This window comes from Streptomyces sp. NPDC048338, from assembly GCF_043201055.1.
Classification (GTDB): domain Bacteria; phylum Actinomycetota; class Actinomycetes; order Streptomycetales; family Streptomycetaceae; genus Streptomyces.
Window position 1 is genome coordinate 509,266 of record NZ_JBICYQ010000004.1, and the last position, 56,345, is coordinate 565,610.

The 56,345-nt window shown below is 70.4% G+C and carries 56 protein-coding genes and 3 pseudogenes (2 of these 59 only partly in view); 27 read left to right on the top strand and 32 right to left on the bottom strand.

The annotated features are described in order from the left end of the window. The 9 genes from ACGFZF_RS12675 to ACGFZF_RS12715 all read left to right on the top strand — a co-directional run. Positions 1-382 carry the 3' portion of a hypothetical protein gene (locus ACGFZF_RS12675; protein ID WP_266444522.1) on the top strand. Its footprint begins 83 nt before the window's first position, so only the last 382 of its 465 coding nucleotides appear in the window; the start codon falls outside the window, past its left edge; its stop codon occupies positions 380-382. Between the two features lie 240 nt (positions 383-622). Continuing rightward, positions 623-712, top strand: coding sequence for a K(+)-transporting ATPase subunit F (gene kdpF / locus ACGFZF_RS12680; protein ID WP_018845955.1), 90 nt, complete (start codon positions 623-625; stop codon positions 710-712). Between the two features lie 8 nt (positions 713-720). Further along, complete coding sequence (gene kdpA / locus ACGFZF_RS12685; RefSeq protein ID WP_252310261.1) at positions 721-2,385, top strand: potassium-transporting ATPase subunit KdpA; 1,665 nt, start codon at positions 721-723, stop codon at positions 2,383-2,385. Beyond that, a complete protein-coding gene (gene kdpB, locus ACGFZF_RS12690) occupies positions 2,382-4,526 on the top strand; it encodes a potassium-transporting ATPase subunit KdpB (RefSeq protein ID WP_266444525.1) in 2,145 nt (714 codons plus the stop codon). The genes kdpA and kdpB overlap by 4 nt, the downstream gene beginning before the upstream one ends. 21 nt (positions 4,527-4,547) lie before the next feature. Beyond that, a complete protein-coding gene (gene kdpC, locus ACGFZF_RS12695) occupies positions 4,548-5,183 on the top strand; it encodes a potassium-transporting ATPase subunit KdpC (protein WP_266445575.1) in 636 nt (211 codons plus the stop codon). A 107-nt stretch (positions 5,184-5,290) separates the two neighbouring features. Next, positions 5,291-5,974, top strand: coding sequence for a response regulator (locus ACGFZF_RS12700; protein WP_252310263.1), 684 nt, complete (start codon positions 5,291-5,293; stop codon positions 5,972-5,974). 5 nt (positions 5,975-5,979) lie between these two features. After that, on the top strand, positions 5,980-8,520 hold the full coding sequence (locus tag ACGFZF_RS12705) for a sensor histidine kinase KdpD (RefSeq protein ID WP_327382170.1): 2,541 nt from the start codon (positions 5,980-5,982) through the stop codon (positions 8,518-8,520). 166 nt (positions 8,521-8,686) lie between these two features. Further along, the gene (locus ACGFZF_RS12710; RefSeq protein ID WP_327382169.1) at positions 8,687-10,057 is read left to right on the top strand and encodes a potassium transporter TrkG; all 1,371 of its coding nucleotides are present in this window, start codon (positions 8,687-8,689) and stop codon (positions 10,055-10,057) included. Beyond that, on the top strand, positions 10,050-10,772 hold the full coding sequence (locus ACGFZF_RS12715; RefSeq protein WP_078909369.1) for a TrkA family potassium uptake protein: 723 nt from the start codon (positions 10,050-10,052) through the stop codon (positions 10,770-10,772). The genes ACGFZF_RS12710 and ACGFZF_RS12715 overlap by 8 nt, the downstream gene beginning before the upstream one ends. A gap of 125 nt (positions 10,773-10,897) precedes the next feature. Here ACGFZF_RS12715 and ACGFZF_RS12720 read toward each other — a convergent pair whose 3' ends face one another. Continuing rightward, positions 10,898-12,523 carry a hypothetical protein gene (locus ACGFZF_RS12720; RefSeq protein ID WP_327382168.1) on the bottom strand — a complete coding sequence of 542 codons (1,626 nt, stop codon included), beginning with the start codon at positions 12,521-12,523 and terminating at the stop codon, positions 10,898-10,900. Beyond that, entirely contained in the window at positions 12,523-13,413 is an 891-nt protein-coding gene (locus ACGFZF_RS12725) for an ABC transporter ATP-binding protein (protein WP_252310268.1), read from the bottom strand. Before ACGFZF_RS12725 ends, ACGFZF_RS12720 begins: the two co-directional genes overlap by 1 nt. Before the next feature lie 543 nt (positions 13,414-13,956). Between ACGFZF_RS12725 and ACGFZF_RS12730 the strand changes: the two are divergent. From ACGFZF_RS12730 to ACGFZF_RS12745, 4 genes and pseudogenes are all read left to right on the top strand, one after another. Beyond that, positions 13,957-14,211 (top strand): annotated as a pseudogene (locus ACGFZF_RS12730) (transporter); the annotation flags it as partial. Between the two features lie 526 nt (positions 14,212-14,737). Then, the gene (locus ACGFZF_RS12735) at positions 14,738-15,580 is read left to right on the top strand and encodes an IS5 family transposase (protein ID WP_252310274.1); all 843 of its coding nucleotides are present in this window, start codon (positions 14,738-14,740) and stop codon (positions 15,578-15,580) included. A gap of 66 nt (positions 15,581-15,646) precedes the next feature. Next, on the top strand, positions 15,647-16,078 hold the full coding sequence (locus ACGFZF_RS12740; RefSeq protein ID WP_252310273.1) for a hypothetical protein: 432 nt from the start codon (positions 15,647-15,649) through the stop codon (positions 16,076-16,078). A 159-nt stretch (positions 16,079-16,237) separates the two neighbouring features. Next, positions 16,238-16,909, top strand: a complete 672-nt coding sequence (locus ACGFZF_RS12745; RefSeq protein ID WP_252310272.1) for a uracil-DNA glycosylase — start codon at positions 16,238-16,240, stop codon at positions 16,907-16,909. Between the two features lie 72 nt (positions 16,910-16,981). Here the strand turns inward: ACGFZF_RS12745 and ACGFZF_RS12750 are convergent, their stop codons facing one another. From ACGFZF_RS12750 to ACGFZF_RS12760, 3 genes are read right to left on the bottom strand one after another with little or no spacing between them, the layout of a single operon-like run. After that, the gene (locus ACGFZF_RS12750) at positions 16,982-17,281 is read right to left on the bottom strand and encodes a hypothetical protein (RefSeq protein ID WP_252310271.1); all 300 of its coding nucleotides are present in this window, start codon (positions 17,279-17,281) and stop codon (positions 16,982-16,984) included. Positions 17,282-17,324: 43 nt separating this feature from the next. After that, entirely contained in the window at positions 17,325-19,802 is a 2,478-nt protein-coding gene (locus ACGFZF_RS12755; protein ID WP_252310270.1) for a site-specific integrase, read from the bottom strand. Next, positions 19,799-20,950: a site-specific integrase gene (locus tag ACGFZF_RS12760; RefSeq protein WP_303037918.1), complete on the bottom strand. Its 1,152-nt coding sequence runs from the start codon at positions 20,948-20,950 to the stop codon at positions 19,799-19,801. The genes ACGFZF_RS12755 and ACGFZF_RS12760 overlap by 4 nt, the downstream gene beginning before the upstream one ends. Positions 20,951-21,081: 131 nt before the next feature. Between ACGFZF_RS12760 and ACGFZF_RS12765 the strand changes: the two are divergent. After that, positions 21,082-21,729: pseudogene (locus ACGFZF_RS12765) on the top strand (transporter); the annotation flags it as partial. Positions 21,730-22,300: 571 nt separating this feature from the next. Here ACGFZF_RS12765 and ACGFZF_RS12770 read toward each other — a convergent pair. The 27 genes and pseudogenes from ACGFZF_RS12770 to ACGFZF_RS12900 form a co-directional block, all read right to left on the bottom strand. Further along, positions 22,301-23,416, bottom strand: a complete 1,116-nt coding sequence (locus tag ACGFZF_RS12770) for a DnaB-like helicase N-terminal domain-containing protein (protein ID WP_371593854.1) — start codon at positions 23,414-23,416, stop codon at positions 22,301-22,303. Further along, positions 23,416-24,654 carry a DNA cytosine methyltransferase gene (locus ACGFZF_RS12775; protein WP_266353997.1) on the bottom strand — a complete coding sequence of 413 codons (1,239 nt, stop codon included), beginning with the start codon at positions 24,652-24,654 and terminating at the stop codon, positions 23,416-23,418. Before ACGFZF_RS12775 ends, ACGFZF_RS12770 begins: the two co-directional genes overlap by 1 nt. Continuing rightward, a pseudogene (locus ACGFZF_RS12780) lies at positions 24,651-24,992 on the bottom strand (hypothetical protein); the annotation flags it as partial. The gene ACGFZF_RS12775 and the pseudogene ACGFZF_RS12780, both read right to left, overlap by 4 nt. Positions 24,993-25,531: 539 nt before the next feature. Then, positions 25,532-27,322: a type IV secretory system conjugative DNA transfer family protein gene (locus tag ACGFZF_RS12785; protein WP_252310278.1), complete on the bottom strand. Its 1,791-nt coding sequence runs from the start codon at positions 27,320-27,322 to the stop codon at positions 25,532-25,534. Between the two features lie 163 nt (positions 27,323-27,485). Beyond that, positions 27,486-27,881 (bottom strand): hypothetical protein, encoded by a 396-nt coding sequence (locus ACGFZF_RS12790; RefSeq protein ID WP_252310279.1) that lies wholly within the window; start codon positions 27,879-27,881, stop codon positions 27,486-27,488. A 71-nt stretch (positions 27,882-27,952) separates the two neighbouring features. After that, a complete protein-coding gene (locus ACGFZF_RS12795; RefSeq protein ID WP_327265443.1) occupies positions 27,953-28,780 on the bottom strand; it encodes a DUF317 domain-containing protein in 828 nt (275 codons plus the stop codon). Continuing rightward, positions 28,771-29,136 carry a hypothetical protein gene (locus ACGFZF_RS12800; protein WP_252310281.1) on the bottom strand — a complete coding sequence of 122 codons (366 nt, stop codon included), beginning with the start codon at positions 29,134-29,136 and terminating at the stop codon, positions 28,771-28,773. Before ACGFZF_RS12800 ends, ACGFZF_RS12795 begins: the two co-directional genes overlap by 10 nt. Positions 29,137-29,292: 156 nt before the next feature. Continuing rightward, positions 29,293-30,078, bottom strand: a complete 786-nt coding sequence (locus ACGFZF_RS12805) for a DUF317 domain-containing protein (RefSeq protein ID WP_252310282.1) — start codon at positions 30,076-30,078, stop codon at positions 29,293-29,295. Continuing rightward, positions 30,075-30,464, bottom strand: a complete 390-nt coding sequence (locus ACGFZF_RS12810; protein ID WP_033221573.1) for a hypothetical protein — start codon at positions 30,462-30,464, stop codon at positions 30,075-30,077. The genes ACGFZF_RS12805 and ACGFZF_RS12810 overlap by 4 nt, the downstream gene beginning before the upstream one ends. A gap of 277 nt (positions 30,465-30,741) precedes the next feature. Further along, complete coding sequence (locus ACGFZF_RS12815; RefSeq protein WP_371593855.1) at positions 30,742-31,509, bottom strand: hypothetical protein; 768 nt, start codon at positions 31,507-31,509, stop codon at positions 30,742-30,744. A 25-nt stretch (positions 31,510-31,534) separates the two neighbouring features. Further along, entirely contained in the window at positions 31,535-32,188 is a 654-nt protein-coding gene (locus tag ACGFZF_RS12820; protein WP_371593856.1) for a hypothetical protein, read from the bottom strand. After that, positions 32,185-33,078, bottom strand: a complete 894-nt coding sequence (locus ACGFZF_RS12825; protein ID WP_371593857.1) for a hypothetical protein — start codon at positions 33,076-33,078, stop codon at positions 32,185-32,187. Before ACGFZF_RS12825 ends, ACGFZF_RS12820 begins: the two co-directional genes overlap by 4 nt. Before the next feature lie 75 nt (positions 33,079-33,153). Then, the gene (locus ACGFZF_RS12830; RefSeq protein WP_371593858.1) at positions 33,154-33,570 is read right to left on the bottom strand and encodes a hypothetical protein; all 417 of its coding nucleotides are present in this window, start codon (positions 33,568-33,570) and stop codon (positions 33,154-33,156) included. Between the two features lie 106 nt (positions 33,571-33,676). Next, complete coding sequence (locus ACGFZF_RS12835) at positions 33,677-34,174, bottom strand: hypothetical protein (RefSeq protein ID WP_371593859.1); 498 nt, start codon at positions 34,172-34,174, stop codon at positions 33,677-33,679. Positions 34,175-34,667: 493 nt separating this feature from the next. Continuing rightward, a complete protein-coding gene (locus ACGFZF_RS12840) occupies positions 34,668-35,228 on the bottom strand; it encodes a hypothetical protein (protein ID WP_371593860.1) in 561 nt (186 codons plus the stop codon). Between the two features lie 235 nt (positions 35,229-35,463). Continuing rightward, positions 35,464-35,889 (bottom strand): hypothetical protein, encoded by a 426-nt coding sequence (locus ACGFZF_RS12845; protein WP_371593861.1) that lies wholly within the window; start codon positions 35,887-35,889, stop codon positions 35,464-35,466. A 25-nt stretch (positions 35,890-35,914) separates the two neighbouring features. Then, entirely contained in the window at positions 35,915-37,051 is a 1,137-nt protein-coding gene (locus ACGFZF_RS12850) for a hypothetical protein (RefSeq protein ID WP_371593862.1), read from the bottom strand. 2 nt (positions 37,052-37,053) lie between these two features. After that, positions 37,054-37,818: a glycosyltransferase family 2 protein gene (locus tag ACGFZF_RS12855; RefSeq protein ID WP_371593863.1), complete on the bottom strand. Its 765-nt coding sequence runs from the start codon at positions 37,816-37,818 to the stop codon at positions 37,054-37,056. Positions 37,819-37,829: 11 nt separating this feature from the next. Continuing rightward, complete coding sequence (locus tag ACGFZF_RS12860; protein ID WP_371593864.1) at positions 37,830-38,219, bottom strand: hypothetical protein; 390 nt, start codon at positions 38,217-38,219, stop codon at positions 37,830-37,832. Positions 38,220-38,430: 211 nt separating this feature from the next. Then, positions 38,431-39,210: a hypothetical protein gene (locus ACGFZF_RS12865; protein WP_371593865.1), complete on the bottom strand. Its 780-nt coding sequence runs from the start codon at positions 39,208-39,210 to the stop codon at positions 38,431-38,433. Positions 39,211-39,241: 31 nt separating this feature from the next. Then, on the bottom strand, positions 39,242-40,735 hold the full coding sequence (locus tag ACGFZF_RS12870; RefSeq protein ID WP_371593866.1) for an ATP-binding protein: 1,494 nt from the start codon (positions 40,733-40,735) through the stop codon (positions 39,242-39,244). A 25-nt stretch (positions 40,736-40,760) separates the two neighbouring features. Next, on the bottom strand, positions 40,761-41,183 hold the full coding sequence (locus tag ACGFZF_RS12875) for a DUF6238 family protein (protein WP_371593867.1): 423 nt from the start codon (positions 41,181-41,183) through the stop codon (positions 40,761-40,763). A gap of 54 nt (positions 41,184-41,237) precedes the next feature. Beyond that, positions 41,238-42,695 carry an SCO6880 family protein gene (locus tag ACGFZF_RS12880; RefSeq protein WP_371593868.1) on the bottom strand — a complete coding sequence of 486 codons (1,458 nt, stop codon included), beginning with the start codon at positions 42,693-42,695 and terminating at the stop codon, positions 41,238-41,240. Between the two features lie 73 nt (positions 42,696-42,768). Then, positions 42,769-44,085, bottom strand: a complete 1,317-nt coding sequence (locus ACGFZF_RS12885; protein WP_371593869.1) for an ATP-binding protein — start codon at positions 44,083-44,085, stop codon at positions 42,769-42,771. A 33-nt stretch (positions 44,086-44,118) separates the two neighbouring features. Further along, a complete protein-coding gene (locus ACGFZF_RS12890; protein WP_371593870.1) occupies positions 44,119-44,799 on the bottom strand; it encodes a hypothetical protein in 681 nt (226 codons plus the stop codon). Continuing rightward, positions 44,796-45,098, bottom strand: a complete 303-nt coding sequence (locus ACGFZF_RS12895) for a DUF6112 family protein (RefSeq protein WP_371594665.1) — start codon at positions 45,096-45,098, stop codon at positions 44,796-44,798. Before ACGFZF_RS12895 ends, ACGFZF_RS12890 begins: the two co-directional genes overlap by 4 nt. A 170-nt stretch (positions 45,099-45,268) precedes the next feature. Further along, complete coding sequence (locus ACGFZF_RS12900) at positions 45,269-46,381, bottom strand: C40 family peptidase (protein WP_371593871.1); 1,113 nt, start codon at positions 46,379-46,381, stop codon at positions 45,269-45,271. Positions 46,382-47,226: 845 nt separating this feature from the next. On the opposite strand from ACGFZF_RS12900, the gene ACGFZF_RS12905 reads away from it, so the two are divergent. From ACGFZF_RS12905 to ACGFZF_RS12965, 13 genes are all read left to right on the top strand, one after another. Beyond that, on the top strand, positions 47,227-47,982 hold the full coding sequence (locus ACGFZF_RS12905; RefSeq protein ID WP_371593872.1) for a site-specific DNA-methyltransferase: 756 nt from the start codon (positions 47,227-47,229) through the stop codon (positions 47,980-47,982). 168 nt (positions 47,983-48,150) lie between these two features. Next, positions 48,151-48,780: a DUF4913 domain-containing protein gene (locus ACGFZF_RS12910; RefSeq protein ID WP_371594666.1), complete on the top strand. Its 630-nt coding sequence runs from the start codon at positions 48,151-48,153 to the stop codon at positions 48,778-48,780. After that, positions 48,777-49,280, top strand: coding sequence for a hypothetical protein (locus ACGFZF_RS12915; RefSeq protein WP_266354015.1), 504 nt, complete (start codon positions 48,777-48,779; stop codon positions 49,278-49,280). Before ACGFZF_RS12910 ends, ACGFZF_RS12915 begins: the two co-directional genes overlap by 4 nt. Further along, positions 49,277-49,915 carry a DUF3631 domain-containing protein gene (locus tag ACGFZF_RS12920; protein WP_371593873.1) on the top strand — a complete coding sequence of 213 codons (639 nt, stop codon included), beginning with the start codon at positions 49,277-49,279 and terminating at the stop codon, positions 49,913-49,915. Before ACGFZF_RS12915 ends, ACGFZF_RS12920 begins: the two co-directional genes overlap by 4 nt. Next, complete coding sequence (locus ACGFZF_RS12925) at positions 49,912-50,586, top strand: hypothetical protein (RefSeq protein ID WP_371593874.1); 675 nt, start codon at positions 49,912-49,914, stop codon at positions 50,584-50,586. Before ACGFZF_RS12920 ends, ACGFZF_RS12925 begins: the two co-directional genes overlap by 4 nt. Before the next feature lie 57 nt (positions 50,587-50,643). Then, a complete protein-coding gene (locus ACGFZF_RS12930; protein WP_266354018.1) occupies positions 50,644-51,351 on the top strand; it encodes a hypothetical protein in 708 nt (235 codons plus the stop codon). 161 nt (positions 51,352-51,512) lie between these two features. Beyond that, positions 51,513-51,818, top strand: coding sequence for an SH3 domain-containing protein (locus ACGFZF_RS12935; protein WP_266820166.1), 306 nt, complete (start codon positions 51,513-51,515; stop codon positions 51,816-51,818). Positions 51,819-51,856: 38 nt separating this feature from the next. Then, entirely contained in the window at positions 51,857-52,297 is a 441-nt protein-coding gene (locus ACGFZF_RS12940; protein ID WP_371593875.1) for a hypothetical protein, read from the top strand. After that, on the top strand, positions 52,297-52,740 hold the full coding sequence (locus tag ACGFZF_RS12945; RefSeq protein WP_371593876.1) for a hypothetical protein: 444 nt from the start codon (positions 52,297-52,299) through the stop codon (positions 52,738-52,740). The genes ACGFZF_RS12940 and ACGFZF_RS12945 overlap by 1 nt, the downstream gene beginning before the upstream one ends. Next, positions 52,741-53,163, top strand: coding sequence for a hypothetical protein (locus tag ACGFZF_RS12950; RefSeq protein WP_266354022.1), 423 nt, complete (start codon positions 52,741-52,743; stop codon positions 53,161-53,163). Between the two features lie 53 nt (positions 53,164-53,216). Next, entirely contained in the window at positions 53,217-54,074 is an 858-nt protein-coding gene (locus tag ACGFZF_RS12955) for a winged helix-turn-helix transcriptional regulator (RefSeq protein WP_371593877.1), read from the top strand. Between the two features lie 94 nt (positions 54,075-54,168). Next, a complete protein-coding gene (locus ACGFZF_RS12960) occupies positions 54,169-55,434 on the top strand; it encodes an MFS transporter (RefSeq protein WP_371593878.1) in 1,266 nt (421 codons plus the stop codon). 82 nt (positions 55,435-55,516) lie between these two features. Further along, positions 55,517-56,345 carry the 5' portion of an MFS transporter gene (locus ACGFZF_RS12965; protein WP_371593879.1) on the top strand. The gene runs 437 nt beyond the window's last position, so the window shows 829 of its 1,266 coding nt (coding positions 1-829); the start codon lies at positions 55,517-55,519; its stop codon lies off the right edge, out of view.

Below are 56,345 nucleotides of genomic sequence, written 5' to 3' on the forward strand. Positions count from 1 at the left end.
CCGCCTCGCCGGGGAGCTCGCGGCTGTTTCGCCCAGCGCGCCGGATCTCCCGAGGCCGTGGTGGACCACGTCCGGGGCGATCTCACTGAGCTGCTGGAGCTGCGGGGATGCCGCTTCGAATACGGGTCCCTGCTCGGCCGCCCCCCGGCTGGAGCACGACGGCAGTGTGTCGGTCGGCCGCCGCGCCTGGGATCTGGAACGCAACGCCCGGCCCGAGGGCGAGACCGAAGTGCGCGCCAGCGGCAACGGTCACTACTACGGCCGGTTCATGCTCGCCCCCACGCCGGGTTCGGTGCCTTCGGTCCAGGCGCGCCGGGTGGCCGCGACACTCGCCGACCTGACCGGCTCCGCCCTCGACACGGCGTTGCCCGGCGAGGGCTGAACAGGGCTTGCGTATCCGCGCCGCGTAAGGATTCCGTCAAAGGCGCCACGTCCGGCGTATGGGAGCCGTCAAGGCCCCTTAACGATGCTTCCGGGATGCGGTTAGCTCTGGATCGGCCAGCTGGCCGATTCCCTACTTCCACTTCCTCCAGGAGCTCACGATGGCCGATGTGGCCTTCGTCGTCACCACGATCGCGGTTTTCGCGTTGGTGGCTCTCATCGCCAAGGGGGTGACGAAGCTGTGACTGCCGAGAACATCGTCGGCCTGGTCGTGGCCGTCGCTCTGCTGGGATATCTCGTCCTCGCCCTCGTCAAGCCGGAGAGGTTCTGAGTCCCGATATGAGCCCCGTTCTTGCTGACGTGCTCCAGGTGGCGGCGCTGATCGCCGCCCTGGCCCTGGTGCACCGCCCCCTGGGCGACTACATGGCCCGCGTCTTCTCCTCCGAGAAGCACCTGCGGGTCGAGAAGTGGATCTACCGCAGCGTCGGCGCCAATCCGAACGCTGAGATGCGCTGGTCCGCCTACCTGCGCGCGGTCCTCGCCTTCTCCGCCGTGAGCGTGCTGTTGCTGTATGTGCTCCAGCGCGTACAGCACGTCCTGCCGCTGTCACTCGGCTTCGAGGCGATCACCCCGGACCAGGCGTTCAACACCGCCGCGTCCTTCGTGTCGAACACGAACTGGCAGTCGTACTCAGGCGAGACGGCCATGAGCCACGTCACCCAGACCGCCGGCCTGGCCGTCCAGAACTTCGTCTCGGCAGCCGTCGGCATCGCCGTCGCGGTGGCCCTCGTACGCGGCTTCGCCCGCTCCCGCACGGGCGAGCTGGGCAACTTCTGGGCGGACCTGGTGCGCGGCACCGTCCGCATCCTGATCCCCATCTCGGTGATCGCCGCGATCCTGCTGGTCGCCGCGGGCGCCATCCAGAACTTCGGCGGCATCCACGACCTCACCACGGTGACCGGGCAGCCCCAGAGCATCTCGCCGGGCGCGGTGGCCTCCCAGGAAGCCATCAAGGACCTGGGCACCAACGGCGGCGGCTACTTCAACGCCAACTCCGCCCATCCCTTTGAGAACCCCAACGGCTTCTCGAACCTGCTGACGATCTTCCTGCTCCTGGTGATCCCCTTCTCGCTGCCGCGCACGTTCGGCCGCATGGTCGGCAACGTCAAGCAGGGCTACGCGATCGTCGCCGCGATGGGGACGATCTGGTTCGTCGGCGTGGTTCTGGTGACCTGGCTCGAGTACGCGCATCCCGGCACGGCCTCGCAGCTGGCGGGCGGCGCCATGGAGGGCAAGGAGCAGCGCTTCGGCGAAGGCCCGTCCTCGCTGTTCGCGGTCTCCACCACCATGACCTCCACCGGTTCGGTGAACTCCTTCCACGACTCCTACGGCGGACTGTCCGGTGGTGTGCTGCTGCTCGGCATGATGCTGGGCGAGATTGCGCCCGGAGGCGTGGGCTCCGGGCTCTACGGCATGCTGATCATGGCGGTCATCGCGGTCTTCCTGGCCGGTCTGATGGTCGGCCGTACGCCCGAGTACCTGGGCAAGAAGATCGGCACCCGCGAGATCAAGTTCGCGGCCTGCTACATCCTCATCACCCCCGCGCTGGTGCTCGTAGGCACGGCGGTGGCGATGGCCCTGCCGGACGGCAAGGAGGCCATGACCAACGTCGGGGCGCACGGCTTCTCCGAGGTTCTGTACGCCTACACCTCCGCGTCGAACAACAACGGCTCCGCGTTCGCCGGCTTCGGTGCCAACACGCCGTTCTTCAACACGGCGCTGGGCCTGTGCATGCTGTTGGGCCGGTTCCTGCCCATGGTGTTCGTGCTGGCGCTGGCTGGCTCGCTCGCCGAGCAGGCGCCCGTCCCGGCCACCGCGGGCACCCTGCGTACGGAGAAGCCGCTGTTCACCGGCCTGCTCGTCGGCGCGATCCTGATCATTACCGGTCTGACGTTCTTCCCGGCGCTGGCGCTGGGTCCGCTCGCCGAGGGGCTGGGGTCATGACCACCAACGTAAAGAACCACGAGGACCCGATGCCCACCGCCACCACTACCGGGACCCCGGCGCCGCACAGCGACGTCCCGACGGGCCACAAGCCCGACAGCGGGCGCGTGGGCGCCGGTCTCTTCGACCCCAAGCAGCTGCTGAAGTCCTTCCCGGACGCGGTGCGCAAACTCGACCCCCGTGTGATGATCAAGTCGCCGGTCATGTTCGTGGTTCTGATCGGTTCGGTCGTCACGACCGTGCTGGTGTGTCTGGACCCGACCGACTGGTTCGGCTGGGCCATCACGGCCTGGCTGTGGCTGACCACCATCTTCGCGAACCTCGCGGAGGCCGTCGCCGAGGGACGCGGCAAGGCGCAGGCAGATACTCTGCGCAAGGCCAAGACCGACACCGTCGCCCGCCGCATAGTCGGCAAGGACGAGGAGCGCGTCCCGGGCACGGAGCTGCGCATCGGCGACCTGGTGGTGTGCGAGGCCGGCGACATCATCCCCGGCGACGGAGACGTCGTCGAAGGTGTCGCGTCCGTCGACGAGTCCGCCATCACCGGCGAGTCCGCCCCGGTCATCCGTGAATCGGGCGGCGACCGCAGTGCGGTCACCGGCGGTACGAGAGTTCTCTCGGACCGCATCGTCATCAAGATCACGACGAAGCCGGGCGAGACCTTCATCGACCGGATGATCAACCTGGTGGAGGGCGCGGCGCGGCAGAAGACGCCGAACGAGATCGCCCTGAACATCCTGCTGGCCTCCCTGACGATCGTCTTCCTGCTGGCCGTGGTGACGCTGAAGCCGTTCGCGATCTACGCGGGCGCCGACGAGCAGACGTCGATGATCGTGCTGACCGCACTGCTGGTCTGCCTGATTCCCACCACCATCGGCGCCCTGCTCTCCGCGATCGGCATCGCCGGCATGGACCGCCTCGTCCAGCGCAACGTGCTGGCCATGTCCGGGCGCGCCGTCGAGGCCGCCGGCGACGTCTCCACCCTGCTCCTCGACAAGACAGGCACCATCACCCTGGGCAACCGCCAGGCGTCGGAGTTCGTCCCCGTCAAGGGCACCACCGCAGCCGAGCTCGCGGACGCCGCCCAGCTGTCCTCGCTGGCCGACGAGACCCCTGAGGGCCGCTCCATCGTCGTCCTGGCGAAGGAGAAGTACGGGCTGCGCGAACGCCACCAGGGCGAACTGACCCACGCCTCCTGGGTCCCGTTCACCGCCCAGACCCGCATGTCAGGTGTCGACGTGGACGGCAGGAAGACCCGCAAGGGCGCCTCGGGCTCCATCATCACCTGGGTCAAGGAGCAGGGCGGCCAGGTCGCTGCCGACGCCCAGGAACTCACCGACACCATCTCCCAGGCCGGCGGCACCCCGCTACTGGTCGCCGTCGAGGACGAGAAGGGCGCCCGCGTCCTCGGTGTCATCCACCTCAAGGACGTCGTCAAGGAGGGCATGCGCGAGCGGTTCGATGAGCTGCGCCGCATGGGCATCAAGACGGTCATGATCACGGGTGACAACCCGCTGACCGCGAAGGCCATCGCGGAGGAGGCGGGCGTGGACGACTTCCTCGCCGAGGCCACGCCCGAGGACAAGATGGCCCTCATCAAGCGGGAGCAGGCGGGCGGCAAGCTCGTCGCGATGACCGGTGACGGTACGAACGACGCCCCGGCCCTCGCGCAGGCCGACGTCGGCGTGGCCATGAACACGGGTACCTCGGCCGCCAAGGAGGCCGGGAACATGGTGGACCTGGACTCCAACCCCACCAAGCTCATCGAGATCGTGGAGATCGGCAAGCAACTCCTCATCACGCGGGGTGCGCTCACGACCTTCTCCATCGCCAACGACGTCGCGAAGTACTTCGCGATCATCCCGGCCATGTTCGCGGTCGCCTACCCGGGCCTGGACAAGCTCAACATCATGGGCCTTGCCTCGCCCGAGTCCGCGATCCTCTCCGCGGTCATCTTCAACGCGTTGATCATCATCGCTCTCGTGCCGCTCGCCCTGAAGGGCGTCCGGTACCGGCCGACCAGCGCGGACAAGATGCTGCGCCGCAACCTCGGGATCTACGGCCTGGGCGGCCTGATCGCCCCGTTCATCGGCATCAAGCTCATCGACCTGCTCATCTCCCTCATCCCCGGGCTCGCCTGAATTAGGAACGTGCTGATCGCCATGAACAACTCCGTCTCCAACACAGGCCGTCTCCTGGTCGCCGCGCTGCGGATGCTGCTGGTGCTGACCGTCGTGACCGGCATCCTCTACCCGCTCGCCGTCACCGGGGTCGCCCAGGCGCTCTTCCACGACAAGGCCAACGGCTCCTTGGTCAAGGCCGATGGCCAAGAGGTCGGCTCCTCGCTCATCGGCCAGAGCTGGGACCTCCCCAAGAAGAACCCGGATGACGAGGAAGAGGCAGCGCGTCCGGACCCCAAGTGGTTCCAGCCGCGCCCGTCCAACAGCGGCTACAACCCCCTGGCCACCGGCTCCAGCCAGCTCGGCGCGTCCGACTCCCGGCTGGTGCAAGCGGTCACCGATGCCAAGAAGCAGGTGGCCGAGTTCAACGGCGTCCCGGAATCCGAGGTGCCCAAGGACGCGGTCACCGGCTCCGCCTCCGCGATCGACCCGCACATCTCCCCGGAGTACGCGGAGATTCAGATCAAGCGCGTGGCCAAGGAGAACGGCCTCACTGAGCAGCAGGCGGCCAAGCTGGTCGAGGAGCACACCGAGGGCCGCACCGCCGGCTTCCTCGGCGAGCCCCACGTCAACGTCCTGAAGCTCAACCTCGCGCTGAAGGATCTGGCCAAGCGCTGATGCCCGGCCTGAACGGGCTTCGGAGCCGCCGGGACACGGGATTTCCGTGTCCCGCCGGCTCCGCCCCATATCCAGCACGCCCACCGCGGAAGGAAGGCGCCACACAGATGACCAGGGTCCTGGTGGTGGAAGACGACCCGCAGCTCGTCCGCGCCCTGAGGATCAACCTTCAGGCACGCAAGTTCGACGTCGAGTCGGCGACCGACGGCAGTTCGGCCCTCCGCCTCGCCGCCGCCCGCAAACCGGACGTCATACTGCTGGACCTCGGCCTGCCCGACATGGACGGCATCGAAGTCATCAAGGGCGTACGGGACTGGAGCCGCGTCCCGATCCTCGTCCTGTCGGCCCGCCACACCTCCGAGGACAAGATCAGGGCGCTCGATGCCGGAGCCGACGACTACGTCACCAAGCCTTTCAGCATGGACGAGCTGCTGGCCCGGCTGCGCGCAGCGGTCCGCCGCCAGGAGGCCGCTGAGCCTTCGCAGGAGACGGTCCTGGTGACGACCAGCGACTTCACGGTGGATCTGGTGGCCAAAAAGGTTCGGCGTGATGGCCGGGATGTCCGGCTCACTCCGACCGAGTGGCACCTGCTGGAAATCCTCATCACCCACCCCGGCAGGCTGATCAGCCAGCGTCAGCTGTTGCTTGAGGTGTGGGGCCCGACGTACGAAGACAAGACCAACTACCTGCGTGTCTACATGGCCCAGCTCCGGCGCAAACTGGAAGCGGACCCGGCGCATCCCAGATACCTGATCACCGAGCCCGGCATGGGCTACCGCTTCGAAGGCTGAACGACATGAGACGCGGCACATTCCGGATCTACCTCGGCGCCGCCCCGGGCGTCGGCAAGACGTACGCCATGCTCTCGGAGGGGCACCGCAGGATCGAGCGCGGCACCGACGCCGTCGTCGCCTTCGTCGAGCACCACGGCCGCCCCCGCACCGAGGTCATGCTCCACGGACTCGAAGAGATCCCGCGGGCCGAGCTGGAGTACCGGGGTGGCGTCTTCACGGAGATGGACGTGGACGCCGTACTGGCCCGACGCCCTGCCGTGGCACTCGTGGACGAACTCGCCCACACCAATGTGCCCGGCTCCCGTAACGCCAAGCGCTGGCAGGACGTCGAGGAACTCCTTCAGGCGGGCATCGACGTCGTATCCACGGTCAACATCCAGCACCTGGAGTCCCTCGGCGACGTCGTCGAGGCCATAACCGGGGTCCGGCAGCAGGAAACCGTGCCCGACGAGGTGGTCCGCCGGGCCGACCAGATCGAGCTGGTCGACATGTCCCCGCAGGCCCTGCGCCGGCGCATGGCACACGGCAACGTCTACAAACCCGACAAGGTCGACGCCGCCCTGTCGAACTACTTCCGCCCCGGCAACCTCACCGCCCTGCGCGAGCTGGCCCTCCTGTGGGTCGCCGACCGGGTCGACGAGTACCTCCAGGAGTACCGGGGCGAGCACAACATCCGCTCCACCTGGCAAGCCCGCGAGCGGATCGTCGTCGGTCTGACCGGTGGTCCCGAAGGCCGACAGCTCATCCGCCGGGCCGCACGCCTCGCCGAGAAGGGCGCCGGCGGTGAAGTCCTCGCCGTCTACATCGCCCGCAGCGACGGGCTCACCTCCGCCTCGCCCAAGGAACTGGCCGTCCAGCGGACCCTGGTCGAGGACCTCGGCGGCACCTTCCACCACGTCATCGGCGACGACATCCCCGACGCCCTGCTGGAATTCGCCCGCGGCGTCAACGCCACCCAGATCGTCCTCGGCGTGAGCCGCCGCCGCCCCTGGCAGTACATCTTCGGCCCCGGCGTCAGCGCCACCGTCGCCCGCGAGTCCGGACCCGACCTCGACGTCCACATCGTCACCCACGACGCGGCCGCCAAGGGCCGGGGCCTCCCCGTGGCACGCGGCGCCCGCCTGGGCCGATCCCGCATCATCTGGGGTTGGCTGGTCGGCATCGCCGGACCGGTGATCCTGACCGTACTGCTGCGCACCGTCGTGCCCGACCTCGGGCTCACCAACGACATGCTGCTCTTCCTCACGCTGACCGTGGCCGCAGCCCTGCTCGGCGGACTGCTCCCCGCGCTGGCCTCGGCCGCCTTCGGGTCCCTGCTGCTCAACTACTTCTTCACACCGCCACTGCACCTGTGGACCATCGCAGACCCCAAGAACATCGTCGCCATCGCCGTCTTCTTCGCGGTCGCCGTCTCCGTCGCCTCCGTGGTCGACCTCGCCGCTCGCCGTACCCACCAGGCCGCCCGGCTGCGCGCCGAAGCCGAGATCCTCTCCTTCCTGGCCGGCAGCGTCCTGCGCGGCGAAACCGCCCTGCCCGCCCTGCTGGAACGGGTCCGCGAGACCTTCGCCATGGAATCGGTGGCCCTGCTCGAACGCGACAACGAGGTCGAACCGTGGACCCTCGCGGCCGGCACCGGACCCGCTCCGGCCGCGCGACCCGAGGACGCCGACGTCGACATGCCCATCGGCGAGAACATGGCCCTCGCCCTCACCGGCCGCGTCCTCCCGGCCGAGGACCGCCGGGTCCTTGGCGCCTTCGCCGCCCAGGCCGCCGTCGTCCTCGACCGCCAGCGCCTCGTCGGTCAGGCAGAGGAGGCCCAGCGCCTGGCCGAGGGCAACCGCATCCGAACCGCGCTGCTGGCAGCCGTCAGCCACGACCTCCGCACGCCCCTCGCCGGAATCAAGGCATCCGTCACCTCCCTCCGCGCCGATGACGTGGAATGGTCGGAAGAGGACCAAGCCGACCTGCTCGAAGGCATCGAAGAGGGAGCGGACCGGCTCGACGCCCTGGTCGGCAACCTCCTCGACATGTCCCGCCTCCAGACCGGCACCGTCACCCCCCTGATCCGCGAGACCGACCTCGACGAAGTGGTCCCGATGGCCTTGGTCGGAGTGCCCGACGACAGCGTCGAACTCGACATCCCCGAAACCCTCCCCATGGTCGCGGTCGACCGCGGTCTGCTCGAACGGGCAGTCGCCAACATCGTCGAGAACGCCGTCAAGTACAGCCCCGAAGGCCAACCCGTCCTCGTCTCGGCCAGTGCGCTGGCCGAGCGCGTGGAACTGCGCGTCGTCGACCGCGGCCCAGGCATCCCGGACGAGGCCAAGGACCGCATCTTCGAACCCTTCCAGCGCTACGGAGACGCCCCCGCCGGAGCCGGCGTGGGCCTCGGCCTCGCCGTCGCACGCGGCTTCACCGAAGCCATCGGAGGCACCCTGACAGCGGAGGACACCCCCGGCGGCGGTCTGACCATGGTCCTCACCCTCCCCACCGCCGAAGCGGCGACGGGGCCCCACGATGCTCCCCGGGCGGCCCTGACGTGACGCCTCACGTTCTCATCCGCTACGGCCGACAGGAGGGAGCCGGTACGAACACCCTCCCCACCCGTGCGCCGGTCCGACTGCCTGCGGGTACTCTGGGCCGCCGCGGTCCTTGATGCATCCCTGACGGCAGGGCCCGTTGCGGGGACCGTGTCGGAGGGCGGGCGAAGTGGCTGGACGTGTGGCCGGGGTGTGGCGGCTGTTCACCGCGCATCCCGCCCGTAGCGTGGTGTCGGCGTTCGCCCTGGTGATCGCCATCGGCACGGTGCTGCTGATGCTGCCTGCGGCGTCCACCGACGGCTCGGTCACCGACCCGCTCACCGCCCTGTTCACCTCCACCTCCGCAGTGTGCGTGACGGGGCTGGTCGTCGTGGACACCGCCACCCACTGGAGCGGCTTCGGCGAGGGCGTCATCCTGGCCCTCATCCAGGTGGGCGGGTTCGGCATCATGACGATGGCCTCCCTGCTCGCCCTGCTCGTCTCCGGCCGGCTGCGCCTGCGGATGCAGCTCACCGCCGCCGCGGAGACGAAGAGCCTGGGAATCGGTGACGTACGGCGCGTCCTGCTCGGCGTGGCCGGCTGCACCCTTGCCGTGGAGCTCGCCGTGGGGGCGTTCCTCGCCCTGCGGCTGCGGTTCGGCTACGACCGCTCCTACGCCGAGGCCGCGTACTCCGGCTTCTTCCACGCCGTCTCGGCCTTCAACAACGCGGGCTTCGGCCTCCACGCCGACAGCATCGTCCCCTACGCGCAGGACCCCTGGTTCACGATGCCGATCGCCGCGGCGGTGATCCTGGGAGGTCTGGGCTTCCCGGTGCTGCTCGAACTCCTGCGCCACCGCACCCGCAGGCGCACCACGGGGCGGCGCAACTGGTCCCTGCACACCCGGCTGACCCTCGTCACCAGCGCGGTCCTGCTGCTGGTGGGCACGGTCATGACATGCCTGCTGGAATGGACCAATGCCGGCACCCTCGGCGCCTTCGACTGGGACGAGAAGATCCTCAACGGATTCTTCTACTCGGCGATGAGCCGCACGGCAGGCTTCAACTCCATCGACATGGGCGCACTGAACGCCTCGACCATCCTGTTCACCTGCACACTGATGTTCATCGGCGGCGGCAGCGCCGGCACCGCCGGCGGCATCAAGGTGACCACCTTCTCGGTCCTGGCCGCCGCCATGCTCGCCGAAGTCCGCGGCGAACCCAACTCCACCGTGATGGGCCGTCGCCTGGCCCCCCACGCCCTGCGCCAGGCCCTCACGGTCGCCCTCCTGGGTATCGGGCTGATCATCACCGCCACCCTGGCCCTGCTCACCGTCACCAAGGCCCCGGCCGAGGCGGTGCTGTTCGAGGCGGTGTCCGCGTTCGGCACGGTCGGCCTGTCGACCGGCATCACCGCCGACATCCCGGCCGTCGGTCAGCTCATCCTGATCCTGCTGATGTTCATCGGCAGGCTCGGACCCATCACCCTGGTCTCCTCCCTCGCCCTGCGCGAGCGGACCCGCCGCTACCAGCTACCCGAGGAGCGACCCGTCATTGGGTAACTACCTGAACTCCCTGCGCCACCGCCGCCGCAAGCGCCTCCTCGACCTCGGCGCCCAGCTGCACTCCGACCAGCGCGTCGCCGTCATCGGACTGGGACGGTTCGGCAGCTCCCTCGCTCACGAACTGACCCGGCGCGGCTGGGACGTCCTGGGCATCGACACCGACGCCTCCCTGGTGCAGAAGCACAGTGACGCCCTCACGCACACCGCCGTCGCCGACTGCACCGACCCGGAAGTCCTCCACCAGCTCGGCGTGCATGACTTCCCGAGCGTCGTGGTCGGCATCGGCACCGACATAGAGGCCAGCATCCTCATCGCCTCCAACCTCCTCGAGGAGCGGGTCCCGAACATCTGGGCCAAGGCCATCAGCCGCCAGCACGGCCAGATCCTCGAACGCCTCGGGGTCCACCACGTCGTCCTCCCCGAACACGAGATGGGCGAACGCGTCGCCCATCTCGTGACCGGCCGCATGCTCGACTTCATCGAGTTCGACGACGACTACGCCCTGGTCAAGACCATCACCCCGACCACGATCACCGGTGTCCCCCTCGCCCAGAGCGCGGTCCGCAGCAAGTACGGCATCACCGTCGTCGGCATCAAGCGGCCCGGCCAGGACTTCACCCACGCCACCGCCGAAACCGTCGTGGAGAAGGGCGACGTCATCATCGTCACCGGCAAGACGCGCGACGTGGAAGCCTTCGCCGAACTCGGCTGAGCCGGCCATCCGCTGTCGGGGCGACGCCCGCCCGGCAGCGTGGCGAGACCGCCGCGCCGAGGGCGACGCCCCGCGTGTGCGCCGTACGTGTGTGCGGTAGGACGTGGCCCGCGTGCACTGTGCGTTCAGGTACGGAGGTCTCGCAGTCGGTAGCCGATGAGTCCGACGGCTGCGGCGAGCGTGGCGACGGCAGTCATCAGCAAGGCCGCGGGCCAGTTGACGGGGGCGTCCGGTACGGCGGCCAGGTGCGCGAACGGGGAGAGCCGGCCGATCCATGCCGGCAGGCCGGACCCTTCGGCGAGCACCTTCAGCAGGAAGCCGCCCGCGGCCGGCAACGATCCGATGACGGTGACCGCGCGCGGCGCCCAGCCGAGGGCGAGTACACCGGCGCCCAGGCAGAGGAGTGCGACCGGCAGTACGTTCCAGGCGCCGGACAACGCGGAGGCAAGGCCGAGGTCGGCACCGACGGCCCTGGTCCCGGTCCAGGTGGCAACGCCGGCGACGGTGGTGAGCACGACGACGCCGCCCAAAGCAGCGGCGACCTCGCCAGTGAGCACGGTCGCCCGGGTGAGCGGCTGGCCGTACAGGAGGGTCAGGCGCCGACTGGCTTCGTCTGCGGCGAGTGCGGCGAGCCGGACCGCGACGAATGCTCCAGCCGGAACTGCCAGCAGCGCGAACAGCGTCGCGGTGTATCCCGGGACCGTGCCGAGCCCGGTGAAGCCCGCCTGCGCGGCGAGTTCGGCGAACCTCGGATTGTCGGTGAGGAAATCCGTCATGGATACGGCCAGCACCCCGATGAGCAGGTAGTACGCCCCGACACCCGCAGACCAGGCGGCCAGCGGCCGCGCCAGCCGCCGTACCGCGAACGCCTGGACCGAGCCGAGCAGCCACGTACGCGCAGCCCGCCCGGAGGACGAGCGCAGGTATCCGCCGCGGATGTCACGCCCCCCGGCAGCGACCACGGCCCCCGTGACGAGTGCCAGGCAGGCGGCCAGCAGGACCACCAGAGGCCAGATCCGGTTCCCGTCGTACGGGCGGGCCAGCGCCATCAGACCGAAAGGCGACAGCCAGCGCAGCCACCCAAGGGGGGCGACCCCGTCCCCGACCATCCGCAGCAGCATGCCGATGCCGAGCAGCGCCACCGCCGCGCCACTGGCCGCCGCCCGGGTCGCGAACACCTGAGCGCTCATCATGCCCGCCGCAGCGAAGAACACCCCGCACAACCCCAGAGCGGCACTGTGCACCGCGGCGCCGCTCACAGCCGCACCGGCAGCGACCAGACCGGCGAACGCGGCAGTGCCCGCGGTGAGCGACGCCGCCACCAGGACAGCGACGTGCCGTGCCACCACGGCCGTGACCGGCAGCCGCCCGGCCAGCAGCACATCCCATCGGCCGGCGTCCTCCTCGCCCCGGGTGATCCGGGTCGCAGCGAGCAGCACCCAGACCGACAGCACCACCGCCAACGCCGTCCCCGTGCGCCACACGGCGAACCCGCCAGCCTCATCCAACGCGACCGGTTCGCCGAACAGAGTGCGGATTGCCGGATTGCCCGCCAGCGTCTGCAAGGCTGCCGCATCCGCTGGGTCCTTGACCGTGCTTGCGTAGGCAGCCACCGCCACTGCCGACATCCCTGTCATCAGGCCGATCACGAAGAGTGCGCCGCGCCGAGTCTGCCGAAGAGCCAGGGAGAGGACCGCCCGCCCCGCCGAGGCGTCGGGGGCTGCCTGCTCGGCTGGCGAGCTGACGGCCATCACTGCTGTTCCCCGCCGTAGTAGCCGAGGAAGATCTCTTCCAGCGACGGTTCCCGCATCGTGAGGCTGACCACGTCCGCAGCCGCCAAGACCTGCAGGGCGTCCCCGGGCGGGCCGGCGAGGGTGAACCGCACCGAGGCCGCGCCGGTCACCTCGACCGCCTCCACACCGGGCACTCGTGCCAGATCCGGGGGCGCGCCGTTGAAGCACACCGTCACCTCCGTGCGGTGCAGCCGTCGCAGCGCCGTCACGGCGGCGACATCGACGAGCCGCCCGGCCCGCAGGATCGCCACCTTGTCGCAGACCGCCTCGACCTCGGCAAGCATGTGGGAACTGAGGAATACCGTCTGGCCGTTGTCCCGGGCCTCGCGGACGGCGCGACGGAACTCGCGTTCCATCAGCGGATCCAGGCCACTGGTCGGTTCGTCCAGCACGAGCAGAGGCGCCCGGGTGGCGAACGCGGCCACCAGCGCCACCTTCTGCCGGTTGCCCGTCGAGTACGCCCGCCCCGGCTTGGACAGGTCGAGATCGAACCGCTCGACCAGCTCATCCCGGTAGGACCGGTCGGTACCGGGTCCCGTGCGCGCCAGCAGCTCAAGCATCTCTGCGCCGGTCAGCTGTGGCCACAACGCCACATCAGCCGGCACGTACGCAAGGCGCCCGTGCGTCACGGCGACGTCAGCCGCGTCAGTGCCGAAGATCCATGCTCGGCCGGCGGTGGGGCGGGCCAGCCCCAGCAGCAACCGGATGGTGGTGGACTTGCCAGCACCGTTGGGGCCGAGGAAGCCGAACACCTCGCCGACCGGGACGCTCAAATCCAGTCCGTCCAGCGCGAGGACGGGGCCGTACCGCTTGGTCAGGGATTGGGTACGAAAGGCGTGCGAGACCATGCTGGCCTCCTGAGTCGGTACGGCAGGCACACGGCCCCTAACCGCCGACCAGACTTCCCGGCACACCACTCGTGAAGATACTCGCGCCTGCTTGCGGTGGACAAGCGGCAGGCACGAACTGCGACATGCACGCCCAGGTGGAGTCAGCCAGCCGGTGGCGCTCCCGGGCCCTGACGAGCTTTGAGTCGGCGGGCTCATGCGTGCCGCACCAACCTGTCGTACGCCCGAGCGCCATGGCGCCGCCGTCGCCGATTGAGTGACGGTGCCGAGGTGTAACTGGTCCCTGACTGGTCCGAGAGGCATTGCCGATCGGAAGCGTTGGACACGCGGTGTGACGACCGGACGTCGAACGGTGTCTGGTCCAGAGGGGGTTCGTGTGCCGGTGGTACAAGCCTCGCGGCGCCCTGACCTGCGGAGACGTGGCGGTCGGGGCCGGGTTATGCAGCGCTGGTCCGGGATGGGTCCGGATCTTGGTCGGGCTCGACTGGGCGGAAATAACTCTGAGACTGCGTGTGTTACCCCCTGGCACGTGCGACAAGGGGGGTGTCGAGCCTGAAACTGTTTTACACGAAGAACGGCGTGACTGAGGTCACGCCGCGATTGGCTGAGGCTGAGGCCGATGTACAGGGCCTGGTCGAGGGGGCGATGGAGACGATGCTCGGGGTTCGATTCCTCGCCTCCGAGTACAGCACCGGTCCCGTTCACGGCGGGCGCATCGACTCGCTGGGGCTCGATGAGAACGGTGCTCCGGTGATCGTCGAGTACAAGCGATCCACTGACCCCGGCGTGTTCTCTGAACTAGGAGATTCGTGTGCGCCGGACGAGCAGTCCTTCAAGAGGCAGCGAAGTGCCGAAGCATCAGATATGGGCTACGGCAGTTGGTACTCCGTGCGCTCGGGGTCGGGGCGGACGATGACTCCCTCATCGGTGAGTTCGCGCAGGGTCCGTCGCGCCTCCTTCTCGCCTGCCTGCTGGGTGGTCGGCTCGTAGCCTGCTACGCGAAGTGCCAGGGTGGCACGCGGTGGGTCCCACGTGCCGCCGAGGGCTTGGATAACTGCAGTCAGGGCTTGCTTGTGTGTCAGGGGCTGGCTCATCGTCCGGTCCTTTCGGGGCGGTTACGGGCCGAGGCATTGCTTGGACCGCTGAGGTAGTGGGTCGCCGGGCAGCGTAGCGCCAGGCGTGACCCAGAAGAGCCCGACGTCGTGGATCTGCGCCCCAGGCTAAGAACTTGCGCGGATAGGCGTTGTGGGACCCCGGCGGCACGACAGGCACAGGGTCTTGGCAATCATGGAGTTGCGACGCTCTGTGACCACCGGAGAGACCTGTGCCTGTCCTGCCATCATGGCTGACCGAACCGCTGTGGGATCAGTTCTCGGTGCTGCTGCCCGAGCGGCCGGTGTACCACCCGAACCATCCGCTGCGGTGTCACCGTCCGCGCATCGGCGACCGGATCGTCTTCGACAAGCTCCTGCAGCTGCTGCGCTTCGGCTGTTCCTACGAGGCGATAGCCGACGCCACGTGCTCGGCCACGACGATCCGCAACCGTCGCGACGAGTGGATCCGGCTCGGGGTGTTCAGCCGGTTCAAGCAGATCGCACTCGGCGCCTACGACCGGATCGTCGGCCTCGTACTCGATCAGATCGCCGTCGACGGCTCCATCACCAAAGCCCCCGGCGGGGGCCAGGCCGCCGGACGGTCCCCGGTCGACCGCGGCAAACAGGGACTGAAGCGTTCAGGAATGGTCGACGGCTACGGAATCCCGCTGGGCCGGGTCCTGGCCGGCGCGAACCGCCACGACTCCCCGATGCTGGCACCCACTCTGGACCGTCTGGGTGATCTCGGCCCGCTGCCCGATGAGATCACCGTGCATCTGGACGCCGGCTACGACTCGACCAAGACCTGTGTCCTCCTCGCCGAACGAGGCCTGCGCGGCCAGATCGCCCACAAGGGCGAGAAGGCCCCGATCCAGGCAAGCCGACGCTGGCACGTGGAGCGCACCCACGCCTGGCAGAACGCCTTCCATCGCCTTGCCCGCTGCTTCGAGCGCCGCACCATCGTGATCGACGCTTTCTTCGACCTGGCAGACACGATCATCACTGTCCGCAGCCTCATCCGCCGGGCCTGGACGACCCACCGCTGGGATGAGCGCCCGCGCCGACGTCCGTGACCTCCCCGCTGGCGGCCCCGCCCACGGCGTCAGCGACAATGACACCACCGGACGACAGGACAACACATGCGGCGATTCGCACTGCCCTGGGGCGAACTTGAGGTGTTCGCCGCCAATGAGCCCGTCCCCGCGGCCCTGCAACCCACCACCGAGGCCCTCGTGCATCTCGAGGACCGCTTCCGTCCGGCACTCCTTCGGCCGCACCTGCGACCAGAAGCTCCCTACGTGGCGGTCTGGCCCGCGAGCCGACCAGCACCCGACCTCACCGAGAACGCCACACCGGACCCGCATGCCCTGGAAGAGGTCGTCCTCGCGGAAATCCACTCCCTGACCTGCCACGCCTGTACGGCACGCTTCCGAGCCGTCTACCCCGACACCGGACTCCCGATCTTCGGACGGCATATCGGAGCACACCAACTGATCAACGGCTGCCCCCGCTGCGGCAGCGATTTCGCAGCGTCGCGGATCCAGGCCCTCACCTTGCTGCCACTGACCTGACGGCACCCTCGTCACAACCTGTCACAGCGCCCGTGATCCATCAGCACCTACCAGCCCACCCGCCTATCCACGCGAGTTCTAAGCTTCGGCGTTCAGCTGAACCTCCGCGTCCCTCTTGGCCAACTGAGGCTGTCACTGGCGGGTGAAACACTGCAGCGCATGACATCACGCAACGCTTTTCATACGACTGCGCCGCGGGCCCTGGCGCAGTCCGAGGTGCTCCGCACCCGGTTGGCCGCCGTTCGTACCGAGCCTTCGACGCGTCCCTTGAACGACTGGGTGGAGGGCTTGCGTGCCCGGTTGGGCGACGGCGAATCAGTGCCGTGGTTCGACCCTGCCTCGGGCGGTGTGGAAGCCCGGAGCCTCTTCCTGCTGGAAGCACCCGGTCAGAAGGCCATGGGCGCTGAGGCCGAGCTGCGTCGCACAGGCAGTGGGATCATCTCGATCGACAACGACGACCCCACCGCGCGGAACTGCTGGATGTTGCGTGACGAGGCGGGCCTTCCGTACACGGAGTCCGTGCACTGGAACGTGGTGCCGTGGTACCTCGGCACAGCCACCCGTATCGCCGCCCCGGGCAAGTCCGAGATCCAGCGTGCCGCGCCCTTCCTCCACGAGGTGATAGCGATGCTGCCCTCCCTGGAGGTGGTCGTTCCCATGGGGCGGAAGGCCCAAGCGGGTTGGGCTGTGTACCAGGAGCGCTTCGCTCCGAAGGTGCATACGCTCCCGACCTGGCATCCGAGCCCGCGTGTGTTCGCGTCGCGTCCTGCCGCCCGGCAGGAGATCTTGGAGGTCCTGCAGCAGGCTGCGCAGTTGCTGGGTACTGCTTGAGCCGAATAGCGGGTCTTGGTAGTTGCGGTGCCCCGCAGCCGGAAGGCTGCGGGGCACCGTGTCGATCGCAAGCTAGTGGTCGGCCTTCTTCTGGTGGAGGCGAATGCTGGCGGGGGCGCCGACATATGCGCAGTTGGGGCACTTCTCCCAGCTGCCTTCGTGGACGGCCTTGGCTGTCACGGAGTGGCCGGGGCCGTATCCGTGCTTGTGGAGGAGCTGCGGTACGGATGAGCCGTATTCGGCGGCGAGGAGGGCGGCTTCGGCGACCTTGTCGTGACCACGGGCGAAAAACGACCCGATCCCCACTTCGGCACCGCAGCCGCACCAGCAGGTTCCCGTCGGGATGAGGCGAGGCAGTTCGCTCTTTGTCATGTGACCAAGGTAGACCTTCAAGAAGCAACGTCAAGATGCTCATTCAAAGTCCTCCTTCTTGGTTGCTGTGGCGGCCGCCGATCTGCTTGAATTCGGGGATGCCGAGCTCCACCACACGGCTGGCCGCTGCGTTGCCGATCTGGGCGATCTTGTCTCTGGCGCCTGCGAGACTGACCTGGAGTCCTTCGATCTCACCGAGCCATCCTTCGCATTCGGCCTCGGCGATGCGAGCGAGGAGGTTGTCGCGGATCTCGACGAGTCGGTCGCGTTGGGCGGGGTCGGGCCAGAGCATCGGGCAGCGGACGCAGGCGTGTTCGTGGATGCAGGGGGTGCCGAATGCGCGGCCGCATGCGCCGATGGAGACTTTGCGCCGCTCGAAGTGGCCGAGGAATTCCTGCCATTCCTCGTCGGTGGGTACTCGGTATTCCTCGCTTGGGCGGAGGGATCGGCGGCGGGCGAGGAAGGCCATGTGCGCCTGGATTGCCTCTTCGGGGTAGACGGCCTTGTAGCCGAGGGTGACGTTGATGTCCTGGTGGCCTGCGATGACCTGGGCGATGTGTGGTGGCAGTCCGTTGAGGATGGCGTCGGTGATGAACAGGCGGCGGAAGTCGTGCGGTGTGTAGCGCAGTGGGTCGCCGGTGGTATCGGTCAGGCCAGTGGCGACGAGGGCCTGGTCCAGCATTGTGCGGACGGTCTCGTCGGTGAATGCGCGGTCCTCGCCGGAGATGCGTCGTTGAAACAGCAACGGGGCTGGCGCCTGCCACTCGCATTCGCGGCGGTCGTAGGAACGGACCAGGGGAACGGCCCCGGTGCTGTCTCGGGCTCGGCAGATGATCGCGCTCAGGACGTCAGCGAGCTCGGGGCTGACCAGCAGCAGCCGCTCGGTATCGGTCTTGGACGGCACGATTTGCAGGAGGGGAACGAGTTCACCGGTGGTGGGCAGCCGGTATTGGACCAGGCTGTGGTGGCTGAGTTCCAGCAGTTCCTCGATGCGGATGCCAGTGGCCCGCAGGACCTCGACCGCGGCCCAGGTCCAGAAGGCCCTCTCGTCCTCAAGCCCCAGATCGCGGCGTTTGCCGGTGTCCGGGTCCTCGGCCCAGATCCGGCCGGCCGTTCCGTGCGGAACCACGGCGCGTACAAGTTGCTGACCGGCAGCAGTGAACACCTCGCCGGGGCTGGTGTGCCGGGCGGAATCCAGTACCGCGGCAGCGTCCCTGCGACGCTGGTCGACCGAGCGGACAAGGATCGGCAGGACTGGCAGGCGCTCGCGGGTGCGGGCGTCCATCCTCGCCTTGCGTCGGCGTTGTAGTTTGCGGTGCTCCAACTCGTCAGCCCTCACCGGGCTCGGTGCCACCCACGGGCCCCAGCGGCCGGGCTCTTCCAGGGCCCACTGAGCGATGTCGAGGTAGAAGGCCCGCACCTGGGTGAGCGTGTCCCGGTGATTGAGCCTCTCGACCTTTGCGCTCGTGCGCCGGCCGTCGGGACCGGTGACAGTCTTGTCCTTGGTGCGAATCCTCTGCTTCCACTGCCAGATGACGTCCGGGGCGAGGCGGAGGCTGTCAGCATCGGGGTGGTGGTGCTCGATGTCCTGCCAGAAACACTTGCCGAGGTGGTAAGAGAGGGACTTCAGGCTGTTGTAGTCCAGCGTGGGCTGGCGTTCCCGGAGATAGTCCACCAGCAGGTCACGGACGGGACGGCAGATCAGTCCGTAGCGGTCGATCAGCTCCTCCGGGGTCCGCTGTCCCAGGTTACGGACCGCACGCAGATTTTGCGGGGCCTCCTCTCCGAGGGCTCCGAGCTGGTGCAGCAGGCGGTAGAACACCTCAGTCCCCGCCATCGCCCGCTTGAGCACCACGGCTTGGGTCTCCAGGAGTTCCAGGACATCACCGACGGTGATATCAGCCAGCGTGCCGCCCTTCGCCGCGAGGATCAGGGCGCTGCGGCAGAGCGTCGTGCTGACTGCGCCCGGCCGCACGCCCTGGGCTTGAGAGCCCAGCTCGCGCAGGCGCTCAAATCCGCGCGGATCACGGCTGTGCGCCATGGAGCGGACCAGCACTCCTTGGCGGCTGGCGCCGGCGGCCAGCCAGTCCACCGACGGCCGCAGCAGCTCAGCGCTGATCACCGTCGTCAGGGCCCGGCCCACTACCGGCATGCGCCAGGCCGCCTTCATGCCGCGCTCGTGAAGCCACTGCTTGATCACCGGCCGCCAGGCGGCTCCGGCCTGCTCGATGCCGCTGGCCTGCCACCGTTCCTGCCAGGTCTGTCCGGGCTGGTCTTCCAGCCAGTCCAGCACCATGACGATGCCGTGCTTGTGGTGCAGTTCGCTGCCGGCGTTCTTCAGAGTGTAAGGCGGACGGGACAGCAATCGGGCCGCCTCGGCGCGCGAGCGCTCGGTGCCCGACCAAGTGTCAGGAACGGTCCGGGCGGGGAAGCGCTGCTGGGCGGCCATTGCGCGGTTGCGCCCAGGTGAAACCCCGTGAACCAGGGCGCGGTCGGCGCGTGGCGACAAGATGGTGGTCATCGGGCACCGGCTCCGAACAGCACATCGAGGCTCTCCGGCCGGTAGTCGGCTGCGGGAGGCGGTGCGATGCGGGCGGCTGCCTGCCGCGCCTGTTCAGCATGGTGGGCCAGCAGTCGCCGGATCACCACCTCCTTGCGGGGTGTGAGGTAAAGCTGTGTCGTGGTCAACTGGGCGTGACCGAGAACGAATTGGACATCAGTGAGAGGCAGACTGGGATCCTCGGCCATGCGGTAGGCGGCAGTGTGCCGCAGCGCGTGCAGCGTCGCGGACGTGCCGGCCTTAGCGTTTGCCCGTTCGAACATGCGGTGAACCGCGTGGTAGGTCAGCGGCCTCGATGGTGAGCGCAGAGTCCACCACGCTGGGAGGCGCTGCCCGCGTGGGATCGCATCATCCATCTCCAGCTGGTAAAGCCGCAACCAGACGAACGCATCGGTCGAGGCAGGGAGTTCCTGGACTTCGCGGGTGCCCTTGCGGACCACCGAGATCAGCTGGCGTCCCGGATCGACGCCCGCCTGCCATGTGCTGAGCAGTTCGCTGGCCCGGGCTCCGGTCGAGACGTAGAAGGCGACCAGCGCCCGGTCCCGGTGGGACGGGAGCCGGGCGAAGATCTCGTTGAACTCCTCATCAGGGACGCTGCGGGGCACCCTCTTGGGCACCCTCGGCCGGTAGAGACCGGTGCGTTCGTTGCGGGGCGGATCCATCGGGTTGCGGTGGGCGTGAGCCCGCCGGCCGCGACGCGTCCGGTCCAGCGGGAACGGGTTGAGGAGCGGCCCGGTGCCGATGTCGCGGTGGAAGTCGTAGAAGGTCCGCAGCACTGTCTCGTTGTGCGCTCGTACCGACGGTGCGTACGGCTTTCCGCCCGCAGCCCATCGGCCCGCCTCGCTCGGGCGCCGCCAGTGCGGACGCCTCGGCTGGCCGGCGATCTGAAGCCAGCGGGAGAAGTCCCTCGCATCGATCCGACTCGCCCGGTCCCACGGCACCTCGACAGCCCACAAGAAGCGGAACCAGCGCAGCAGATCCATCCCGTAGGAACGGGCCGTCGTCGCTGAACGACCGGCTCCCTGCAGATCCCGTAGGAAGGCGCCAGCTCCCTCGACCGGTTGTCCGGCTGGGCCGATGAGCCGGTAGGGATCCCACGGATCATCCATGGCCACCAGCTCTCCGACCAGGGGTACGGACAAGGCTGACAGGTCTCTCGATGCCTCCATGGCCGACTCAACGACGCCCCCACCACAAGGTCACTGACCTGCGGAAACTCCGCCAGTAGTTCAGTCAACAGGTCCTGTCGCAAGGGCTGTTCTACTTGGCCTGGCTGATGGATCACCGCACCGAGTTCCAGGTGCTGGTCCGCGAGCGTCTCGGGGTGACTGCGGCGTCGCAGGTGTTGTGGAGCGCGCCCCGGCTGATCTGCGTCGCTGGCGATTTCACCCGCTACGACCTCCACGCGATCCGCGAGCATCGGAGAACGATCGACCTGGTGCGGTACCGGCTGTTCGGCGAGCACCACATCGCACTCGAGACGGTCGCCGCGGTCGCCGGGCAGGCCAAAGCGTCTCCGCGCCCGCGTCGTCGTGGCGCTGACGCGCCAGCGCCTGCGCGGCAGGCGTCAGGAGCGATGGCGGAGCTGGCGGCAGCGGTGGACGAGGTGCTCCTGGGGCTGGGCGAGGACGTCTCGAAAGTCCGGCGCAAGCAGTACGACGCGTACCAGAGGCTGCGGAACTTCGCCTGCGTCACGGCCAGGCAGGACAAGCTCCTGGCGTACCTCAAAGCAGCCCCGGCGGCCGTCGACCTCGTTTCGGGCTTCACGAGGGACGTGACGGGGCTGGGACACCACGGCACTGGTGACCTGGAGGTCCAGTTGCACTCGGAGAAGGACGTGGAGCGCGCGCTGGACCTGTTTCGGCTGTCGTATGTTGCGGTGGCGTAGGGCCTGGCGACCCAGCGCTGGGGCCCTCGCCCTGAGCGAGCGGAGCGCGCTGTCCGTGAAATTCGGGAAGGCATTCGGGTTCTCGGCGGGGCCTTTCGACGGATCGAGCGGGGACGTGGCGGTGGAGGTCGCCATCTTCCCCACGATCCCCGGTTTCGGACGACCAGGCGGCCTTCGGCGATGTCGTTGTGGCTGCGCTGGGCTTCGGCGCTGACCTCACGTACTTCGTCGCGGGTACACCAGGGGAAGGGATGGTTGCCCCAGGTCCGTTCCGTGTCGATCTTTTCCTGGAGGGCCGTCTCGATCTCGACGGTGAAGCGGTATCGACTCAGCTGTTTGGCTGCGGTGTTCGCGTAGTACGGCTCCTTGTGGTCGATGTGGGCGAGGACCATGGTGTCCGGTCCGATGCTGGGGAAGCCGAGGTCGTACAGGTGAGAGCGAGCGGCGTCGCTCGTGGAGCCGGAGGTCGTGGTGACGACGGCTGGGGTGGTGGTCTGGGTGGAGGGCGAAGCGGATGTGAGCGTCGGCGGAGGCATGAGGCATGAGGGGCTTTCGGTCGGGGCGGGAATGGTCATCGGCTTGGCCGGGCTGGGGTTCGTGCGGCGGGGCCGGCTCGCACGGCCGGATTTTGAAGGGCGGCTGACGGGCGGGAAGGGGGCTTCACGCCCGGGTCGTTGGTGGCGTGGTGCCAGCGGTTCCGGACGGAGAACAGCGTGGAGAGTGCCCGGCGGCTGCCGGTGGCCAGTTGGTGGACGGAGGTTGCCTCGTCCGACGTCAGCGTCGCGATTCGGGAGGCGACCGTGACGGCCTGACTGAGGAGCGCGCGCTGGAGGATCTTCTGGCCCCAGTGCTCCGGTGCACCGGCGGGATAGGAGACCAGGTCGAGGACCCTGTCAGGGCCGAACCCCAAGTTAAGCAGGCCGCGTTGCTGGGCTTCCCACAGCAGGGTGATGGGGTCCACGGGCGCCCCTCTGCGGGCGAGGGCCGTCAGGCAGGCGAAGAGGGCGGCGTGCACGGGGACGGTGAAGTCGCTTTCGTGTAGCCAGCGCATCCGCGGCAGGTCGTCGGGGCGGGCGGTCGCTGCGGCCAGCAGCATCCGTTCCTCGTCTTCCGCCTCCGCCGACGCCTCGGCTGCCGGGCCGGATGCCGCCGGGGTTCTGGGCATCGACCCGCGGTGAGAGGGGAAGGCCGTGGCCAGCTCGTCGAGGTAGACGGCGAGCTCGTCGGCGCGGGCCAGTACGGTTCCGGCCGGCTCGGGCCCCGGGGTGCGGGCGGCCTGGGAGAGGAGCCCGGCGTGCCGGCGCAGGAGGCGGCGGGCATGTCCGGAGCGGACCATCTGGGCATAGGCCGGGGCATGGGCGTCTGTGGGGCAGTTGCTGATGAGGATGTGCAGGTAGGCGGCATTCAGGGCGCGGGTCTGGGCGGCGTCGAGGAGCTGGTTCGGCCACACCGGGCTGGTGCGGTGGACCTCGGGCGTGGGCGGGGACACCGTGCGCATCGCCGCGAACAGGCTGCCGTGGGCAGCGCTGGAGAAGTGCTCGGGCTCGAGCGGGCCGATGGTCTTCAGGCGGTCGGGTACCAGGAGCAGGGCGCCGAGCAGGGCCTGCTCGGCGTAGTGGACCACAGGCAGAGGTGCCGGATCCCCGAGGAGATCTTCCTCGGATGCGGCGCGGGCGTGGTCGGGCATCACGCCGCCAGGACGAAGTCGTCGCGGTTGAGCGTGCGTTCCACGTGCGGCGCGATCAAGTGCCCTGCGAGCAGCGGGGGGACGGCGTTGCCGATCTGCGAGAAGCGCTGGCCCTTGGTGCCCTGCCAGGGGTAAGCCGCCGGGAAGGATTGCAGGATCCCGGCTTCCTCGGCGGTGATCCGGATGGCCGGCGCCGCGGCGGAGCCCAGGGTTGTGGCGGAGCGGGTGGTCCAGATGCATTCGTTGGCGCGGTTGCCGAAGAACAAGGTGGCGGCCGGCTCGGTCACGGGGCGGACGGCCGCATTCGCCTGGCTGTTGCTGCGCAGAACCCAGTCCGGTCCGGCCGCGCAGCGAGGCGACGGCCGGGCCCCTTCCCGGCACCTGCACGGCGAGCCGGTCTTGGAGCTCCGGGAGAGGTCCGTGCGGGGCGGGGGGCTTTGCCAGGCGCCGCGGTCGCGGGCGTCGGACAGCGTCTTACGGGAGCCGGACGGGAAGGGTTCGGGCCCGCCCCCGGGTCCGCCGCCGGCGCACACCGTGGGCACGGGCCCGTCCGTGCGGCCCCAGCCCAGGGCTCCGGCCATGGACACCCATCGCTGGCGGCCGGGCCCGAAGAGGGATTCCTGCTCGCCGAGCTTGGCGTGCGTGGGTTCGGGCGGGGCGGCCCGACGGATGCGGGAGGCGATCAGGATCGCCCTCCTCCTGGTCTGCGGTACGCCGTAGTCGGCCGCGTTCAGGATGCCGCTCCAGGTGGAGAATCCCCAGGTGCGCAGCACGGCGGCGTACTGCTTCCACAGCGGTGCGACGTCGGGCACCTCCTCCATCAGCACCCACTCCGGCTCGCCCACGGTGTGGAGGGCATGGAGGTATCGCATGGGCTCGGCTGCCAGTAGCGACCGCGGGTCCTGGCAGGCGGCAAGCAGCTGGGGCCGGGTATCGCGGCCGACCGCGAGGTCGGCAACGGCCTGGTGGACAAGAGGCTGGTCGACAAGCCCGAGACGTTTGCCGGCCATGCTCCATGCCTGGCAGGGCGGGCTCGCTATCAGCCCGCGGGTCCGCCCCACGAAGGGCCGGACCGGGTAGAGCGCGACGTCGGTACGGATCGTGGTCTGCCCGGCTGCGGCGCGAGTCTTGCAGGCCCATTCGTCCCACTCCAGGCCGACGTCGCGCACACCCAGCACGTGCAGGGCATGTCCCCAACCGCCCGGACCGGCGAAGAGGTCCACGATGAGGTCTCTCATACGGCCAGCCCGAAATCGTCCCGGACCGGTTCGGGCTGCTCACCCCGGCAGGCCCACGGCGAGCAGCCGTCCACGACACCGGCTTCGAGAGCCTCCGCGTCCGGAGCGTCGTTCTCCTGCTGGAGGGCGGCCCATTCTGCTGCGGTGACATGGTCGATCGGCGCCTCGGAAAGGGGCGCCCGGGAGCGGTGCAGAAAAGCCTGGCCGAGGAGCGGGTTGCCGCTCGCGTTCGCGCGGGCATTGCCCTGATGGATGGCCGCGTCGAATTCGACGACGTCAGTCCATTCACTGGGAGAGGAGTCCCTGATGCTGCGCCATTGAGCACTTCCGTGAAATGGGCGAGTTGTTGAGAATCGAGACAGGGCCGTGACCTTTCTGTAGGGGCGTGGAAGGGCCCGCGGAGGGCGGTGCCCGAGGCGCTGCGATGCGGGGAGGGTGGGTTGACGAGGACCGTGACTCTGGAGGGGGGCCAGTCGTTCAACCGTGCATGGGTGCGAGCAGGGAACAGCCGATGGCTGACGTCCTACCCTGTGAGGGCGCCGGGCGGGCCGGTCAGGTTGGGCCCGCGGCCAGCCCGGCGCCTGCCCCAGACGAGGCCGCGGGGCTGGTCGACGCGATAGTCGAGGCGGTGCGCGAAGCGGACGATGTTCGCATTCGCGGCTTGCTTCAGTGGCTGGTGCCGCTGGCCGATACGGAAGTCCTGCTCCTGTTGCGCGCGAAGTTGCTGGGTGAGGAAGTCAGCGGCTTCCCGGGCGAGGGCCGAGGGCAGGGGGCTCGTTATGATGCGTTGTATGGCCCCCGGTGCATTGACGTCGGGTCATTCCTTCCTTTCCGTCCTTGTTTAGAATGTGGAAGCGCACGGGTGTGAGGTGCGGTATCACGCGGCCTTCTTGAAGTCGGCTTGCGCAGGGGCGGCTTTGGCGACTGCCCGCGCGGTGATCGCGTCCGAGGCTGCCTTGGATGCGGCGGCCAGGTCGCCCGCGCCCGGTTCGAGGTACCAGGGGCGCAGGTCGAGCGCGGCCGGGCGGAGCCCGGTGGCGAAGAGGAGGGCGGTGCCCTTGGGCAGCGCGCGGATCCGGTCCGCGGGCAGGATCCGCTCCTGCCGCATGCTGATCGAGGTGGACTTGCCCGAGTCGGAGATGCTGGTGGACTTCGTCTCGACGTCGTGGTCACCGATCAGACGACTGAGCTTGTCCGCGAAATCGGGATCATCGATGCCGGCGCCGATTACCTTGATCGTTGCCGCCGACCACAGGGCGTCCATGCCTGCGTCCGACCACACCTTCTGACCCTGCCGGTAGCTCTGCAGGATCGTGATCGGGATGATCCCGCGGGAACCCAGGTGCGAGTACAGGTCCGGCAAATCGGAGATTTTGCACACGTTGGCGGCCTCGTCGAGGATCGCGAGCATGGGCGGATCGAGGCGCCCGCCGGTACGTTCGGCTCGGGTGGTCGCGGCCCGCATCACTGAGTCCGCGCACGCAGCGATCAGCGCGGAGGCTCCGCCGCCGCCATCCTTGGAGAGCAGGAACAGCGTGTCGGTGGAGGCCACGAAATCGGCCGGGCGGAACTCCGGGACGTCCTTCTGCGGGGTCACCCAGGTGGCGATGTCGGCGCTGAGTAGGGCGGACGCGTACTGTCTTGCGGTCTCATACACCCCGTCGCGCGTTTCGGGCGGACCCTCGACCGTTCCCTTCAACTGGGCTGCGACAGCGGTGAATCCGTGGTCGCGCAGGATGTCGAGGGGGCGCCGGTCGGCGGGGAAGGCCAGCCACTGCATCACGTCCGTGATCGGGCGGTTGTCGAGGGCCGCAGCCAGGAACAGCTGGCTCAGGACGTTGCTGCCGGCCTTGGACCAGAAGTCGCCCTGCTGGCTTGCGTCCACGGAGGCGGCGAGGAAGTGGCCGGCCAGACGTCCCGCGCCCTCCAGGGACTTCGCGTCGGCCAACGGGTTCCACCACATGGTGCGCGGTGCGTGGGCGATCTGCTGGGGGTCCATCGACCACACCCGACCCACCCGGCTGCGGGCGTCGAAGCAGGCCGTATAGGCGTCACCGGCAGCCTTGTTGCTGGTCAGGAGCACGGCGCCGGGGGCGGCCAGGATCGAGGGAATCGCCAGCGAGGTGGTCTTTCCGGAGCGGGGGGCCATGATCGCGACCGCTACGTCCTCCCACCCCATCCGGACTTCGGTCTTGCTGCCCTGGAGGTTGCCGAGGAGGATCCCGGTGTCGGACGGGGCGATGCGTTGGGCGTCCTTCAGGCTCAGGCGCAGGCTGCGGGCTTTTTCGGTGATCGCGGTGGCCAGGACCGGTGCGATGTCCTTGGCCTTCGCGGTGCCCTCGATGCGGCGCTTCTTGTTGCCGCCGAGCGTGCCCTTGTGGCGGCTCCACCACAGGCCGCCGGCGGCGGCAAGGGCGAGCAGGGCTAGGACGGGCAGGATCCGCGCACCGATCAGCAGGGACGTTTCTCCCAGGTCGGGCCAGAGCTGGTCGGGACGTATCAGTGCGTCGGCGGGCCGGTAGGCGGCCCAGGCGTTGCTGGTGGCCAGGGAGGTGAGGTTCCCGCCGAGCCAGGCGAGGTGGGTGAGGGGGATGGCGACGGCGAAGGCCCCGAGAAGGGCCTTGAAGGCTATGTCGTAGCCGTCGGCGGAGGAGCTGGGCTGAGACAAGGGCGCGCGATTCCATTTGGCGGTCGCGGCGGGTGAGCCGTACGACCGGGCTGAGGGGGATGTGGGTGGTGGTTTCGATCCGAGGGCCTGCGGCGGTGCGTACGGCGGTGGTATGGATCTCCAGGACGGCGCGGCCGTGGACGAACCAGCCGTAAAGGGCGTTTCACGCCTCCGCGTTACGGGCGTCAACTGCAGCCTGGCGGGCCTCCGCGCTTGCATGAGGATGGGCAGCGAGGCGGGTTCGGCACTCCGTCCTGATGGCCGCTATCTGGTCGAGCGCATCGCGCAGTTGAGTCAGTTGCCAGGCCCAACGGTTCTGGACGGAGGAGGCGGGGACCCGTTCGAGGTCGGCCTCGGCGGCGTCGAGCAGGACGCCGGCCTCCTCGCTGACCGGTTCGAACGCCTTCCACACCACGTGGTCCCGGTCGGCCTTGCGGTCGTCGTAGCTCTCCGGGTCGTACGGCCAGCCATCGAGATCGGTGTGCTCGTCGGAGTACAGGTCCCAGGCGTCGACCGCCGCATCCGCCGCGCGCAGGAAGGCCGCAAGACGGCTGACCATCGCCTGAAGGCCGGGGACGGCAGTGCTGCCGGAGGGGGGCGGATTGGAGCAAGGGCGGGCCTTCTCGGGTTTCAGGGGCGGGATGTACGGGAGTGCGCCGGACTTGCCGGGGCGGCGGCCGGGGCCGGTAGGCGGGTGGTGAGGTGGGTGCGGCGCTGGGCGCGGGCCTGTGCCCGGGCGGCGTCGATGCGGGTGAAGTGGGCTTCGACTGCCTGCTGGGGAGTGAGCGGGCTGGGGTTCTGCCGGGCGCTGTAGTGATCGAGGTCGTACATGCCGCGCAGGACGGGGGCGGCCGAGACGAGCTGTTCGGCCAGGCCGGCCATGAGGTGGTCCGGGACCGGGCCGCTGATCCACATCTTCCAGATCGGCGCACCGGTGTGGTCGGGCTGGACGATCCGCCAAGCCATTTGGTCGGAGCAGTCGTTGAAGATCGGACGCAGTTCGGCGCTGATCGGCAGCTCCGGTGCAGGCGAGCGGGCCTGGCCGGTGCCGTCCGGCTGGCGCTCCAGGGCCCAGCCGGCCATCTGCATGTGCTCCCACGGACTGCTGTCGCCTCGGCGCGGTCCGTGGAGAAGGCCGTCGGTGAATCCGGCGATGATCTCCGCCGGCACCATCCGGTCGAAGGAGGCGTTCCACGTCCAGTCGACGGACTGGATCCGCCACGGCGAGCCGGAGGCGAACGGATCGATCACCAGCTGGTGCCGGGCCTCGTCGGGGCCAGCCAGGGCGATCCGGAGGTCGCCGGGGGCGGAGGTGAGGGTCCAGCCGGCGGCGAGCAGGGCGTGGGTGACGTGGCGTGGGTCGCCGGGCCCGGCGAGGGGGCGGGGCGTGGTCTCGAAGGGGATCTTCGTGGCGTGGTCCTCGGCGTACGAGGCCCGCTGGGTGGGGCTTACCGCCACGGGACCGCCTGGGCGGGTGCCCTGCGGACGGAGGCAGTCCGCAGGGGGTCCAGGGTGAGGTCGAGCAGCCGCAGGTCCTGCAGGACGGATGCCGCCTCGATGTACTCGCCCAGGGTCGCCTCGACGATTTCGGTGCGGGGAACGGTGGTCTCCTGGGCGAGGTAGCGGGCGATGCCGCGCAGGGCTTCGCCGAGGCGGGCTGCGGTACCTGTATCGGCGTCGACGAGCGCGGCGATCAAGGGAAGGGCATCGGCCAGGCTGGGACCGGTCCGCAGGTGGGCGGCGAGGCGGTGCAGGGTCTGGGCGGACGCGCGGACCTCTTCCGCGGTCAGCTGGGTGGTGGGTTCGTCGGTCATCGAAAGCTCCGGGGAGGGGAAAGGCGGTTCAGGAGCGCGGGGGTATCAGGCCGTGACCGGGCGGTGGAGGCGCCGGGTGCCGGGCCGGGACTGGTGGTCGGGGTGAGATGTCGCCCAAGGGCGCGGCCGAGGAGGGGCGACGATGGACCGGGCCGGTCATCGGGTTCTTGCATAGCCGGGTGCCTTGCTGGTCCGGGCACGGGATGAGACCCAGTTGCGGCCCCAGGTGGCGGCGCGGGCGGCGGAGAGACGGGCCTGCTGCCAGGCGCCGAGCTGGTCGGGGCGCACGGACACGGAGGTCGCGCGGATCCGGTTGCTGAGCGGGACGTGTCCGCGCGGGCGCATCACCGGCTCCGGGTCGGCCAAGGCCGTGGTCAGGGACTGCATCAGGTTCAGCGGGGTGCTCGCGGTGGCCTGCACGTTCCACACAGGCCCGTGCTCGTTGCGGGCGCCGACCCACCAGTGGTCCTGGCTGCCGTCACCGCCGGCTTTGACGTACTGCACGACGGCGTGCCGGTCGGGGCTCTGGGCTACGAAGTAGTCGTCCTGCTGCATGCTCCACGACTTCTCGGTGAGCGGCGCCCACACGTTCGGGGCGTGCGCCGAGCGCGGCTTGGTGAGTGCGTCGGTCAGGCCCGCGACGATCTCCACCGGGGTCTGCGGGGTGAGGGTGACCTGCCAGGCCGGCTGATGTCCCTGGGCGGCGCCGTGGATCTGCCAGCCGCCCGGCGGCTGGTAGGCGACGCGCACCATCTGGTCGGGCGAGTCGAAGGCGAGCGTCGTGCCGGACTTGCGGGTGATGTCCTTCCAGCCCGAAGCGCGCAGGAACTCGCTGACATGCCGCAGGTCGCCGCCGCCGGCCAGGTAGCGCGGTTCGATCAGGTAGTGCTGCTCAGCTTGCTGGGCCTGACCCCAGCCGGTCCACTGCTGCTGTCGGCTCACCGGTGCCTCCCACGCGCCACCAGGGCGGTGGCCTGCGTGGCCGTCGGAGGCGACGTGGTCAGGGGGTGGCGCGTGGCGATCTCCTCGAAGACTTCCTGGTGTTCGTCCAGGTCGAGGGCGAGGTCGTACAACGTGTTGGCGGTGCGCCCGAGAGCCAGCCACATCTCCGCCGGGAAGACGCCGCTCTGGGCATGGTGCTTGGTCACGTAGGTACCAGTGCCGACCAGGGCTGACAGCCTGCCGAGGACGCCGCTGTCGGCATCCAGGACCTGCCGGAGGATCTGGGCGGCCTGCTGCGGCCCGGCCTGGGACAGCCGCTCGGATAGCTGGTCGAGCTGCAGGGTGATGCCCGCGGTGAGGGCGTCGGCGGTGACGGGTGGGGTCATGGGCGGTCCAGGGTGCTGTGCGTTACCCACGACGGCGGTCAGCGGGTGTGGCGGTGGATGGAGGCGGCCGGTGCGCCAACGTGGCGCGGCGGTGACATCGCGGGCCGGGGCCGGTCGGTGCCTGCGGCTTTGACGACGACGGCGCGCAGGTAGCGGCGCAACAGGAAGCGGGCGAGAGCCGGTCGGCGGGCCGCGCTGAGCAGCGGGACACGGGGCCGACCGTCAGGAGTGTCAGCCGATGGCTGGGGGCGGTTGGTCTGGCGCGGGTCGGGCACGGTCACCGGGTTCGGGCGGTGGTCCGGGCACCGGGCTGTGGCGTGGGCAGCGTGGCCTCCGCGGCCGGGCGGGCGGCGGCGCGCAGCACGGTGGGGATGCCGAGGCGGGCGAGGCGGGCGCCGGCGGCCCGGACGGCGTGGGCCTGAGCCCGGGTGTCGTCCCCGCCGAGCACGTACGCCTTCGCTGCGCTCTCCCAGACGAACCCTTCAGCGAGAAGGACCTCGGCTGAGGGACGGGTGGTGGTGACCGCGGCGAGCGAACCGTCCTCAAGCCAGGTCATCACCACCTGCTCCTGCCGCGCGCCGGGCCCGGGCGGCGGGGGGTTCATCGCGTTGTGCCGGACCTGGGCCAGGGCGATGTCGTAGCGCGGCAGCAGATCTGCGGTGACGGCGCGGGCGGCGCGCTCGGCGTCGGCGGGCACGGCGATCCCGTCAGGCTCGCGTACCCCGGCGTACGCCTCGGGGGCGACGCCGGCCGGAGCGATGGCGGCGACGAGGAACTCCCCCTCATGCCGGGGGTGGACGGTGACGTACAGGCTCATGCCGTCATCGCGGACGAGGTGGGCGTCGGCGCCCAGGGCGTACTCGGCGAGCGCGGCTGCTACCTCGTTGAGGTCCCATACGTTCTCGGCGTGGGTGAACTGCTCCTCGTGCCGGGCGTGCTGGTGGTACTGGATGGTCCAGTGGCCGGGGAGTTCCTCGGAGAGGACGGTGGCGAACGATTCGACGTCGCGGCTGTCGTCGGCGGGCAGGGTATGGGGGGCGGGCATGGGCTCCTCGAACTTGGGGCGGGGGTCATCGGGTCCGTCCGGAGGCGGTAGAGACGGGTGAGGCTGGCAGGGAGGCAACGGGGAGGGCTGTGCCAGGCCGGGCCGGGGTCGTGGTGCGGTCGGCGAGTTCGGCGCGGGTGTGCAGCAGGTCGGCGGTGATGGGACCGAGCCGGTGCTCGGCCAGGTAGCGCATCCGGGCCGCGACGTGCCGGTCCGCAGGTCCGCCGAGGCTGTCGTAGACGGAGGCAAGGGAGTGGAGAAGCTGCCCCAGAGAGGCGAGGATGCCGTCGTGCGCGGCGGTCACCTCCTCCAGCCGGTCGGACACCTCGGCCGGGCTGCCCGCTTCGCGGATGGACTCTGCGAGGTTCGCGATCGACCGGCCCGTCGTCACGTAGCGGGGATCGGTCGTCGAGGTCGCGAACTGCGGGTCGGCCTGTACCTGGTATCCGACGGCCTGGAGCCGGGCGACGGCGAGCTTGGCCACGGCCGCCTGATCCGCCGGCTCGACGGTCGGCGACATCCGGTGCCAGGTGACCCCGCGGACCTCACGCAGGAAGAACGTGCGTTCCAGGATGCCGTGGGCCAGCCCGTCACCGCCGTGGGCGGTGATCCGTCCGGTGTCCGCGTCCCTGGTGACTGTGATGGGCGGCGCCTTGCGCGGGGCGGCAGGCTCGTTCACCGGGCCATCGCACGGGCCGAGGTGGCTGCCTGCACGGGCAGTGTCGGCGCAACGGGGGCCGGAGGCGCGGGAGGCTGGAGTCGCGAGGCGATCTCGCCCAGCTGCTCCTGCAGCCCGTACAGGCGGCGGGCTGCCCAGAACAAGTCCCTTGCCGCGACGTCGGTTTGGTCGCCGGGCAGTGCGGCGGCCTGTCGGCCGACCTCCTCCACGAGCTGGCGCGTGGCGGCGATCGGGCCGGACTGCTCGGCGGCGAGTTGCCGCAGGATTCCCGCGAGCGGGCTGGTCGCGGTCGGCACCCGCGGGGAGGCGGTGACCGCCGGGCCGGCTGGCGGGTTCTGGGGGCCGGAACGCTGCTGGGGGATGGAGTGCAGAAGGAGGTCGGCCGCGATGTTTCGCGCCTCGGTGACCAGGGCCTGCAGGAGTCGGCGGGGAGGGGTGCTCCAGGTGCCGTCGGCGCGGATCAGGTTGGCGATCACGTCCAGGCGGCCGGGCTGGCCCTGGACGGCGATCCACCGGCATGCCGCGTCGTCGCCGGGTGGCGCGACCCCGGCGACACGGGCGATCCGATAGCCGATCTCGGACCACTCGGCGTGGTTCAACTCCCGGTCCAGCGGGTGCAGGTGTGCGGTGATGTGGAGGATCGCACGCCGGTCGCCGTCGGGCCCGGAGACGAGTGGGTGCTCCAGCGTCGGGTCGGCGAGATGGTCGGCCCACGTCGCCGACTCCCATATCCGGTCGTCGTCGGCGTAGTGGTCCAGCCGGTTCCAGTGGGCCACCCCTGTGCGGCCGGGCTCGGTGGTAAGGCCCTCCTGCACGCTCATCTCGCGGCCGAGCGCCTCTGCGAGGGCTTCGTCGGCGGTCACGTCGCGGGAGTGGACTTCGATGATCATGGACTCGCTCGGGGTCGGGCTTTTCGAGGGGCGGCTGAGGGCCGGCGGCTTCGCGCCGTGGCAGGACGGCGGTGATCACCGGCCGGGGCGGGCGTCGGCGATGTGGACGAGCTGATTGACGGCGATCAGGGAGTACCAGCTGCAGTCCACGGCCTCCTCGGCGTCCCCGAGGCGCTTGACCAGGTATTCCCGCAACGCCTTCTGATGCATCAGGCACTCCGGGCACCGCTTGGACAGGTGCACCAGGTAGCGGGGGTGGGCGGTGACGTAGGACCGGTCGCCGCCATTGGGATCGAGCAGCCGCCATCCGTCCTCGTCGGTCGGGGTGTGCCAGGAAGGGGCCACGATCTTCATCGCGTCGCCCCACAGCTCTCCGCCGGCGGCGCCCTTGAGGACCACGACGTGCTCGCCTGGGCGGAAGTGCTGGTGGGTGATGTCCCGCTCCGGGGTGAGCGGGTCGGGCGGGAGGTAGACGGGGCGGGTCTCGGGCACGGAGGTCCTTCCACGAAGACGCTGGGCGGCGGTGGAAGACAAAGGGTCCGGAGAATCCCCGGTTTCCGAAACCGGGGATCGGCGGCTATATTACGCGCCGCCCGGCCTACCGGAACGGGTTCTCCGTGGGCCGGTCGCGGTCGTCGGCGGCCTCCAGCAGCTCAGGCAGATCGGTCCCCTCGGCCTCGCGCTGGTCGACCCACCACCCGGCCCTCGTCAGCAGCCGGACCTGCTTCTCCAACTGGGCCCAGTCGGCTTCGTCCCAGGTCCCTTCGGTGACCAGCGCGGTGTAGGCACGGGTCACCAACTGGTGGCGGGTGCGCTCGCCCCAGCCCAGGATCTTCTCGGGTCCCTCCAGGGGCGGCATGTCGAACTGGGTTACCCAGTCCGCCGCGGCGGTCTGTTCTTCGGCGCGCTTGGCGGCCAGCCACTCGGCTGTGCTGGCGGCATCCGCCTGGTGATCGGCCCGCCAGCAGTCGGTGCACTGCCGGGTGGCGAGCCAGCGGGCGTATCCAGCGCGCTGGTCCGCCGAACGGCTCGACAGATCAACGGTGTTGCTATGTTCACAGCTGTGGACGATCTCGAAGGATATGGGTACGGGCATGGCGAACTCCTTGCATAACAAGAGGGATGGGGGTGGGTGGGGTGACGCGGCCGTACGGCGGTGGGGCTGAGCATCTGCCGGTGCTGGCGGGGGTGGATCCGGGACCCGGCGCAAGCCGGGACGGGGCAGGAGCCCGGAGGGTTCGCCACGGGCGGTGATCACCGGGCCGCCGCCGGGCATGGAGGGTTGAGCGACGTCACCGCTGCGGCGTGATCGCGCCACCGGTTCGGCACTTGGGCTGCGGACTGGTATCGGGCCGGCGGTTCTGCCGTGAACACTCTGGCGCGGTCGAGAGCGGTGAGCGGCGAGGAAGGCGAAGGTCAGCTTCTGACGGTACGCAGGCGGCGGTCAAGGAGGGCGCGTTCGCCCGTGTTGCGATGGTCAAGCAGAGACACGGGCACTGCGGCGGGGGTGCTAGTGCCGCACTCGCGCCAACGTGGTGGCCAGAATTGCTGCACCCGTCAAGGCCGTACAGGCCGAGGTCTCGGGATGGTCAGATCTTCAGGGCGTAGCCCTTGGTGACCTTGTCGACTTGATCAGCCAGAGTGCGGAGGTCGATCGAACCCGCCTCGCTCCAGTCCTTGATGGGGCACTTGAGATCAACTCCCAGGCTGGAGAGCCTCTCTACCTGCCGCCTCAACTGTTCGATGACCGCGCGGTGATGGTTGAACTTCTCGCGCTCGGCGTCGGCTTCGGAGCTGGACGCCAGGTTTGGGAAGCTCTGGCTCGCACCAGCCAGAAACCTGACAAAGTTGCTGGTTGTGTGGGTGCGCACTGCCTCGTTCGCGAGTGGGAGTGTCCTCGTTAGTTCCGAGTGCGCGCGGCGAACCCTCTTTCGCTCCGCCTCTACGATTGCGGCTTCTGCGGCGAGTTGCTGGTCAAGCTTCGCGTGATTGATCGCCTGCTTCTTGCGGCGGTCGGCCTTGCGTACCTGGACCCGATCGCGAAGATCCTCCAGCCAGGCATGCGCGGCCCCTTTGGCTACGATCCGCCATGCTGTCGTCAGCCCCGTTAGAAAGCCGACCGCCGCCCCGAGCAAGAGTTCCATCAGCACTGCCAGGCCCCCGACGTAACGTGTCCACGTGAGCGCAGAGTGTAGCCAATGAGGGTGTGGGTCGGGGGATGGACGCCAATTCGCCTACGCGGTCTGGCGGGTGGCAGGTGGTGCCGCGTGGCGCGTTCAACTCTGGCCTGGGTTTGAGGGGGTGCTACTCAGCTGCACGAGGGCTTGGGTCAGCGCCTCCATTTGCTGCCGGCTGTGGCCCACGTAGGTCGGGTGTCGGGCATGGTTACCGTGTTCGTGCGGCGGCCGGGGAATGGATAACGGCGGTGGTCGTAGGCGGGGCGGTGACCTGGGGGGTGCCCGCGCGGTGCTGAGAAGGCCGGGAGGCAGCGGCCTGAGCAATGCGGGCCCGCCGGGCTGTCAGGCTGTTGCGCTGGGCTGGACGAACCGGTGTGGCGGTTTCTGCCGGATCGATGGGGTGGTCCGCGTGCACTGTGAAGCCGTGACGGCGGAGGTCGTGGACGGTCTGCCGGGCCCGGCGCCGCTGGTTCTGGTCGGGATGGGTGAGCCGGTACACGTCCGGTCGGCCGGGGACGGGCTCGAACTGCTCGTGCTGGAGGTACCAGTCGGCGAGGTGGGGTGTGATGGCCGCGGTGGCGCGGGCGACCACCCCGTGGTCGGGGTGCAGGCCGAAGTGGAAGTGCGGTTGCATGGAGTGTCCTGGTGGGCGGGGGAGGTCATCGGCTGCGGTGCGCTCGTCCTGGGAGAGAGGGCGCGGCTGTGCCGACAGTGGGAAGTGCGGGCCGGACCGTGGACGCAGGGCCGACGGGTCGGGCGGAGCGGGCTTGCCGCAGCAGGGCCGGTGCGTCGACCCGCCACCGACGGAGGGTCTCGGCCGTGCCCGGCGGCAGGGCGGGAGACGAGGACGGCGGCGCTGGCCACGTGGAGACCGCCGCGTCCAGGTGAAGCAGCTGGTGGAGCCGGTCCAGGGAGGCGGAGTCCTCGGCGCCCACCACAAGGTGCACACGGGAGAGGAGCTCAGCGGCGTGGTGGCGCAGGCGGCGCCACTCCACGGAGCTCTCTTCGAGGTACTGCTGCTCGGTGTGTCCGAGCGTGGCCGGGTCCAGGCGGATGCCGTCGTTGTAGCGGCCGGACTGCTGGATTGCTGTCCATGCCGCATGGAGTTCCTCGAGCCTGCCGTGCGCCGCTTCGACGGCAACCAGCAGCCGTTCGTGGACTGCCTGCTCGTACGCGGGCAGGAACGTGCCGGTGACCAGGCGGGCGGCATGGGCCGCGTCGGGCGGCAGCACGACCGAGCTGGGGGCATGTGGGTCGGCGTAGTTGTCGTCGAAGGTGGTGCTGACGAAGGCGCCGAGTAGGTATTCGTGGGCGCTGCCGGGCCGTTCGACGAGGAGGAGTTCGGTGCCCGCGCCGTTGGCGAGTTGGGCGGCGTAGGGGATGCGGATGTGCTCCACGGAGTCGATGAGTTCGCCCGCGTCCCACAGGAGGGGCACGAGGTCTTCCTGCCACACCGGGTGGGCGTAGACCTCGACCTTCACCGTCCACGTCCCGGGCAGGCCGTCGGCCAGCGCGGTGGCGTAGTCGCCCAGGTACGGGCGGGCGCCGCCGAAGAGGTGGACGCGGTGGCGGCGCGCGTTCTCCGCGAGAGCAAGCAGGTTGGGTTTTGCTGTGTCTACCTCGTGCAGGGCGTACGTGCCGTCGGGGCGTCGCTCGAATCCGGGCGTGAGCTGAAGTGCGGTGTTGGCCCAGGGGTACTGCTCGCCCACGGGGACGGCGACCAGGCCGTCGGCCGGGCTGAGGGCGAGGATGATCTGTGCCAGGCCCCTGGGGCGGGGCGTCGTGCGGTCGTCCATGCTCACGCCCGGCTGGCGAGGGCGTTGCGCAGGCCGTGTCCGAACGCGTGGGCGTGGCGGCGGGCGGCCAGCTCCAGCTCCTCGTACTGCTCGCCGCGGGTCATCTGCCCGTCGTGCTTGCGGTACCGGTAGACGGGCAGCGGGAGCAGCACGCCGGCGGCCAGGGCGGTGACGCCGACGGCCGCCATGTAGTCCTCGCCCTGGACGAGGCCGCCCATGCCGCCGGCCGCGCGGACCAGGCGGGTGCGGGCCAGGATGGTCGTCGGCCCGACGGGGATGGTGTCCTGCGGCCGGGGCCAGTACGTGACCACGTCGCCGGCGGCGTGGTAGCCGGGCGGGGCCGGGCATTCCCACAGTCGGGTGGAGCCGTCGGGCAGCCAGTCCTCGCTGTATCCGGCGACCCACCCGAGCTCGTCGGTGAAGGTCTCCAGGCGTACGCCCAGGCTCCAGTCCGGGAAGACGTCATCGTCGTCGGCCCAGTTCACGAATTCGGTGCGGACCTCGTTCAGGCCGAGGTTGCGGGCGCAGGCGGCGCCGAGCGGTCGGGGCAGGACGAGGGTCCGGATCCGGGGGTCGGCGGTGATCGGGGCAGGCACGAGGGTGGGGTCGGCGCCGTCGAGGACGAGGACTGCCTCCCAGGGCACGGTCTGCCGGGTGAGGCTGGCGTGCATCTCCTGCAGGTAGGGCAGGCGTTCGGGGCGGAGCTGGGTGGCGATGACGACGGTGATCTGCGGGGCGGACAGGGACTTCTCCGGAGTGCGTTCCATGGACGGGGCGTTCAGCGGGTGATCCGCGGTCGGGCGGGTGCGGGTGCTGGGGCGACCGGCTTGGTGATCTTCAGTGGGGTGGCGGGGGCCTGGATGGGCGCGGGCCGGTTCGAGTCCCACAGCGAGGGGGTGCCGGAGATCCGGGAGAGGGGGTCGGTGTCCCATGGCACGATGGGTCCGGCGTCGTACCAGGTCAGGGCGATGACCTCGATGCCGTGGTCGTGCAGGACGTAGCCCCATTCCAGGCCCATGGCATCAGCGTTGGCGTCGGTGACCGGGATGGGCTCCGCGGGGGTGCCGTCCACGTTGAACGCGTTGTCGAAGGGCGCACTGGGGCCGAGGTCGCCGTGGGGGTCGAGCCGCTCCAGGACGTTGTCGGGGGCCCTGTCCAGGAGGTCCATGCCGAGCTGCTTCCAGTCGTGGGGTCCATCGATGAGGTGCCGGCGAAGGGCGTCGAGGTCGCCGCCGAAGCGGTAGCGGGCGGCGCCGAGCAGGAGGGGGAGCTGGTGGTCGGGGTAGCCGTCGTAATGGCAGTAGATGCCCTCGTAGCCGGTACCGGTGGGGCGGGCGATGAAGCTGCGGGTGCTGATGGCGGTTCCTTCGTGCAGGTGGTCAGCGGGCGCGGGCGGCAGACGCTGCGGGTGCTGGTACCGGCCGGGCCACGGCCGGTGGGCGAGGCGGGAGCGTGACGGTGGGCGTGGCGTGGCGCAGGTTCACGCCGATCCCGTGCGCGACGAGCCGGAGGGCGACGGCCTGGATGCGTACGGCGCGGTCGGCCTCGCCGTAGGAGGCGGGGAGGAGGTACGCGGCCTGGTGGGGCAGGTACTGGAATCCGTGGACGTACAGGGTTTCCCTGGCTTCCTCCGGGACGACCTTGTACGGCGCTCCGAGCGCTCCGTCCTCGTACCAGGTCAGGGTGAGGGTCTGGTCGACTTGTGGCGGGGCTTCGCGGTGCGGGGGCCCGGGCTGGTCGACGAGGCTGCGGCGCATCGCGTCGCGGGCGGCTTCGTAGCGGGGCAGCAGCCGCCGCGCGATGTGGGCGGCGGCCCGGACGGGATCGTTGGGGACCGCGATCCCGTTGGGTTCCTCGACGCCCACGAAGTGGTGCGGCTCGATGTCGGGGCCGAGCGGGGCGACGACGAACTGGCCGGGCCGCAGTGGCCGGTCGTTGACGTAGAGGTGCTGGCCGTCCGGGCCGTGGAGTATGGCCTCGTGGCCCAGGACGTACTGGTGGACGATGTACTCGACGTGGCCGCGGTCCCAGAGACGTTCGATGGTGGCGAACTGGTCTGGGTAAGTGGGATGCTGCTGGTATTCGCTTGTCCACTGCCCGGGGAGACGGGCGGCGAGCGCGGAGGCGAACAGGGACAGGTCGGTGCGTGCTGTGGGCATGGGTTCCCGGGTTGGTTGAACGTTTCTGCGGTCAATGCATGCGGGCGTCGGTATCGAAAAGCTGCAGTTCAGCGGGGTGCAGCTGGTGCTGGACCACGAAGCTTCGACCTGCGACCTTCCACAGGCCGCGGCCACGGGTGAGGTGGGACAGCGCTCCGGATTCGACGCTGGTCAGGCCGAGGAGTCCGGCGGCGCCTGCGAGCTGGTCGGTCTCCTGCCGGTAGATCACGCGGGTGGAGCAGTCGGCCAGCAGGCCCTCGGCCAGGGCCCGGCTCTGGCTGCCGGCGTCGCCCGCGGTGAGCAGGTCGGACAGCCGGTGGATCACCATCAAGTTCGCGATGCCCAGGCCGCGGCTCAGCTTCCACTGGGCCTGCATGCGCATCAGGAGTGCCGGATGCCTCATCAATCGCCACGCCTCGTCGTAAACCACCCATCTCCGGCCGCCGTACGGGTCGGTGAGGGCTGCCTCCATCCAGGCGGAGGCGCAGGTCATGGCGAGCACGAGGGCGGAGTCGTCGGTGCCGCCCAGGCGTGAGAGGTCGATGGACAGCATGGGCCGGTACGGGTCGAAGGCCGTGGTGGAGGGAGCGTCGAACATTCCGGCGAGGTCACCGAAGACCAGTCGGCGCATGGCGTGGGCGAGGTCGCGGGCTGCGTCTCCGAGGCGCCCGGCGAGCAGGCCGCCGGCCAGGTCGAGACCCGGCCCGTCGGCGAGGGCGTGGGCGACGTCGCCGAGCAGCGGGGGTCTGCCGGATGCGGCAGCCCGGGCGACGGCGGTGCCGAGCGCGACGTCCAGGACGGTGTGCTCCATCGGCAGCAGGTCGCGGCCGAGGATCGTACGTGCCAGGGAGCCGAGCAGCAGCAGGCGGCGTTTGCGTACCTCCCCCTGCCACTCCGCCTCCGGTACCGAGGGAGGCCGGGGCGGCGCTTCCAGCGGGTTCAGCCTGCCGGGGAGCCCGGGCCCGAGGGCGATGGACGCACCGCCCAGGGCGTGGGCGACGGCCGTCCATTCCCCCTTCGGGTCGCACGGCACGTACACCCGGTACCCGAAGGCGACGGAGCGCAGTGCCAGGCTCTTGGCGAGCGCGGACTTCCCCTGCCCGATCACACCGGCCAGCAGCACGTTGGGATTGGTGAAGCCCTCGACCTTTCCGTACAGCTCGAAGGGGTCGAACGTGAAACTACCCTCCGCGTGGAGGTCTTTGCCGATGTAGATGCCGTCGGCGCCGAGTCCGCCTTCGGCGAGGAAGGGGTAGGCGGCGCTCGCGACGGCGGTGGTCATGCGGTGGGCGGGGAGCTTGAGGCGGCTGCCGCGGGCGGAGAAGGGGCCCGGCCGCCCTGCGGGTGGGTAGGCCGCCTCGGGGTAGATGGCCTCGGCGGGCTGCTGCTCGGAGCTGGGGCCGGCGGCGGCGCGGGCGCGGGCCTCGGCGCGGGCGGTCTGCTTGCGCAGGGCACGGCGCTGGGCCCGGCCGATGCCTTGTGGCGTGAACAGGGGGGTCGCGCTGGCTTCGCGGCGGTGGGACAAGAGGATGCTTCCGGGGTGGTGGCGGTCAGGACGCGAGGTCGGCGGGGGTGGTCTTGCGCCGCACTACATGGGAAGCGGCGAGGTGCCGCTGGCAGATGGTCAGCACGGGCGGGCCGTCCGGGAGCCGCTCAGGGTGGCAGCCGGTGCCGTCAGACGCGGCGGGGAGCAAGTGGAAGGCGGCGTGGACGGCGTCGGCTGCCTGCCACAGGCGGGTGCGGGCCGTGGCCAGGTGACGTCCAGAGGCAGGTCGCGCGGGCCGAGTGTGCCCGGCGAGCTGGTCCAAGAGGCGGTGCAGGTCGGTGAGGTGGGCGTGGAGGGTGTCGAGGTGGTGTCGGTCGCTTGGCTGACCGGCACGGGTGGCGAGGAGGCGGGTGTGGTGGCGAAGGCCGGCGGTGGCCGCCCGGAGGTACGGGTGGGCGTCGCCGACGGGGTGTTCGTCAGGGGACAAGGGGCTCCTCGTGGGAGGGGGACGCCGGGGGCGGCGGGTGGACTGGCGGATGGGCTAGAGGGTGTTGCGGGCGAGGGGGAGGGCGCAGGCGGTGAAGGCGTCGGTCTGCTGGAAGAGCAGGCGTCGCAGGTCGACCTGGGCACTGGCAGCGGCGGTCTCCAGCTGGGCGCAGGCGGCGTCCAGGGCCTGGTCGGTGTCCGCGGAGACGGTGAGCAGTCCGGTCAGGGCGACGTCGGCGTGTCCGGAGATCAGTTGCTTCTCGCGGGTCTTGACGTCGGCGTACTCGACGTTGTCGGCTTCGGACTCGACCTGGCCGCGGCGCCGGCGCTCGGAGGCGTCCGAGATGATCGCGGACTTGCGCCGCTGGACGTCCCGCAGGGCGGACTCGATGCCCTGCGGCGCGTATATAAGGGAGAAGCTGCGGCGGACGCCGGTGCTGAACATGATGCTGTGCAGGAAGCCCGAACTCGTCTCGGTCCTCGGCCAGTTCTCGATCCAGTACGTCGCGTGCCGGGCGCTGTCGGTGATGACCCGGTCGGTCTCCTCAACCTGGGCGACAGGGCCGGCGGCGGCCGGATCGGCTTCGGCGCCGCCGGTGGAGGACCACTGCTGCAGCCGGGCGGTGGCGGCGGGGTCGTACGCGGTGCGCAGCACGGCAGCCATTTCGCGGGAGCCTAGCCAGCCGGTGACGGTGAGCCCGGCGCCGCGGGCGGCCTGGGCGACGGACGCGGTGGTCTGCGCCATGACGGTGAACGCGCCGTGGAGCCCTCCGCCTGCCTGGCCGATCATGCGCTTTGCGGCCTTGAGGTCCAGGGCGATGGCCAGGTATGCCTCGTGGGGTGCGGCGGCGGGGCCGGCGGAGTCGACGAGCGCGGAGTAGATGTGTCCGGCCCCGGGGGCCTGAGGGTTGCCGTGCTCGGTCCAGTGCCGGGCCAGGCTGTCGCCGGAGTCGGGCACGGTGCGTTCCAGGACCTGGACGGTGGCGACGTGCCCGGTGCGGGCGATGCCGGCGAGGGCCCTGCCCCAGGCGCTCACGTTGGCGTTCTGGGTCGCCGGATCGAGAAGTGCGAAGGCGCGGGAGCTGACCCGGGCGACGGCGGTGAGGGTCTGGCGGTGGGGGTCGTGGATCGCGGAGGCGCCGGAGGCGGCGGTGGCCACGCGCAGGGAGGCGGTGGTGCCGGGCAGGTGCAGCAGTCCCTCGACCTGGGGGCGGGAGACGGGCCGGGCCCGCCACATGGTCTGGCCGGTACGGCGGCGGTGAGCGTAGCGGGCCACCAGAGGCGCCCAGTCGATCAGGGACCGGCCTTCCCGGCGCACCCCGACCAGGACGGCGGTGGTGATCCAGACGGGGGCCAGTGCGACGGCGCCCATCAGGCCGACGGTCAGCACGGCCATCAGCAGCAATGCCAGGGTCGAGGAGACGAGGACGAGCTGCGGGAGGGAGAGGCCCAGCAGGAAACCGCGCCGTGATCGGGTGGGGAATTTGACGGTGAGGGGGAGGACTTCGGACAAGGACGGTTCCCGGGGCGGGTCGGCCCGGGGCAGGGAGTGTGGTGCCCTGCCCCGGGGTGGGCTGGCGGAGGGACTACAGGCCGGTCGGCGAGCCGGTCTGGGAGGCGCTGTCACCGTTGGCGGGAGCGCCGTGGGCCGGAGGCATCGGATCGGCGGGCGCACTGGTGCTCCACCCGATCTGCTGGGATCCGGGGCCGCTCCAGCTCGGCGGACCGTCTGCCTGGTCGGTGTCCTGGCCGCCTCCGGTCCGGGCCTGCGGGGGCGCGGCCTGCTCCATCAGGTCGTGGAAGCCCCCGCCGGAGCTGCCGCCGGAGTCGCCCTTGCCCATGTCCATGCCGCCGGTCGGGTTGGACGCGATGTCGCCGGGGAACCCCCCGCCGCTGCCCGCAGCCTCGGCGCCACCACCGGCAGCGCCTGCTCCGGCCGCCGCACCGCCGGTGGCCGCCGCAGCAGCCTTGCGCGCCGTGTTCTCGGCATGCTGACGGGCAACCGTCGCGCCGGCGCCGCCGGCGCGGTGGAGGGACTCTCCGTCGGTTCCCTCAGCGGCCCAGTGCACGAACTTGAACGTCATGTACGGGCACAACAGGATCATGAGCATGATCACCATGCCTGCGGCGACGTCCGCGAGGGCGGCGACGCCGTCCTTGGCTTCGGTCTTGCCCATGGCTGCGATGCCGAGCACGAAGATGATCGTCATCAGTAGCTTGGAGACGACGAGGGTGGCGGTGGCCTCGATCCAGCCACGGCGCCACCGTCGGGCGACTTCCCAGCCGCCGCCGGCTCCGGCGAAAATGGCCAAGGTGACGAGGATCAGGATGCCGACCTTGCGGACCATCATCACGCCCCAGAACAGGAACGCTCCGATCGCGCTGCCGAGGGCCGCGACGACTGCGACGAGCCAGCCCATTCCGGCGATGGAGCTGATCTGCTGGACCTTGACGATCCTGCGCACGGCGGAGGAGATGTCCGTACCGGAAGCCGCGAACAGCCCGTTGGACAGGGCGTCGACGACTTCGATGGCGACGGTGGTGAAGGCGATGGCGCAGAAGGCGAACAAGACGCCGGTGGCCGTTCCGGTCACCGCTTGGGCGAGGGCTTGGCCGTCGCGTTTGATCGCGGCTCTCACCAGCTGCGCGCAGAACGTCGCGACGAGCATCAGCAGGCCGATCGGCAGAATCGTCTCGTAGTTGTCGCGGAACCATCCCGCGCCGAGGTCGATGTTGGTGGTGCGGTCGATGGCCTTGGACGCGAGGTCCGCCGCGGCGGCGGCGACGTCACCGGCGCTTTCCGCCATCCACTTCCCGATCGCGCCGACGGGATCGGAGGCGAAGTCGATCACATCGCCGGCCTTGCAGAGGTAGCCGGCGACAGGCAGGTCACAAAAGCCCACGTCGGGCGTCCTTTCGGGAGGTACAGGCGGTGGCTACGGGGCGACGCGCGGGGCTATGGCGACCAGGCGGCAGTCCTTGCCGGGTCGGCACTGGATGGCGAGGGTGATCTGCCGGTCTTCGGCACCGCCTCCGCCTCCGTTCCAGGCGAGCTGGGTTTTGCCGCGCACCGTGACGGCGTAGATGTACGCCTCGGTGATGGCTTGCGGGTTGTCGGCCAGGGCCTGCTTGAACGCGGACGGAAAGTGCGCCTCCGACGTGGTGGCGCTGGCGTGCTGGCCGTTGTCCTTCAGCCGTGACCACAGCACCGGGTCGGGGATCTGGGCCTGGACGGAGTCCCAGTCCGCGTATGCGGACTCGCCGGTCATCCAGCTGTGCATGCCGGCGAGCTGGGCGTCGCGGCTGGTAGTGCGGGCATCGAAGGTCCACAGCATCACCGCGCTCGCCCGGGCGAACACGAGCGGATCGGAGATCGGCGGCGGCCCGGCGACCGCGGACCCTCCTGCGGGCGCTGTCGGTACGGGAGCGGAGGGGGCCTTCCGTGCACCGGTCGGGCTGGTCTGCTTGCCGGATGCCTCGGGGCTCTGGTGGCTCCCGGTCCACCAGGCGACGGCGCCGGCGAGGACGAGCAGCGCGGCCAGTACACCGGCGAAAAGCAGGACGCGCCGGGGTGGCTGCCAGCCCAGGCCGAGCACGTCGAGGGAACGTTTCCTCATCGGACCTGCTGGCCGAGCGCGCTGAAGAACGCCACGATGCCGTTGGCCGCGCCCAGGCCGAGGGCCGCGCCCGCGGCCACGACGGCGCCCTTCTTGCCGTTGGCTTCGGCCTGGTGGCCGCCGGAGTGGTGGCCCCAGGCCCAGACGCCGAGGCTGACGGCCAGGGCGCCGACCACGGCCACGATCCCGAACAGGTTGATCGAGTTCACGACGGTGCGCAGGACGTCGAGGCCGGGCAGGCCGCCGCCCTTGGGTGAGACGCCCGGATCGTAGGCAAGCAGGGTGATGCGTTCGGACAGGGGTGGAGTGAGATTGGCGGGGGAGATGGCGGTGCGCTCCTTGCATGCGCAGGACACGACGGGCCCTGCCGGGAACAGGAAGAAAAAGGGGGGAGGGGAAAGGGGCGCTCTGCGGCGCGAAGGTGGTCCGGTCCGCCCGGTGCCTCAAGGGCTGGCCGGGCGGACCGGTGTCACGGGAGACGGCGTGCGCTGTGGGCGGCGTAGTCGGCGAGGGTGCTGAAGCGGACCGGCTTTGTGGTGCGCGGGGCCTCGATGACGTAGCCGTGGCCGGCGTAGATGCCGACGTGCTCGGGGACCGCCGGGGTGCCGCGGCTGAACACCAGGTCGCCGGGGCGAAGTTGGTTCAGCGGGACGGCGTTGCCTTCCTTGACCTGGGTGTACGTGGTCCGGGTCAGAGTGATCCCGGCCTTCTTGTACGCCTGCTGGGTCAGCGAGCTGCAGTCGCAACGGCCCATCGGGTCCGGACCGTGCGGATCCAGGCACGAGCCGCCCCACTGGTAGAGGGTGCCGAGCTGGTTCATGGCCCAGGTGATGGCCGTCTTGGCGCGGGGGTCGGCGTCGGCGGGGATCGAGTACCCCTTGGGGACCGCCCCTTCGGGGATCGGTCCGGAGCCGCTGCCGTCTTCGCCCGGGGTGCACGGGTCTGTCGCAGGGAGGCGCGGGGTCTGGCCGTCGGCGGGCGGCGCTGAGTCCTTCAGCGTCGGGGCGATGGCCTGCTGCAGAGCGCGGGCGAGAGGTTCCCACTGGGCGTAGGCGCCGGGGAATCCGCTCAGCTGGACGGCCTGCGCGGCTTGGGTGATCGTCATCTGCTGCCAGCCGGGGACCTTCAGCAGGCCCTGGTAGAACTTCGTGCTGGCGTAGACGGGGTCGCCGACCTGGGCGGGGGTACCCCATCCCTGGCTGGGCCGCTGCTGGAAAAGGCCCAGCGAGTCGCGGTCGCCGTAGCCGAGGTTGCGCAGCCGGGATTCCTGGATGGCGGTGGCCAGGGCCACGATCTGGCCGCGCTCGGGCACTTCGAGCGTGATGCCGGTGGCGACGATGGTCCGGGCGTGGGGAATCTGCTCGGCGGGCAGGTCCAGGCCCTCGACGTGGACGTTCTGAGCGCCTGACCCGCCGAGGACGGCGGCGACCTGGCGCCGTACGGCGTCGGTGTCGACCGAGTCGGTGACGCAGGAGGTGCCCGGGCGCGAGGAGTGGCTCGCGGCTGCGGCGAGGACGGCGGTGCCAGCCAGCAGCGCGGGGGAGAGGCAGAGCACGCCGATCGCGGCGGCGATGCCTTTCACTCCCGGGCGGCCTCCGGCCGGCGGGCTGCGGGGATGTCACGTGGGGATGGAGAGGAAGGGGTCACGGGGAGGTCCTCGGGGTGGGCCCCGGCCGCACGGTGTGAAGGGGGAGGGCCGTGCGGCCGGAGCGGTGGAGGTGGGCGAAGAGCCCCGGCTCGGGTGCGTGTTGCCTCACACACCCGGTGGGACGGGGGGAGGTTACGGGCGGAACATGGGTGTGCCTCCTGGGACGTTCAAGGAGTGGCCCGCAGCGGCGGGCTGGTGAAGAGCGGGACGGCGGGGCGTCTTACGGGCGGAACATCAGCGAACTCCTGGAGGGGTGCCGGGGCGGGAGACCGGGATCGAACTGGGGTGCCTGGTGAGCGTTGCCTCGCCCACCAGGGCGGAAGGGGATTACGGGCGGAACATGAGCGGCACCTCCTCGGCCGGCGCAGTTGCGGGGAACACGGGCGAGGTCAGCAGGGGCGGTACATGGGCGGCCTCCCTGTCAGGGTCTGCGGCGGGCGGGCGGGCGGGCAGGGAACGGCGAGGCGGCAGCGATGGCTGCGTGCGGGGTCACGGACGGAACACAGGGGCCTCCTGCGGGAGAGGGGGAAACGGGGAAGGGTCGCCATCAGCGGTGTCCGCCGGGCAGTGACAAGACAGTAAGCCCGAATCCCCGGTCACCGAAATCACGGGCGGAATCCGCCTGATTTCCGGGGTTCTTGGTCGGCGATGCGTCTCAACCGGGAATCGTCACCTACAGTTTGGGACCTCCCCGCGCCGCCTGCCCGCATGTCTTGCGATGGCCGCCGCACGGTCTGGAGCCTTCCCGTCTGCATCCCTCACCGAATTGGGGTTCCCCTTTGTCGTTTTCCCTTCACCAGGGCGACGCGCTCAGCGTGCTCGCGACTCTGCCCGACGGCTGCGCCGATTCCGTCATCACCGACCCGCCGTACAACAGCGGCGGCCGAACTGCCAAGGAGCGCACGAGCCGCTCAGCCCGCCAGAAGTACGTCTCCGCGGACGCCCAGCACGCCCTGCCGGACTTTGTCGGCGAGAACATGGACCAGCGCTCGTACACGCTCTGGCTGACCCAGATCATGACCGAGGCCCACCGGGCCACCAAGGTCGGGGGCACGGCGCTGCTGTTCACCGACTGGCGGCAGCTGCCGGCGACCACGGACGCGCTCCAGGCCGCTGGCTGGCTGTGGCTGGGCGTCCTGACCTGGCACAAGCCGCAGGCCAGGCCGCAGAAGGGTAAGTTCCGGCAGGACTGCGAGTTCATCGTCTGGGGCGCGAAGGGCAAGATCGACGCCGCCGCGAACCCGGTCTACCTGCCCGGCTTGTACAGCGCCTCGCAGCCCTCGGGCAAGGCTCGCCGGCACATCACGCAGAAGCCGGTCGAGGTGATGCGGGAGGTGGTGAAGATCGCCCCTCTCGGCGGCACCGTGCTCGACTTCTGCGCCGGATCGGGCAGCACCGGGGTCGCCGCGCTGTTGGAGGGTCGCGACTTCATCGGCATCGAGAAGACGAAGGAGTACGCGGCTGTTGCCTCCGAGCGCCTCACCGAGACGGTCCGGCAGGTGTATTCCCAGGGCGATTTCGACCTGACCTCCTGACCGGGCTGCACCACAGCCCGATCCCGTGGCAGGCGGAATATAGCGGCAGATCCCCGGTTTCCGAAACCGGGGATTCTCCGGACCATCAGGGCCATCGAATTCACGGCCCTGGCTGCAAGGAGAACCCCTTTCGTGTCCGAATCTGTCGAGCCCCGCCATGGCGGGGAAATGGAGCCGGTCCGTCTGCCGGACGCTGACCTCGAATCGATCGAGGCGTCCGTCCGCAAGCTGCTGGACCAGTCGGCCGAGCAGGCCCGCGTGATCGACACACTGGCCTCCGCGCCGCCTGCGGACCCGATGGCCGCGAGCATGCCCTTCGCCGGGTTCCCCGGCATGCCGTCGTTCACCGCCCCCACCCCGCCGCCGGACCCCAAGCCGATCTTGGAGCTGGAAGGCGAGGAGTACGAGGACGAAATCGCTGCGCTGACGGACTGGGTGGACGACCACCTCATGGACGTCTACGGCGCCGAGATCACCACCGCGGCGCCATGGTGCGAGCAGTGGCAGGAGCACCTCGACGTCGTCGCGTGGCTGCACGCGCTGTGGATGGCCTACCACCAGCACAAGGACGCCGAGGCCGGCCCCAGTGGCATGTTCGTGTGGCACCGGGACTTCCTCACCCACTGCATGGCCTACGTCCGCGCCCCCGGCGGCCCCCTGAGCGCCTGCCAGACCGACCCGGACCGTGCCGAGCACCGCCTGCTGCGCGGGCCGGGCCCCTCCGCGCGGTCCGCCGCCCGCGAGTCGGAGGCCCAGACGACCGGCGGCGCCCCGGCCCCGGACGGGGCCGGGTTGTGACGCACCCACCGCAGCCTCCGCCGGCGTTCGGCCTCTCCTTCCACCCCGAGGCCCTCAACGACCTGCTCGCCGCTCCGGGTGACATGCGCGACCTCGGGCTTGCCCTCATCCAGGACGTCGTGCGCGCCCAGGTGAGAGGGCCCGAACTCACCGCCGAGCTGACCGGCTACCGCAAGCTCTACCTCGGCTCCCGGGTGCAGTACCGCATCGTCTACGACTACCGCCCGGCGCCACCCGGATCCAGCCACCGCACCAACGTCCACATCGTCGCCGTACGCCCCCGCGCCAAGCACGACATCTACGACACCGTCCGGGCCCGCGTCGGCCGCCCCCGCCCCGCAGCCGGGCCCCGCGCGTACGCGGCTCGCTCTCTCTCGCCACAAGTCCGGCCGCGCCCTGCCTTCATGCCGGCGCCTCCAGCCGCAGCGTTCCCGGTCCCCGGACTCCCCGCACCCGCCCGCATCGCCACCACGAATTCCCCGAAGGGTCCTTCGCGATGACCAACCTCACCGGCCAGTCCTCCTCCCTGCTCCAGGCCCTGATGACGGCCCTCCTCGAGCCCCGCCCGGCTCCGCACCCGCGCCACCAGGCCCTGCTGGATGCTCGCGAGCGTCAGCTGGAGGTTGAGGCGGAACTGAGCGCCTGGGCCAGCCGACCGCAGCCCACGATCGAAGCCGCCCAGGACAAGGAACTCGACGACCTGAGCAATCTGCTGGTCGAGCATGCGCAGGCGGGCCGACAGGTCTCGTACCTCCTTGGCGCCGACACCTGCTGCTCGCCGTGCAGCGACTCCGAGCAGCCGCCGACCGTATCCAGTCGCCCCGCCGAGAATGCGGTCTCCGCCTTCGCCGCCCCGTGCATCCTGGCCGCCTGCCTGGACGTCTTCGCCTTCCACGGCAGCCCGGACGCACTGTCCTCCGCCGACCTCGTCGCGGAGCTGCGCACCCTGCCCGGCATCGCCGAGGGACGCTGGCCGTACGCCGAACTCACCCAGACCCGCCTGGCCACCCTGCTGCGCCCGTACGAGGTGGCCAGCCGCGACATCACCCACGGCGACGGCCGGCGCCGCAAGTCCTACCGCCGCTCGCCCTTTCTGGCCGCCATCCCGGCCGACTGCGACTGCCGCCCGTCGTGACCGCCCGCGAATCCCCGGCAACCGCCCTGGACGCCGCCATTGAGCAAGTCGTCGGCGACCTGACCGTTCTGCACCACGACCATCTCCGCGGGCTGCTCATGGCGGAGCGGGCCGCGCTCGCTGCCGTACACCGGGAACTGGTGAATGCCGAGGGCGCGGTCGCCTACCACCGCAACGTACTGAAGCGCCTGTCCTCCGGCACCTACCCCGTGGATACCCCGCTCCTGGACCGCCTGCGCCGGACTGTGCACGACCTGGCCCAGGCCACGGCCGCCCGCGACCGGCTGCAGGAGGGTGTCGCTGCCGCCTTGGAGGCGGTCAAGGCCGCCGCCCCGGCCCTCGCCCCCGCTGACGACGAGCTGACGGCGCACGACTTCGCGGCGCTCCTCTCGCTCGCCGGCGGCGGCACGATGCGCGAACACCTCCTCACCCACCGGGTCTCGGTCCGAACAGTCCAGGGCCGTCTCATCGACCTTCCGGCATTCCAGCGCCTGGAATCCCACGGACTCGTCACCCGGGACACGTCCCGGGCGTTAACCGTCGGCCAGCCGGTCGCCTTGACCGACACCGGCCGGACCGCGCTGCTCGGCACCCGCCGTCCACCCGCCATGGCCACGCCTTTGCCTGCCCGCCCGGCCGGGGCCTGGCCGGCACAAGCCCGACAGCACTGACCCAAGGTGCCCCGGGGTTCGTCCCCCTCCGCCCCTGAAGACGGAAGCCCGCCACACGTGCCTCTTCACCGACCCGACTACGAACTGGACGGCTTCGAGCCCGCCGATGACGGCCATCAGCAGCACTACGAAGATCTCGACATCTCTTCCTTCAAGGTGCTCGGCGAGTACCGCACGTACACCGACGCCTACTTCGTCCTCCTCGACGAGGGAGCCACGTGCGGCATTCCGGGAAGCCCGCAGCTCCGAGCCGTTCACGTTTCCCGTGACCTGCGCGCCCGCACCTTCGAGGTCGACTCCAAGGAACTCCCGCTGTACGCGATGGCCCAGTCGTACCTGATAGCCCGAGGCTGTCCCTCCGACGCGCTCGACGCACCGGAGGGTGTGCACGACCCCGCAGACGACCGCACCAGGGCCCTGGAGGCGCGCGTCCGCGGAGATGGTGACCACTTCGCCCTGCTGGCCAGCTACACCGACGACATGCGCGACCCCGTACAGACGGTCGTGATGCTGCGCTCCCTTGACCCCCAGGCGGCGCCGGAATTCCGGATCCTGCTGGAGCAGTTCGACTGGGACTCCAACAGCCACACCCTGCGGGAAGGCGGGTTCGAGACCTACGCCGCAGCGGTCGATTGGTGGGAGGCATGGTCGGACGAGGAGGCCCCGGCGCTACCGCCGCCAGCTCCGACCGCACGCCGCAGCCCGGCCCAGACCGCCCCGGCGACACCCGTGCCGCCGGTCTCCCGTCGGCCTCAAGGACGCTGAACACGGCTTTCGCCGAGCCCGTTTCGGCGGACCGGCGGCGCGCAATATAGCCGCCGATCCCCGGTTTCGGAAACCGTGGATTCTCCGGACCCTTTGCAACACCACCGCCCCACTGAGGGCGGTCACTTCCTGTTGTTCTGCCTGGTCTGGAGCCATCCGCCGTGTGCCACACACCCGCGTCCATCACCGCCACCGTCCTGAGCGGCACCCCATCCCGTTCCGCCGCCACCGCGGTACTCAGCCCCGTCACGCCCCTTACGGCTCGGCGGGCCGAGCCGGTGCTCGCCGTCGCCGTCCATGCCCGTGCCGACGGTGACTCCACGGCCGTCGGTGTGCTGCGGCGCGGGGAGCCGTTCACGGCTTCGGTCACCGACGGCGCCTGGCTGCACGTCACCACCGCCTCGGGCATCACCGGCTGGGTTGACGACGGCGACCTCCGTCGCGACGGCAGCCTTCGCCCGAACTGACCCACCCGTACGTTCCCCTCTTCCAGGAGCCACCTTTCGTGTCCGACATCCCCGACGTCTTCGACGGCGACGTGCTCGGCTTGTTCGCCGAGCGGATCGAGGCCCAGTTCAGCCTGGGTCTGCCCGAACTGGCCCAGGCCGTCCAGGCCGCTCCGCACGCCTACCCCAGTGCCACCCAGGTGGTCCGCTGGTACGCGCTGCTCACCGAGGCGCAGCAGGGAGTGGAGACGGCCGAGGACGCTCTGGTCTCCGCGCTGGAGACGGCGCCGGGGGACGTGCTGGACGACCCGGTGATGGGGTTGGCCCACCGAGTGAACTGCGCGGTTGCCGTCCGTGACGGTCGGGCGCAGGTCCTCCGGTTCCTCTTGGAGTCCCCCGTCGAGCAGGCCCGCATCCAGCGGCGCTTCGGACCCCGGGTGACAACGACCTTGCCCACTGCCGTCCTGGCACAGCCCGCACGGATCAGGGGTGGTGCTTGATGAGCGACGCTCGCAAGCCCAGTACCCAAGACGCCCGCCTGGAGCAGGTGTTCGGCGGGCCCTTGGACCAGCTGCACCAGCGCGCGGTCCGCCCCGGCAGCTCGCCCGCCCTGGTCCGGACCCTGGAACTGCGCGCCTTCCTCGCCTTGGCCGAGGCCCAGGTCGTACGCGTCCGCGACCGTGTCCACGCTGCCATGTCCCCCGACGCCGAACTGGACTCGCTGTCCTCGGACACGCTCCGGTTCGACGCCGAGTGGCTGGAGGCCGCACTGGCCGGCCGCACCGGCTACCGCATCGCGCTGGAGAAGCTGCTCTCCGCGATGCCACCGCCAGCCGCCCGGCCGCCGGCCGCCCCCCTCCAGGTCCGGTCCGCCGTCGTGGGCAGCGGCCTACGGCCCGCGCCCACCGGCGCCGAGGACGTGGCGGCGGCCCGGGGACGCTGAGTGCCCGATCCGTACTCTGCCTCCCGGGCGGCGGGCGCGCAGATCGAAGCGCTCTACGGCCGCCCGGTCACCGGCCTCGCCGCGGACGCCGTGCCCGGCAGCATGCGCTACGCCCTGCTCAACAGCTTCGCCGCCCTGCAGTACGCCGACCGCGCCGTCGCCTTCCACACCGAGCAGCTCCACCGGCTGACTCACCCCGACCGCACGATCGAATCCGTGGATGTCGGCCACATCTCCGACGCCACCCGCCGCCTGGCACACGCAGTCACCGTCCGCGACTCCCACGCCCAGGTTCTCGGCGACGTTCTGAACAGCCTGGCTCGTGTCCCCGACACCGAGTCCCCGGCGCCCGCCTCCCAGGCCACGGCCGTCACACCGGCCATGCCGCCGGTCGCGTCTGACGGGCCTGCCCGCTCGCGCTGACCCCCTCCTTTCTCCTTCTTCTCGTCCACCCCGCGCCGTCTGGAGTTACCGCCTTGGCTGCTGCCCACCTGCCTTCCAACGACCTGCCCCGCGTTGCCGAAGCGCTGGAGATGATCACGCCGCGCTGGAGCGTGTGGGTGCTGATGACGCTGGCCTCCCAGCCCGGCCCGCTGCGCTACACCAAGCTCAAGGAGCACCTGCCGTGGCTCGGCGACGGCCAGCTCCACCCGCGGCTGCGGGCGCTCTCGGATGCCGGGCTCGTCGAGCGCACCGCCCAGACCCGACTGCACGTCACCTACGGTCTGACCGCACGCGGACGGGAGCTGATGCCGTCGCTGACCGCCCTGGCGGGCTGGGGCGACGGACACCTGGAGAAGAACCTCGTCCTCAACCCCGTCACCGGGAGGACGGAGCCGGAGCGGATACCGGCTGCGCAGAACGCCGAGGACACCCTCGCCGTGATCGGTCACCGGCACGCCACCGTGCTGCTGTGGACCCTCAAGGCCCGTGGGACCTCAACCATGGCCGCGCTCTCGGCCGAGGCGATGCCCGACCACAGCCCCAGCGCGATCTACCCGCCGATTCGTCGGCTCATCGACGACGGCCTGGTCGCCGTCACCCGCGATGACGCCGCCTCGCTGCAGCTGACCGCCCCGGGCCAGGCCCTCGCCCCGATCTACCTGGCTCTTTCGACCTGGGCCACCGCCCGCCCGCTTCCCGAGGCCCAGGCACACCCCGTCTGGGGCGCACCCCGCATCCCGGCAGCCACCCGCTCCGGGCAGTGGGCCGCCCACCAGGCCCGCAAGACCAGCCCGGCCGTGGCCGTCGCCCAGCCGCCGGCCCCCGCCCCGGCCACCGGGTGGCGGCCCATGGACCTGTTCTCCGCACCGACCAGCGGACCGAGCCGGTGAACCCCAACCGACCACTGCCATGTTCCGGCCGCCCGCCGCCGGTATCCCCTCGCTCCCGGCGCCCCTGGCGCTGAGCCCTGACGGAAAGCCCCCGTTGACCGCTCGCTTGACCGCCACCGCCCCGCCGGCCACGTACGGATCCGTCCTCGGCAGCCGCTACGTTGCCCGCCTGCTGGGCGGCACCCTGATCGGGCGCCTGCCCAACGGCATGGTCCCCGTCTCCCTGGTCTTGTGGATCACTGCGGGCGGCGGGACGCTGGCGTTCGGCGGACTCCTCGCCGCGCTCTACGGCCTGGCCTCGGGCCTCTCTCAGCCGGTCAAGGGCCGGCTGATGGACAGGTACGGGCAGACCCGGATCTCCATCCCGGCCGCCGTGCTCAACTCCTCCTGCTTGCTGGCGCTCCCGTGGGTCGGTGCCGACGGACAACAGGTGGTGGTGACCGCAGTCGTGGGGTTCGCCGGGCTGATCACCCCGCCCCTGGAGGCCGGACTGCGGGCTTTGTGGCCGACGGTCCTGCCGGATGCGAGGCGGCGGCGCGTCGTGCAGGCCCTCGATACCGGCTCGCAGGGACTCCTCTACGTGGTGGGCCCACTGCTCGCCTCGTGGCTGGCGACTACGCACGGCCCCGACACCGCTCTGCTGGCGACCGCGACACTCGGCCTGACGGGCTCGGCGATCGTCCTGACCGCCGGTCCGTCGAGGACATGGCGGCCGACCACAGAGGGCGGCGCGGGTACCGGACGGCTGATGAGCAGCGGGCTGGTCATGCTGTTCGCCGGCCTGGCGGGGACCGGGTTCACACTCGGCGCGATGAACGTCTGGGCCGCAGACATGGCCGCCGTACAGGAGCAGCCGATGCTGTCAGGGCTCCTTCCCGCCATGTTCTCCACCGGCAGCTTCCTGGGCGGCCTGGTCTACGCCCGCAGGACCTGGCCCGGCACCACGACCACGCAACTGCTCTGCACCAGCCTCCTGTTCCTCCTCGGCTGGCTTCCCCTGCTGGCCGACCCAGGCCCCCGAGCGGCCGTCGGCCTCGTGGGGATACCGGGCCTCTTCCTCACCTTGGTCATCACCAATGGCTTCCACACGGTGGACGCCCTCGCCCCGGCCTCCCGCACGACCGAGGCGTACGCCTGGCTGATCCTCTCGGTCGGCACCGGGCAGGCCGCCGGCACCGCGCTCGCCGGAGCCCTCTCCACCAGCCCGCAGATCCTCGCTGCCCTGCCCGCCGCTGGCGCCGCAACTGCGCTGACCGTCCTGACCGCCGCCCGCCCCAAACTCGGCCCCGGCCGACGCCTGGGCCGCCACCGCCGCCCACGCCACAGCCACCCGCGTCACTCGGTCTCGACGCCCCGCTAGCCGCTGTTGCCGCCCGCTCGGACCGTCGTCACCGTCCCGCCGGTCTGCTCCCCGAACGTATCCGCCCCACCCCGGAAAGACGATGCCCCCCAAGCACGCTGCCGTCCTGCGGCCACCCACCGGCCGACATGTCCGCACTCCCGACTTCGGACCCGTACGCGGCGTCTACGTCCCGCGTACCGCCGATGCCGGCGCCTTCGCGATGAGCACGTACGGCATCCCGCTGCTTGTCCTGGCCGTCACCGACTCGGCCACCCTGACCGGCTTGGCCTTCATGCTCGAATGGGTCCCCCGCCTTGGGGCGTTCGCCCTCGCGGGCGCCGCGGTGGACCGGTTCGGCAGTACACGGGTCCTTCGCATCGCCTCGGTCCTGCGCGCGGCGGTCGTCCTCGCCGCAGCCGCCGTCCTGCCCTCCGTGGGCGAGGGAACCGGCGCCGTGATCACAGTCATGACACTGGCCGCCACGACAGGCGTCCTCACCGAGTTCTCCTACATCGCGGCCGAGACCGCGGGCGGCGCCGCGAGCCGGGACGCCGGAGGCCATGCCCACCGCGTCCAGGCCGTCCTGCTGGGCATCGACCAGGGCGCCACCCTGGCCGGCCCGGCCCTGGCCGGCGTGCTGCTCCAGTACAGCGGCGCCACCGGCATGCTCCTGATCATCGCCGCCTGCTCCCTGCTCGGCGCGGCCCTGGCCCCCCGTCAGCGTCCCGTCTGGCCCCAAGAGGCCCCGGTCCCCGTCGCCCAGGGACTCAAGATCGGATGGCGGACCCTGCGGTCGCTGCCCGCCCTGGGGTGGTTGTGTGTCGGGCTGGTGCTGTCCAACTGCGCGATCGGCCTCGTGCAGGCCGCAGGCCCCGTCCTGGTCATCAAGCAACTCGGCGGCACCAGCAGCCAGGTCGGCCTCGTCTGGT

Excerpts from the sequence above, each read along its gene's own strand:
- ACGFZF_RS12910 (WP_371594666.1), top strand. The coding sequence starts at position 48,151 with ATGGAGCCGGTCCGTCTGCCGGACGCTGACCTCGAATCGATCGAGGCG.
- ACGFZF_RS12760 (WP_303037918.1), bottom strand. The coding sequence starts at position 20,950 with ATGGATGATCCGTGGGATCCCTACCGGCTCATCGGCCCAGCCGGACAA.
- ACGFZF_RS12800 (WP_252310281.1), bottom strand. The coding sequence starts at position 29,136 with ATGACCGACGAACCCACCACCCAGCTGACCGCGGAAGAGGTCCGCGCG.
- ACGFZF_RS12725 (WP_252310268.1), bottom strand. The coding sequence starts at position 13,413 with ATGGTCTCGCACGCCTTTCGTACCCAATCCCTGACCAAGCGGTACGGC.
- ACGFZF_RS12920 (WP_371593873.1), top strand. The coding sequence starts at position 49,277 with ATGACCAACCTCACCGGCCAGTCCTCCTCCCTGCTCCAGGCCCTGATG.
- kdpA (WP_252310261.1), top strand. The coding sequence starts at position 721 with ATGAGCCCCGTTCTTGCTGACGTGCTCCAGGTGGCGGCGCTGATCGCC.
- ACGFZF_RS12700 (WP_252310263.1), top strand. The coding sequence starts at position 5,291 with ATGACCAGGGTCCTGGTGGTGGAAGACGACCCGCAGCTCGTCCGCGCC.
- ACGFZF_RS12855 (WP_371593863.1), bottom strand. The coding sequence starts at position 37,818 with ATGGAACGCACTCCGGAGAAGTCCCTGTCCGCCCCGCAGATCACCGTC.
- ACGFZF_RS12770 (WP_371593854.1), bottom strand. The coding sequence starts at position 23,416 with ATGCCCGACCACGCCCGCGCCGCATCCGAGGAAGATCTCCTCGGGGAT.
- ACGFZF_RS12945 (WP_371593876.1), top strand. The coding sequence starts at position 52,297 with ATGAGCGACGCTCGCAAGCCCAGTACCCAAGACGCCCGCCTGGAGCAG.
- ACGFZF_RS12755 (WP_252310270.1), bottom strand. The coding sequence starts at position 19,802 with ATGACCACCATCTTGTCGCCACGCGCCGACCGCGCCCTGGTTCACGGG.
- ACGFZF_RS12750 (WP_252310271.1), bottom strand. The coding sequence starts at position 17,281 with ATGACAAAGAGCGAACTGCCTCGCCTCATCCCGACGGGAACCTGCTGG.
- ACGFZF_RS12865 (WP_371593865.1), bottom strand. The coding sequence starts at position 39,210 with ATGCCCACAGCACGCACCGACCTGTCCCTGTTCGCCTCCGCGCTCGCC.
- ACGFZF_RS12790 (WP_252310279.1), bottom strand. The coding sequence starts at position 27,881 with ATGGTCAGCCGTCTTGCGGCCTTCCTGCGCGCGGCGGATGCGGCGGTC.
- ACGFZF_RS12825 (WP_371593857.1), bottom strand. The coding sequence starts at position 33,078 with ATGATCATCGAAGTCCACTCCCGCGACGTGACCGCCGACGAAGCCCTC.
- ACGFZF_RS12745 (WP_252310272.1), top strand. The coding sequence starts at position 16,238 with ATGACATCACGCAACGCTTTTCATACGACTGCGCCGCGGGCCCTGGCG.
- ACGFZF_RS12705 (WP_327382170.1), top strand. The coding sequence starts at position 5,980 with ATGAGACGCGGCACATTCCGGATCTACCTCGGCGCCGCCCCGGGCGTC.
- ACGFZF_RS12740 (WP_252310273.1), top strand. The coding sequence starts at position 15,647 with ATGCGGCGATTCGCACTGCCCTGGGGCGAACTTGAGGTGTTCGCCGCC.
- ACGFZF_RS12835 (WP_371593859.1), bottom strand. The coding sequence starts at position 34,174 with ATGCCCGTACCCATATCCTTCGAGATCGTCCACAGCTGTGAACATAGC.
- ACGFZF_RS12850 (WP_371593862.1), bottom strand. The coding sequence starts at position 37,051 with ATGGACGACCGCACGACGCCCCGCCCCAGGGGCCTGGCACAGATCATC.
- ACGFZF_RS12845 (WP_371593861.1), bottom strand. The coding sequence starts at position 35,889 with ATGCAACCGCACTTCCACTTCGGCCTGCACCCCGACCACGGGGTGGTC.
- ACGFZF_RS12775 (WP_266353997.1), bottom strand. The coding sequence starts at position 24,654 with ATGAGAGACCTCATCGTGGACCTCTTCGCCGGTCCGGGCGGTTGGGGA.
- ACGFZF_RS12860 (WP_371593864.1), bottom strand. The coding sequence starts at position 38,219 with ATGGACCTCCTGGACAGGGCCCCCGACAACGTCCTGGAGCGGCTCGAC.
- ACGFZF_RS12890 (WP_371593870.1), bottom strand. The coding sequence starts at position 44,799 with ATGAGGAAACGTTCCCTCGACGTGCTCGGCCTGGGCTGGCAGCCACCC.
- ACGFZF_RS12720 (WP_327382168.1), bottom strand. The coding sequence starts at position 12,523 with ATGGCCGTCAGCTCGCCAGCCGAGCAGGCAGCCCCCGACGCCTCGGCG.
- ACGFZF_RS12815 (WP_371593855.1), bottom strand. The coding sequence starts at position 31,509 with ATGCCCGCCCCCCATACCCTGCCCGCCGACGACAGCCGCGACGTCGAA.
- kdpB (WP_266444525.1), top strand. The coding sequence starts at position 2,382 with ATGACCACCAACGTAAAGAACCACGAGGACCCGATGCCCACCGCCACC.
- ACGFZF_RS12810 (WP_033221573.1), bottom strand. The coding sequence starts at position 30,464 with ATGACCCCACCCGTCACCGCCGACGCCCTCACCGCGGGCATCACCCTG.
- kdpC (WP_266445575.1), top strand. The coding sequence starts at position 4,548 with ATGAACAACTCCGTCTCCAACACAGGCCGTCTCCTGGTCGCCGCGCTG.